Source organism: Geobacter sp. DSM 9736, from assembly GCF_900187405.1.
In the GTDB taxonomy this organism is placed as follows: Bacteria; Desulfobacterota; Desulfuromonadia; order Geobacterales; family Geobacteraceae; genus DSM-9736.
In genome coordinates, this window is record NZ_LT896716.1 from 1,980,172 (window position 1) to 2,037,842 (window position 57,671).

The window sequence follows — 57,671 nt, forward strand, 5'->3', positions numbered from 1 at the left end:
TTGTTCCCAGCCGTCAGGGCAGCGACCCGGAATCTCTCAGGATGGGATGCAACTATATCCAGAGTGCTGACTCCGATGGAGCCGGTAGAGCCGAGAATGCTGAGAGATTTCATAGGTTCCTCTATAACCGAAACAGAAACGCGGCGCAGAAGTACGCGGCAGGAGCGGCAAAGAGCATGCTGTCGAGCCGGTCGAGAATGCCTCCGTGCCCCGGGACGATCGTCCCGGAGTCTTTGACGCCGAAGCTCCTCTTGAGCATTGATTCGAAAAGGTCGCCCAACTGGCCGAGCACGCCAAGAAGTATCGCCGCCACAACGGCAGCGGCGACTGAAAGTTCCGGGAAAAAAGTGGCCTTGCAGATGAGAGCGCCTGTCAGGCTGCCGGCCACCCCCCCGAGAGCGCCCTCTATGCTCTTGTTGGGACTCACTGCCGGGTAGAGCTTGTGCCGGCCAAAGCTGCTCCCCACGTAATACGCAAAAGTGTCACCTGCCATAACTATGACAAGAAGGAGAAATATCCAGGATGTGCCGAGCGGAAGAAGCCGCAGGAGGATGAAATGGCAAAGAAGCAGCGGGACATAGAGAAAGCCGGTGGCAAGGAAACTAATCTCCCCCGCAACTGCTTTCATCTCCCGGAACCGGAAGAGAAAGAGAAGCCCGGACATGAGCACCAGTACTGTCAAGCCGCTGATGAACAGCCTGTAGGGGTCGCTCGTCAGCAGTGCAAGTGGAAGGAGCCCTCCAGTCACGGCGGCAGCCATACCTTCACCCCAACGGGCAGGAATGGCCATGGCGTAGAACTCCCGCAGCCCGAGGAAGGAAAAGAGCGAGATCAGGCAGGCAAAGGGGAAAGGCCCGGCTTTGAGGATGAAGAGAATGAGAAGCGGCAGCGCCACCGCCGCTGTAAGAAGTCTCTTTATGTTAGCCCCCTCCGAAAAGGTCCGAATAGACCCTCATAACATTATGAAACCGTCAACTCCCAGCCTGGAGCTGATCGCTGGTCCTCCCGAAGCGCCGCTCCCGCGCCTGGTAGTCCGCCAGTGCCTGGTGCAGTTCGCGAACGCCGAACTCAGGCCAGTTGATATCGACGAAATAGAGCTCGGTATACGCCAGCTGCCATAGGAGAAAATTGCTGATGCGCATCTCCCCGCTGGTCCTGATGAGAAGATCCGGGTCGGGCATCTCCGCGGTAAACAAATATCCGGAGAAGAGACGTTCATCTATTTCGTCTTCCGAAATCCGCCCTGCTGCAACATCGCCAGCCAGACGCCTGGCCGCAGCGGCGATCTCCTGCCGCGAGCCGTACGATAGGGCAAGCGTCAGAACCATCCCCGTATTCCCCGAGGTAATGCGGATTGCTTCGTCCACCGCCTTATTTATGTGGGGGGGGAGGTCACTCCGATTCCCGATGACGTTGAACCGGATGTTGTTATTCATCATTCGCGGAACTTCGAGCTCGATGTATTTCTTCAACAGGCTCATCAGTGCCGTCACTTCGGCCTTGGGCCGCAGCCAGTTTTCTGCCGAAAACGCAAAAAGGGTGAGGTAGGAGACCCCTATGGTCGAACACTCTTCGACGATGGTCCGTACCGTCTCCACCCCCTGCCTGTGCCCGACTATCCGCCGCAGCATCCTGGACCGGGCCCAGCGGCCATTTCCGTCCATGATGATGGCCAGATGCCGAGGAAGCTTCTCGGAGTTCAATAGTTTCATGACTTCCCGTGCAGAGAGGCTCGAAAGCCCCCAGAAACAAAAAATCCCCTTGGATCAGGGGTCGGGGGATTTAAACACAAAAGGCCTCGTTTCGCAAGGAAAAAAGCCGCCGGTTCTCACCGGCGGCCCGTGACGGCTAAATCTCCATAACTTCCTTTTCCTTGTGTGAACAAACCTCATCTATTTTCGCTACATGGCTGTTCGTCACATCCTGAACCTCTTTTTCCGCACGCTTAAGATCGTCCTCTGAAATGCTCTTTTCCTTCTCCAGCTTCTTAAGGCTGTCGATGGCATCGCGGCGGATGTTGCGCACTGCAACCTTCGCGTCCTCCGCCATCTTCTTGAGCTGCTTCACAATGTCCTTGCGGCGCTCCTCGGTGAGAGGAGGAAGGGTCAGGCGGATCACCTTTCCGTCATTGGCAGGGGTAAGCCCGAGGTTCGAGTTCATGATCGCCTTCTCGATGGCCTGGATCATTTTGCCTTCCCACGGCTGAAGGGTTATGGTACGAGGCTCCGGCACCGCAAGCGTCGCCACCTGACTGAGGGGCGAGGGAGTCCCGTAGTAGTCGACCCTGACATCATCGAGAAGGGCAGTACTGGCCCTGCCGGTCCGGATCTTCTGATATTCCTTGCGCAGTGAATCGATCGTCTTGTCCATATGCACAGACATATCGGTGATGACATTCTTGGTCACTTCATTCTCCTTTCACGATGGTGCCGATGTTTTCGCCGAACACCACCCTCTTCACGTTACCGGAGACGGTAATATCGAAAACTATGATAGGGAGATTATTATCCATGCACAGGGAAGTGGCGGTGGCATCCATAACCTGAAGCCCCTTCTTGAGAACCTCCAGATATGTAAGATTTTCGTAGCGCTGAGCGGCCGGATCTTTCTTCGGGTCAGCGGAATAAACCCCGTCCACCTTGGTTCCCTTGAGAATCACTTCGGCACCGATCTCCATCGCACGGAGGCTTGCGGCCGTGTCGGTGGTGAAGTAGGGGTTCCCGGTTCCGGCTCCGAAAATAACCACCCGCCCCTTCTCAAGATGCCGGATCGCACGGCGGCGAATGTACGGCTCGGCCACTTCCTGCATGGCGATGGCGGACTGGACACGGGTATAGACTCCTGCCTTCTCGAGAGCATCCTGCATCGCCAGCGAGTTGATCATGGTGGCGAGCATTCCCATGTAGTCGGCGCTCGCTCGATCCATACCCCTGGAGGAGGCAGCGAGTCCACGGAAGATGTTCCCCCCGCCGATAACCAGAGCCAGTTGCGTGCCGCAGTCTACGACTTCCTTGATTTCGTTGGCGATTGTAGTGATGGTCAGGGGATCGATCCCGTAACCTTGCTCTCCGCCCAGGGCCTCACCGGAAAGCTTGAGCAGCACCCGTTTGTAGTATGGCTGTTCCATTCGTACCTTTCCGGCACCTTCATCGCAATGCAGATGGGGATGCCAAACAGAAGCGGTCACAAAAAAGCCGGCCACTTTCATGGCCGGCTCAATCTCCTATACGCCGGCCGCGGCGGCAACCTCAGCGGCGAAGTCGGACTCCTTCTTCTCCAGCCCTTCGCCGAGAACGTACCGGCAGAACCGGCGGATACTGATGTTCTCACCGATTGTCGCGATGGTCTCGTTCAGATACGCCTGGACGGTCTTGTCGGGATCCTTCACGTACGCCTGTTCCAGCAAGCAGATGTCGCCGTAGAACTTGGAAACCTGCCCTTCGATGATCTTTTCTATTATGTTTTCGGGCTTCCCTGTCTCCCGCGCCTTTGCGCGGTAGATTTCCTTCTCCCGCTCGATGGCGTCCGCAGGCACTTCCTCCCTGCGTACATACTGGGGAGAAGCAGCAGCGATGTGCATCGCGATGTCCTTGACGAATGTCTGGAAGCCTTCATTTTTTGCAACGAAGTCGGTCTCGCAGTTTACTTCCAGGAGCACACCGATCTTACCCCCAGCATGTATATAGGAACCGACCATTCCTTCGCTGGCTACGCGCCCGGCTTTTTTGGCCGCGGCGGCAAGGCCCTTCTTGCGGAGGTAATCGACGGCTTTTTCATGATCGCCACCCGTCTCGGTAAGGGCCTTCTTGCAGTCCATAAGGCCGGCGCCGGTGGCTTTTCGAAGTTCGTTCACCTGTGCAGCTGTAATACTCACGGTATCCTCCATCGGCAGCGCCAGTTCAAAGGCAGCTGCCTTAAAAAGTTGATAAGGCTCCCCGGGCACAAAGGGCCGGGGACTACAAGCGCTACTCCGCGGCCGCAGCCTCTTCCGGCGCGGCTCCCTCGGCAAATTCCTCTACATCGGTCTGCAGTGCGGTATCCCGCGCCTGGGAGCCCTCGATCACGGCATCAGCCATTTTGCTCGTAAGGAGTCGTATAGCCCTGATGGCATCGTCGTTCCCGGGAATGACGTAATTGATGTTGTCGGGATCACAGTTTGTATCGACGATTGCCACCACCGGGATATTGAGCTTGTTGGCTTCGCTGATTGCGATCTCCTCATTCTTCGGGTCTATGACGAACATCATTCCCGGAAGCCGATTCATCCCCTTGATTCCACCCAGGGTCTTTTCGAGCTTCTGCCGTTCCTTTTCTAGCTGCAGAGCCTCTTTTTTGGTATAAGCATCGATGGAACCGTCGGCAAACATTGCGTCAAGGCGCTTGAGACGGTCTATGCTCTGCTTTACGGTGGTGAAGTTGGTAAGCATGCCTCCCAGCCAGCGCTGATTTACGTAAAACATTCCGCAACGCTGCGCTTCCTCTGAGATGGCGTCCTGTGCCTGCTTTTTGGTCCCTACGAAAAGAACGGTCTCGCCGCTCTTGGCAGCCTCGACCACATAATTGTATGCGCTCTTGAAAAGACGGACGGTCTTCTGAAGGTCAATGATGTAGATACCGTTGCGCGCACCGAAGATGTAAGGCTTCATCTTCGGGTTCCATCTCTTGGTCTGGTGGCCAAAGTGAACACCGGCCTCCAGCAGCTCTTTCATGGTGATGCTCGACATGATTTCTCTCCTTTTGGTTGTGCCTCCGCCCCCGAAAGCCCCCCGGAACCCACCCCCATGGCGGGCACCACCGGAAGAACCGAAGAGCGTGCGAATTTGAAACAGCAAAGTTCTATACCACACGACCAGGCGCTTCGCAAGGAAATAGTAGGAATATGGTATCGATGCGCACTGATCCTTTTCGTTGGAGCCCTACATCCCGACCCCCCTTCTATTTACTTCCCCCACCGTCTCATGTATGATGCCCCGCCATGAAAAGGACGCTGCACCTATATCTGTTCAGGGAAACGCTAGTGCCGTTCCTGCTCGGTATCGCCACCTTCACTTCGGTTCTCCTCATGGGGAGGCTGTTGAAGCTGGCAGATATGGTGGTTGCGAAAGGGGTCCCCCTTTCCGATGTCCTGCGCCTCGTACTCTATCTCCTTCCGTTCTTCTGCCTCGTCACCATTCCGATGGCGTTCCTCCTTGCGATTCTTCTCGCTTTCGGACGCCTTTCTGCCGACAGCGAGATCACTGCAATGAAATCGGGAGGCATCAGCATTTACGGGATGCTGCCACCGGTACTCGCGTTTGCCCTGCTTGCCTATGCCGCCACCAGCTTCATAACCATGGACGCTCTCCCCCGTGGCAACGTCGCATTCAAAAAAGCGGTTATTGAACTGGCGCGAAGCCGGGCCGACCTGGCACTCAAGGAGCAGGTCTTCATCGACGAATTTCCCGGCATCGTAATGTACATCAACCGCTACGACCAGGAAAGACGACTTATGTCGGGCATCCTCCTGCAGGACGAGCGCAATCCCGCCGCCCCCCTCACCATCTTCGCAGGCCACGGCAGCATATCCTCCAGCGAAGATAACATCCTGCACCTGCGGCTTCACGAGGGGAGCATCCACAGCTCCCTGGGTCCCGAAGGCTACCGCCTGATCCGGTTCCGGGACTACGACCTCTCGGTAAACCTTGCGCGCAAGGAGGACCGGGTGGAAACAGATGAAGAGGACATGACGTTCGCGCAACTGCGGAGCGAGATCGCCCGCGGAACTGGGGGCGAGCGGCGCACAAAGGCCATGCTCATCGAGTACCACCGGCGGATTTCGCTCCCGTTTGCCTGTTTCGTCTTCGCACTTGTGGGAGTCCCATTGGGAATACAGAATCAGCGTTCCGGAAAAGCCGCCGGATTTTCCCTGAGCCTCGGCGTCATCCTTGGCTACTACATATTGTTCTCTGCTGGAAAAACCCTGACAGAACGCGGTCTGCTTCATCCGGCCGCGGCAACCTGGGCCCCGAACATCCTGTTCCTCCTGCTAGGGGCATATCTCCTGCGTACAACCGCGGCGGAACGAAGGATAACGCTGTTCGTTCACCTCACGCACCTTACTAACCACCTGCGAAAAAGGTTCGGGCGCGGGAGGCATACGCGATGACAATCCTCAACCGCCTGATAACCGCCACCTTCCTGCGCATCTTCACTCTCTGCACCGGCTCATTCGTAGCAATCTACCTCGTCATCGATTTTCTCGACAGAGGAGGACGCTTTTTGCGTGCCGGAGGGGCAATCCATCACATATCGCTCTATTTCCTCTGGAAAATTCCCGAAATTGTCAGCCAGATACTCCCCCTGGCGGTCCTGATGGCAACCTTGCTGACCTTGGGGGGGCTCGCCCGCAACAGCGAGTTGACCGCCATGCGAAGCAGCGGAATCAGCATCGTTCGGGTCACGGCACCGGTACTGCTCATTGCAGCAATCCTGAGTATAGTCAATCTCGTTGCCGGAGAAACCCTGGTCCCATGGTCTTTCGACCGCACCCGTTACATCGAGGAAGTACTGATAAGGAAAAAGAGTCCCACCACCTTCTTCCGCCAGCAGAACATCTGGCACAGGGAGGAGAACGTCATCCTTCAGGCGCGGCTCTTCGAACCCGAAACTTCGTCTCTCAAAGGTGTCACCCTGTGGCGGCTAGACGCCGGGATGATGCCCCTGGAACGTATCGATGCCAAACAGGCGATCCGCACGCAGGGAAGGTGGGTTCTGACAGAAGCCGTCGGCAGGAAGTTTTCCGTGGAAGCTGTCGGAACAGTGAAAACGGACCTTTTGCCGGTTTCGCTTAACCTCAAGCCGGAAGACCTGAAAGTCCTTGAGCGGCGGGCACGGGACATGGGTTTTCTTGAACTGCGCCGGTACGTGGATAAACTGCAGAAGGGGGGCTACGACGCGACAAGGTACATCGCACAGATGCACTCCCGGCTCTCGCTTCCTTTCGCGTGCCTCGTAATGGGATTCCTTGGGATTCCTTTCGCGCTGCGGGGTGGACGCACCAGCGGAATCGCCCTGGGCGTCGGGGTAAGCCTCGGCATCGGCTTCAGCTACCTGATGGTAAACGCGGTGCTACTTTCCTTCGGCCAGTCGGGAGCGCTACCACCGTTGATCGCCGCCTGGTCAGCCAATCTGCTCTTTACCGCTGCCGGCATATGGCTCACGATGACGGTGAACAGGTGATGCAGGGGTTCTTCTCTAATGCCCGGCCTGCGAAAGCCGATACAACTTGGAGGGTTTTCATTGACATGCCCGCCAGCCGTGTTTAAATGCTTACAATCCGGCCTACCGCGTGCGGCTGCAACGTGAAAGGAGACACAACATGCAGTGGCGATGGTTATTGATCATTCCGGCACTCCTTGCCGCAACCTCCGCGGCGGTTACGGGGCAGACCCCCTCTCAGCGATCCGCCGGCACAAAGGAACGTCCCGCAGCGATAAACATCCTGAGCATCATCCCCGCCCAGGGAGTTCCCGGCATCACCGTGACCCTGTACGGTTCGGGATTCACCGACACCACCGTAGCGTTCCTCGGAAACCAGGAGGTCCCCACGACGGTGGTGGGCCCGAAACAGCTCACCTTTGAAATCCCCCGCCTCGCCCCCGGGCTTTACGCTCTGTTCCTGAAACGTGGGGACGGCAGCACCAGCAAGATATATAACTTTACGCTGCTGCCCCAGAAGCCGGTGGCGGCGGAGCTTTCTCCCGACAGGATCGACCTGTGCGCCACGGGACGTGATCGAGAAGTCACCGTCAGCGGACAGAACTTTCAGGAGCGCTCACAAGTTCTTTTCGACGGTGCAGCTATACGAGGCCGCTTCATCAGCGACACCTCACTCGCCTTCACGGTCCCGAACGTCCCCCCCGGACTCCACCAGGTCCAGGTGAAGAATGTGGAAGAAACCACCTCTGGAGCGTTGGCCCTCATGATCCTCGGCACCCCCGAGATCGACAGCATCTTTCCCGGAGAAGAGCGAGTGAACTCGTACGACCTGATAATCCAGGGACGGAATTTTCAACAAGGGTCGGTCGTGGTGGTCATGGAGGAAAACAGCCTGGATCCCGGTGCCCCCGCAGGTGCCCTGACGAAACGGCTCGGCAGCGCTGGAGTGTCCGGAACCGGGGAGAGGGAACGGATTATCTATGTGAACTGCAACCGCATCATCTACCAGCGATACCCCTACAGCACTGCACTCAAGAATTTCCGGGTCCAGGTAGTAAATCCCAGTGGCGAGGAGAGCGCTCCCATGTCGGTAAGCGCGCCGTAGCCCCGGGGACTTTTAGGCTCCTAAGCAAAAAAAGCGGCATGACCACCCTGGGTCATGCCGCTTTTGATTTTGATGGTGAGGAGCACCATCAAATCAGAGACTATTTCTTCTTTTTTGCCATCAGGCGTTTTATCTCCTCCGCCTTCCGGTAACCAGGCAGAACGCTCCCGTCCGGCAGTACGAGGGTCGGAGTCGCATTGATTCCGAGAGTGCCGGCAATCCGGATCGTTTCATCCACCCCTTTTGCTCCTTGCGGTGCCGGAGCGGGAAGGCTACCCCCCCTGAATGCTTCGTCCAGGAGCTTTCCCGGATCACTTCCCTGCATGATTGCCCGTGATTTGTCGTACGCCTTGGGGTGCATCTTCAGGGGGAAAAGCTTGATGTAGACTGCAACATCCGGCTCCAGCTTGACCAGCTTCTTCAACTCCGTGTGAAGCTTTGAGCAAAACGGGCAGTCGGGGTCGGTAAATACGAACAGCCTCTTTTTCCCCTTCGGGTTTCCCATTGTTATGGAGTCGGCCAACGGAATAGCCGAAACATTCACCTTTTTTGCAGCTGGTTTCGGAGGTGCCTCACCCGTTATTGGAGACCTGGTGGCGATGCTGTAGACCGGGCCGGGAATGACATACTTCTTGCCATAGTCGATGTAGGCTACCGCCTTTTTACCTTCCTTCTCGAAATGAAGCTCCCACAGGCCACGCACCGGCGGCGTCTTCACCTGCTTCACCTCCCCCATCCCCGTGAGAAGAGCGTTAGCCTCTTTCACGGTGAGGGTGTGGCATCCTGCACAATCACCGCCGCACCCCTGCTGCAACATTGCGAAAGCGCTGGTTGCCGTTGAAGCGAAAAACAGAAGTGCCGGAACTGCTGATTTCATATCTCCTCCATGAGCCTGCCACCCGCGCCGGTGCAACGACCTGAAGCCGCCTGGATCCGGCGGCTTCAGGTAAGCCACTATACGTCGCTGAACCCCGAAAGTCCACATGGACGTTCCGATGTGGATAGGTTTCAGTACCGGTAATGGGAGGCTTTGTACGGCCCGTCAACGGAGACACCGATGTAGGCAGCCTGCTGGGGCGACAGTTTGGTCAGCTCGGCGTTGAGCTTCTTAAGCTGCAGCCGCGCCACTTTCTCGTCAAGGTGCTTCGGCAGGGTGTAAACCCCGACCTCATACCTACCCGGGTTTGTGAATATCTCTATCTGCGCGATCGTTTGATTGGCGAAGGAGGAAGACATGACGTAGCTAGGATGTCCGGTTGCGCAACCAAGGTTCACCAATCTTCCCTTGGCTAGTAGAATTATCCTCTTTCCGTCCGGGAAGATAACGTGGTCCACCTGGGGCTTGATCTCCTCCCACTGGTACTTTTCGATGGAGGCTACATCGATTTCGTTGTCGAAATGGCCGATGTTGCAGACTATGGCCTGGTCCTTCATCTTCGCCATGTGCTCATGGGCGATGACGTGATAGTTGCCCGTAGCGGTTACGAAGATGTCGGCCTTGTCGCAGGCGTAATCCATCGTCACTACCCGGTATCCCTCCATCGCTGCCTGAAGGGCGCAGATCGGATCGATCTCCGTTACCCATACCTGAGCCGATAGTGCCCTGAGCGCCTGGGCAGACCCTTTCCCGACATCGCCATAGCCGCACACGACAGCGATCTTTCCCGCCACCATAACATCAGTGGCCCGCTTGATACCATCCACCAGAGACTCACGGCAGCCGTACAGGTTATCGAACTTGCTCTTTGTTACGGAATCATTGACGTTTATCGCCGGGAACCGCAATTCTCCCCGCTCGTGCATCTGGTAAAGCCGATGCACTCCGGTAGTCGTCTCCTCGGTCACCCCTTTGATCTTGTCGATGCGGCTGGAGTACCAGGTGGGATCCTGAGCAAGCTTCTTCTTGATGGCTGCAAAGAGGATCGTTTCCTCCTCCGAACCCGGAGTTGAAAGCACCGACTGATCCTTCTCAGCCTTCGTTCCCAGATGGAGAAGAAGGGTTGCGTCTCCACCGTCATCAAGGATCATGTTCGAGAATCCGCCGTCTGGCCACTCGAAGATCCTGTGAGTGTAGTCCCAGTATTCCTCCAGCGTCTCCCCCTTGACAGCGTACACGGCGGTACCCCCCGCGGCAATGGCGGCGGCGGCATGGTCCTGGGTGGAGAAAATGTTGCACGAAGCCCAGCGCACCTCCGCGCCGAGCGCCTTCAGGGTCTCAATGAGGACCGCCGTCTGTATGGTCATATGAAGAGATCCGGTGATACGGGCTCCCTTCAGGGGCTGGCTGGAGGCATACTCTTCCCGTATTGCCATAAGGCCCGGCATTTCCGTCTCAGCAATCTTGATTTCTTTCTTCCCCCACTCGGCGAGTGAAAGATCGGCAACTTTAAAATCCTGCGTCATGTGAAGCCTCCTTTTTTTCCTGTTTATGGATGATAGCGTCGAACGTGCCTTCCGGTCGAATATCACGTGCGATGCGCATGAACTATCACTACGGATTCCTGCCCTTTGCCCCCCTCCACCCGGCCACAGCGGATATCCTCGAAACCGGCCTGCCTAAGCCAGGCTGCAAGCTCCTCCTCGTCGAAGCCGAGCCACTGGTCGGCCAGCTGCTCCCTTGCCCACTCCCGCTCGTGCCGGATCAGGTCCGCAAGCACCAGTGTCCCGCCCGGCCTGAGCACCCGTCTCACCTCGGCCAGGACCGCCGGAGGGTCAGCTGCGTGGTGGAGCACCATATTGAGGAGCGCGCAGTCGGTTTCTCCATCCGGCAGCGGCAGAAAGGTCATCTCTCCAAGGCGAAGGTCGATTCCGCAAACTCCCTCCGCTGCAAGCCTGGTTCGTGCTTCTTCGAGCATCGCGGGAGAGTGATCGACACCAATTACCCTGGCAGCTTTGCCCGCCAGTGCCGGCAGGAGCCCGCCGGTGCCTAGGCCTATCTCCACCAGCGTCTTGCCGCAAGGGATGAGCGAAAGAAGTTGATCACGGTAATCAGGGGTCGGCAGCAGCGTGCGGGCAAGGTTGTCCCACTGACGCGCATGGCGGTCGAAGAACTCGAAACTCTTTCTCCTTCGCTCCTCCAGCACGGCAGCGACAGAGGCCAGATCCTCCTTCAGGTTCGGAAGGGTTCCGGCACCCTCCTCGATGGCCGGGCGGATCGCCACGAAGAACGGGCTTCTCCCTCCGACGCGGTAGTAGCTCCAGGTTCCCTGTCGCTTGACTACAAGCACCCCCGCCTCCGTCAGGATCTTGAGGTGCCATGACACCTTCGACTGACCCATCTTCAGGATAAAGGTCAGCTCCTGCACGGTGAACTCGCCGCGGAGAAGAACCGCCACAAGACGGAGACGACATGGGTCTGCAAGAGCTTTAAGAACAGCTAGCATGAAGAAACCGAGGCATCGGAATAGTTAAATCAAGTTTGGTTGATATATCACATCTAAAGATACTGGTCAATGTTTAGGTGTCAACCAGGGATCACTAAGGATCTGTGCCGATAGGGGCGAAACCGAGCTACAAAATGAAAAAGGGGCGCCGGAACAAACCGCCACCCCTTCCCTGAATATCCGCCCGATTCGCTAGGCTGCCGCTTCGGCCTCGGCAGTCCCTGCTTCCTCGCCGAAAAACTCAGCAAAGATCTCTCTGACGGTAGTGATCCGGTCCGCCCTCCAGGCATTAGAGCCGCAAAACACGAGCCCCGTCTCCACGTCCCCACGCTGGGCACGGTCAAGGGCCTTAACGATGCAGAACCGTTCTCCGGCTTCCTTGTAAGAGCATTTTTTGAGACACCCGGTGGTGCAGGTGGAATTCCTCACCTGGTCGTAGAGAACAATGTCTTCCTGATTTCGGAGGATGGCTCGTCCGGGAAGCCCCGCCGGGCTCATGATGAGACCGATGTCATCCTGCATGCAGTCGATATACGCCTGTTTGAAGGATTCCGCAGCATCACATTCCACAGTAGGCACGAACCGGCTGGCTACCTGTACCCCATCCGCCCCCTGCTCCAGTGCGTACAGAAGGTCGGCTCGGTCCCATATACCACCTGCTGCAATAACGGGCACATCCTTGCCGTACTCGCTGCGGAAGAACTCTTTCACGTCGCGCACTGTCGCATACTGGTCGTAGTCACCCGTGCCGATGTTTTCCATTTTTTCGCCGAGATGCCCGCCGGCAGTGTCCGGATCTTCCACCACCACCGCATCGGGGAGACGGCTGTACCCCTTTTCCCATTTCCGCGCAATCAATTGTGCTGCCCGCACGGAGGAAACGATCGGAACAAGGGCCACATCCGGTGCGTGAGACGTGAGCCCCGGAAGGGTGAGCGGAAGTCCCGCACCACATACGATAACTTTCGCGCCCCCCTCGATGGCGGCTTCCACCAGCGCCTCGAAGTCGGAAAGGGCGACCATCACGTTGACGCCAATCACCCCGTCCGGCGCTATTTCGTATGCCTTCTTCAGTTCCGCTTTGAACCCTTCCGCATCAGCCTCCATATAGTTGTCACCGTTGAAGAACCCGCTGTTCAAAGCTATACCCGCAGCCGCCACAAGCCCTACACCGCCGCACCGAGCAACATGTCCCGCAAGCGACCCGCCCGAGATTCGGACCCCCATCCCCCCCTGGATGAGCGGGTATTTGACGTGATGAATTCCGATCTGCAAAGGTTTGTACATTGTCTCCTCCGGACGTTGGTCTTCTCTGTGTAAACAGTAGCAGAAAGTGTTCATAAGACTATGTAATAAAACTGTAAAAGCGCCCGCGGCACAAGGTGCACGCTATTAAAAAAGCCTTGCGTGTCGCGGGGTTCGGTGCTACACAGAGGTCATGAAATGGTTACGCAACCTGCTTCATCCGCTCGTAGCTCTGATCGCTATTCAGCTCCTGTGGGTTCTCCTGGTCGTCTTCTGGATCAACTGGTTTGTCGGGCGACATAAGGAGTTCCGGGAACTGGCGGCCAGGTATGGGCTCCCACTGGTCAAACCCGGGCTGGATTGGATCGTCCTCGCAGAAGGGCTCGTCCTTCTGGCAGCAATACTGGCCGGTGTCTACATTATCTTTCTCTACTGGAAGCGGCAGCAGCGCCTCTACCGCGAGCAGCGTAATTTCATCTCCCAGGTGACCCACGAACTCAAATCCCCCCTTGCATCGATCCAGCTCCACTTGGAGACCATCCGTCTACGGAACCCTCCGCAGGAGAAGGTGGAACGGTTTCTAGATACGATGCTGGCCGACACGGAGCGCCTCAACAACCTCATAAGCAATCTCCTGATGGCAGCAAAGCTGGAACAGCGGCGTAGAGAAGCTCACGTATCCACAGTCGACCTCTCCTCCCTCGTCACCACACTTATGGAAAGGAAGCGAGCAAAGCTTCCCGAAGGTGGAAACCTAGCGCTTGCCGTGGAAAACGGAATCCGTGCGAGCGTCGACGCGGAGGAGATAGAAATGGTGCTGAGGAATCTTTTCGAAAATGCCATTCTTTATTCTCCCGCGGCGCCGGACATCTCCGTGGAACTGAAGACGGAAGGGAAAAACATTCTCCTGTCATTCAGTGACAAAGGCCTTGGAATTCCGAAACAGGACCTGAAAAAGATCTTCCGGATGTTCTATCGTGTGCGCCAGCCTGGTGAAAATATCCGCGGCAGCGGCCTTGGCCTCTACATAGTGAAGTCTGTTGTAACCGAGCATGGCGGCACCGTCCGCGTCACAAGCGAAGGGCCGGGAAGGGGGAGCACCTTCATCATAACTCTTCCGCGGGCGAGGTAGCCCCGAAAACCTCAGGGACGCGGACATGATTTTGAGGAGAATAAATTGACGGAAAACAAGCCGGCCATCCTTCTGGTGGAAGATGAGATGCACCTGGCCAGGGGGATATGTTTCAATCTGGAGATGGAAGGATACCGGGTTAGCCACGTGGAGACGGGAGAGGAAGCGTTGGAAAGGCTTCTCCATGACCGTTTCTCCCTGATAATTCTCGATGTGATGCTGCCGGGAATGGATGGCTTCGAAGTTTGCCGCGAGATCAGGGAAACCGATTCCCGCGTGCCGATCCTCATGCTTACTGCGCGTGCCGATGAGGGAGATCGGATTACCGGCCTTGAAAGCGGCGCAGACGACTATCTCGTCAAACCCTTCAGCCTCAATGAATTCCTGCTCCGAGTAAGCGGGATGCTGCGCCGATCATCCTGGTATCAGCCGGAACCCGTTGAGGAAGCCTACCATTTCGGCGACAACGAGGTATTTCTCCTCTCCTACCACGCCCGCACCGCCCAGGGCGAAATAGACCTTACCGACCTGGAGGTGAAGATGCTCTCCCTCTTCTTTCAGAAGGAGGGGGAGGCGCTGCCTCGCAGGGTGATCCTCGAAAAGGTGTGGGGCTACTCTTCCGACACGGAAACGCGAACTCTCGACAACTTTGTTGTCCGGCTGCGAAAGTACTTCGAACCTGACCCGGCCAATCCTGTTTTCTTTCAGACCGTGCGGGGAGTTGGATACAGGTTCAGACGAGTGAAGGGGGTAGAATGAGCGGGAAGAAGGATGCAAAATCAAGAAAGGCCGGATGCTGAATGCACCCGGCCTTTCCATGAGAGCTATGTCGTCTCAGGATTCTCTTGAGTCTATAATCCTGCCTTTTTCCGCAATTCATCCACCTTGTCGGTACGCTCCCAGGTGAACTCGGGGAGTTCACGTCCGAAGTGCCCATACGCGGCGGTTTTCCGGTAAATGGGACGGAGCAGATCAAGCTGCTCTATGATGGCTCGGGGACGCATGTCGAATACTTCCCTCACAATTTCAGCTATCCTGCTGGAAGGTATCTTACCGGTGCCGGAGGTGTCGACCATGATCGATACCGGCTCAGCTACGCCGATGGCATACGCCACCTGCACTTCGCACTTCTCGCAAAGCCCCGCAGCGACAAGGTTCTTCGCAACATAACGCCCCATGTAGGCAGCGGACCTGTCGACCTTGGAGGGGTCCTTTCCTGAAAATGCCCCGCCGCCGTGTGCGCCGTGCCCCCCATAGCTATCCACGATGATCTTGCGCCCAGTCAGGCCGCAATCCCCCATAGGGCCGCCAATGACGAACCTCCCGGTGGGATTGATGAAGAAGCGGGTTGCACCGTCCATCAGGTTCGCCGGAATCACCTTCCGGATAACCTCCTCGATAACCCCCTCCTTGATCGTCTGGTGAGAGACTTCCGGTGTGTGCTGCGACGAAATGACCACAGTATCCACATGCACCGGACGATCGTTTTCATACCGGATGGATACCTGAGATTTCGAGTCGGGACGAAGGAAGTTGAGGGTTCCGTTCTTGCGGACCTCCGCAAGCCTTTGGGTAAGCTTGTGGGCGTACATGATGGACATCGGCATCAGCTCCGGCGTTTCCGTGCAGGCATAGCCGAACATGAGCCCCTGGTCTCCCGCCCCCTGGTCCTTGAACATCCCCTCACCTTCGGTCACCCCTTGTGAAATGTCGGGTGACTGCTTATCGATGGAGGTCATGACTGCACAGGTTTCCCAGTCGAATCCCATGGCCGAATCATTGTAGCCTATATCCCTGATTGTTTCACGGACGACCTTCGGATAGTCGACAATGGCGTTGGTAGTGATCTCGCCGGCGATTATCGCCATGCCGGTAGTCACCATTGTCTCGCACGCCACACGCGAACGGGGATCCTGTGCGAGAATAGCATCCAGAATGGCATCTGAAATTTGATCCGCAACCTTGTCGGGATGTCCTTCCGAAACCGACTCGGACGTAAAGATATAGTCCTTCATTTCCATCAGGCCGCAACCTCCTTCTCTGCACTTTTATGATTAAAGACTGTCACTTATACTGCTACCACCCTCGGATTGTCAAGAAAGAAAGCCTCTGGCTTCGTTGGAGAAAGCCCGAGTAAAAGCGGGAAATATGCGAAACCTGTGAGAGCGGAAGGAGTATCGGGAGGCAGATTTATGTGAGACTACAGCAGATCGTGGATGGTGTACCCAAAGATCTCGTCGTCGATTATCTTCTTGCCGAAGGTGATGCACTGAAAGACGGCTTCCCCCTTGGTGGTGAAAGAGTTGGGTGCGCTGAAAGCCTTCACCTTCTCCCGGCGCCGAATGGTCAGGCTCACCGACCATGTGTCCGAATCGAAGAGAAGCCGCGGCATAGGGTATATGGTGAAGCCTTTATACTCGTAGAACTGCATTCTGTCTCCCGATCCGTGGAGATTGCAATTGAAAGACCTTTTTCATGTTCCGAATCAGAAGTATAGCAGGCAACGCCCGCGTTTTCTCTACGAAGGGCCAGAAAATAACGAAACTACTGGATATAAGCATATCGAGGAAAAGTTAACAGTAACGATGAGGGAAATAAAGTTCTTAAAACTTCTCCGCCTTATTCGATCTTCTACCCAAGAATACCGCAAGATGGCGAGTGATGATTGGAAAATAGCCGAGGAGGCAGAATAAACAAAAGAAGGTGAATGTTTTTATAGGGTTGATCCGGAACGTTTTGCATCACAGTGCCGGCCTCACCCAAGATTCCCAGCGGCTTCACAAATGAGAGCCGCTTATGAAGCGGTGCAGATATAAATCGGAAAGTATTTCGCCTTCGCCGCAAATCCCGCAGCCAGAGCTTCGCGACACCCTCTTCGTCATGCCGTCGCGCGATACCGCGTTTCAATCCTCGCCCGCCCTTGCGGACGGGCGCTTCGGCGGCCGCCGGCGGCAAGCATGAGGCCGGGCTGGTTTCAATCCTCGCCCGCCCTTGCGGACGGGCGCTTCCTCGGGTCGTGCACCGAGCACAACGCCGAGGGACTGTTTCAATCCTCGCCCGCCCTTGCGGACGGGCGCTTCAGAAGGAGCTTTAGGCAGCCGGTAACCGAATACGGCAGTTTCAATCCTCGCCCGCCCTTGCGGACGGGCGCTTCTCGTTGCCTGCCAGCGGGTCCGGATATAGGACCCTTGTTTCAATCCTCGCCCGCCCTTGCGGACGGGCGCTTCGCTCGCCACGCCGCCGGTTAAGAATGCACCGTATGTTTCAATCCTCGCCCGCCCTTGCGGACGGGCGCTTCGGGCAACCGCCTCGCAGCTCTGGCCGTTGTACGTGTTTCAATCCTCGCCCGCCCTTGCGGACGGGCGCTTCTCAGGGGCGACGTGAATAAATCCTTGATCGACGTGTTTCAATCCTCGCCCGCCCTTGCGGACGGGCGCTTCATTCCCGCGCTGATGGTTACGCCCTGCTGTGTGATGTTTCAATCCTCGCCCGCCCTTGCGGACGGGCGCTTCCGGCAAGGCTCTGGCCGGTGCCGTAAGGAGTGACGTTTCAATCCTCGCCCGCCCTTGCGGACGGGCGCTTCACGGTGATGCAGAGCAATAGTGCGACGACGAGATGTTTCAATCCTCGCCCGCCCTTGCGGACGGGCGCTTCGCCGCCACCCGTCCCGCACTCCCCCCAGCTCCGGTTTCAATCCTCGCCCGCCCTTGCGGACGGGCGCTTCGAAATTCATCTGCATTAAGTACGACTATGAGCGGGTTTCAATCCTCGCCCGCCCTTGCGGACGGGCGCTTCTCCAGCTCGGTCCCTTCGGCGATGGCCGAAACCTCGTTTCAATCCTCGCCCGCCCTTGCGGACGGGCGCTTCGATCCTGGCGGGGCTGATGGTGGATGCGTTTATCGTTTCAATCCTCGCCCGCCCTTGCGGACGGGCGCTTCGTACTGCGACTGTGAAGAAGGGAACCGCCTGCGAGTTTCAATCCTCGCCCGCCCTTGCGGACGGGCGCTTCAGAACTGGGTGCGCGGATATTACGGTTCTGTTGTGTTTCAATCCTCGCCCGCCCTTGCGGACGGGCGCTTCGGGTCGTGGACTGCGCCTGCTCTTCGGTGATCTTCGTTTCAATCCTCGCCCGCCCTTGCGGACGGGCGCTTCCCTGAGTATGGGCGAGAGGATTCCGGGCGTCATAGAGTTTCAATCCTCGCCCGCCCTTGCGGACGGGCGCTTCGCGGAGATAATCGGCGACGACGTCGTAAAACATGTTTCAATCCTCGCCCGCCCTTGCGGACGGGCGCTTCAGCTCTCGCTCCCTGATTTCCTCCCCTCTGACGGCTGGTTTCAATCCTCGCCCGCCCTTGCGGACGGGCGCTTCCTGGTCTGGCTTACGCCAGATTGAGGACATGATGCAGTTTCAATCCTCGCCCGCCCTTGCGGACGGGCGCTTCCAAGGCCGCCAGGCCGTTAGCGCCACTAATCATAGTTTCAATCCTCGCCCGCCCTTGCGGACGGGCGCTTCCGGGCACGACGGCAGTAAGCGGCCGTTCCGGATGTTTCAATCCTCGCCCGCCCTTGCGGACGGGCGCTTCCAGCGCGGGGGAGCCGGCTGATGATGCGCTGGATGTTTCAATCCTCGCCCGCCCTTGCGGACGGGCGCTTCTTTTGAGCGACCCGCAAGGGGCCACCCCGATGCTTGTTTCAATCCTCGCCCGCCCTTGCGGACGGGCGCTTCGGTAATCACCCTTAAACCGTCTATTATTGACCTCGTTGTTTCAATCCTCGCCCGCCCTTGCGGACGGGCGCTTCGCAGTGGTCCCTGACACCTTCTCCTTGGTTGTGGTGTTTCAATCCTCGCCCGCCCTTGCGGACGGGCGCTTCACACCGAACCCGGTAACGGTCGAATCGTAGTATTCGTTTCAATCCTCGCCCGCCCTTGCGGACGGGCGCTTCTCTAGCAATCCAGGCATTGCCTTCCTGTATCAGGAAAACTTGTTTCAATCCTCGCCCGCCCTTGCGGACGGGCGCTTCCCTGCTCCTGCAGCTCCTGCTCGGCTATTGCCGAGTTTCAATCCTCGCCCGCCCTTGCGGACGGGCGCTTCAGTCGCTCGTCCCACCCGCGGAAATCGGCCGGGAGGTTTCAATCCTCGCCCGCCCTTGCGGACGGGCGCTTCTCTATGCAGCGGGCCATTATTTATCCCAATCCCAGTTTCAATCCTCGCCCGCCCTTGCGGACGGGCGCTTCGGGTCTTTTCGAACACGTGCCCAAGCTCATGGGTGTTTCAATCCTCGCCCGCCCTTGCGGACGGGCGCTTCGATAGTAACGGTGAGGCAGGGTAAAGGAAAGAAGGTTTCAATCCTCGCCCGCCCTTGCGGACGGGCGCTTCGCTGAAGTATGGGGGGACACCGGACCTCATCCTTGTTTCAATCCTCGCCCGCCCTTGCGGACGGGCGCTTCGCAGGATCTGCGTACCTACCGGGTCGCGGTGGTGTTTCAATCCTCGCCCGCCCTTGCGGACGGGCGCTTCGTGGCGGCGCGGACGTCGCAGGCGAGAAGCTCGACGTTTCAATCCTCGCCCGCCCTTGCGGACGGGCGCTTCGGCTCACCCTTGCCGACCGCGACGGCGAGCTCATTGTTTCAATCCTCGCCCGCCCTTGCGGACGGGCGCTTCCGGCCTTCGCCAAACACTTCACCGGCGAAACCAGGGTTTCAATCCTCGCCCGCCCTTGCGGACGGGCGCTTCGGCGACGCTGGCGCGGCTGAACGGCCCCCGGCAGGTTTCAATCCTCGCCCGCCCTTGCGGACGGGCGCTTCGCCAAAACCATAAACTGGCAAGCAAAGGGGTACTGTTTCAATCCTCGCCCGCCCTTGCGGACGGGCGCTTCCCCGCACGGTGTAGGCAAGCGAGCAGCCGGACGAGTTTCAATCCTCGCCCGCCCTTGCGGACGGGCGCTTCCTCCAGGGCGTACATGGCGGCGCCGGCCGTATTCGTGTTTCAATCCTCGCCCGCCCTTGCGGACGGGCGCTTCTGTCCCCCTTAAAAGGGGTACAGTTCCAACAATTTACCAGCGCAGTTTCGCGAAACTGGTCAAAATGCCTGAGCAGGGCCGCGCTACACGCTGATCTCTCCTACTAACATGCCGAATTCCATGAGGTTGTCTCATCCGCGAACCCACCCGTGTTTCCGCACGAGCATCAGGTTCGCGCTCAGACAATCAGCGGATCATCATCGAAAAAAATCGTCCGCGTCTGGCCGTAACTCTCCACATTCTTCTCCCTCGGCTCCGTCAGCCGGTACAGACGTAGATTATCCTCCTCCTCGCTGATCTCTCTTAGGAGCTTTCTGCGCAGGTCCTCGAACTTCATCTCATTCACCTGGCACTCGAAAACCGACTTCTGGACCCGCTGGCCGAAGTTCTTGCAGACCTGCGCCACGCGACGCAGGCGCCTGCGCCCCTGTCGCGTTTCGGTATTGACATCGTAGGCCACGACAATCCACATTCGCTCCTCCTAGGAGTAAAGGACGGGTGTGTACTGCTCCAGGTCTCCGCGCAAGTACCGGGCAAGGAGCCTGGCCTGCACGTGGGGCAGCAGCCCGAAAGGCACCTTCTCACTGAGCACGGGATGATGGAACTCCTCCTGCTTCCGCTTCTGGTAGGAAGTCAGGACCTCCTTTCGCCCCGCCTCATTCAGATAAGTGGCGCCGCCCGACCGCACCTCGAAATGCTTTGCCGTAATCTGTTTCCGGTTGATAAGGGTCAGCGCCAGCCGGTCCGCCAGCACTGAGCGGAACTCCTCCATCAAATCCAGTCCAAGCGACGGTCTTCCCGGACGAATAGCATGCAGAAATCCCATCTGTGAGTCGAGCCCCACTCCTTCCACTGCGGTGATGCAGTCATTCAGGAGAAGCGTGTAGAGAAACGACAGTAGACCGTTCATGGGGTCAAGCGGCGGACGGCGGTTCCTGCCGTTCATGGTGAACGAAGCCCGATCCTCTTCCTTCACCATCGTGGAGAAGACGTTGAAATACGCATGCGCCGCCTCTCCTTCCAGTCCCCGGATATGGTCGATGTCCAGAGTATCCTTCAGGTGAAAGAGCGAATCTGCGAGGACTTGCGCAGCTCCGTGCAGCGCGGCTTTCTCTTCATGTGCCCCGGTCTCCCGCGCCCCCCGCATGAGTATCTCCCGTGAATTCTTTATCTTGCCCGCAACGATGTTCCTCGCTACAGCCGCGGCAGATGCGGGATCGCGCATTGCCTCATACTGCGCCTGCCTGAGCAGCACGTTTCCATGGGTTTTACCCGTAACGCGGCACTTGAAACGGCCGTTCCGGCCAAGTATCACTACCGCGCGGCCGTCGTCGGCACAGCGCCCCATTATGAACGGGCTCAACATGACATTACCGAAGGTGACGATGGCCCCAAGGTGGTGCAGCGGTACCTGCATCTGCACCTTCCCGTCCACCTCCACCTTAACCGTCTCATGATCGAGGCAGACGTAAGCCCCCTGAGTCATGACGTAGAGGGTGTTCAAGAGCTGTTTCATGTGGTTTCCTTATGAGAGTTTGTGGAGTTGGGAGTTTTTTGAGTTGAATTCTTGCTCTTCGGTTGATCCAAATACCTGGAAAATCCCATAGTTATTTTTGACGTTTCGTCGGCCATTCCGTACAAATTTTCAAATTGCTCTTGGGTAATGTAATTCTGGTCGAGAGCAATATAGAGAGCAGCCTGTACTTCTGCAGGGGAGCCATGGGCGATAACCAGGAACTGGCAAAATTCACGATTCGACTTTCTGGCGAAACCTTCAGCGATATTTAGCATAATCGACACAGCAGCACGGCGAATTTGATCCCGCAGACCGTAATCTTTAGCAAACGGGCCAAAAGCGTTAAGCAATATATTTCCTTGGTCAACTCCCGCGCCTTCTGCCATGCCTGAATGTCCTCAAATCTCTCTATTTTCGCCATTCCCACTCCCTCCGAAACTCCAAGAACCCTACAAACTCCACAACTCTCTCACAGCTTTCAAACTCCTCCCCTTCTCTCCCACCACGTGGGGCAGGCACGACTCCCGCAGGGAGCATTTCTCGCAACGCTTGTCGTTCACCGGCGGCGGCACGCAGTGCCGGGCCAGGATGTCTTGGACCGAGGCGGCCACCTCCTCTACCCTGTCCCGCATGGTCCGGGTCAAGGCAATCTCCTTCCGCTCCCGCGAGCCGTGCCAGTACAGAGCTCCCTTCTCCACCGGAACTCCGAACATTTCTTCCAGGCACAGTGCCTGGGCGCAGAGCTGAACATAATCATTCTCAAAATCTTTATACCGACCGGACTTATATTCGACTGGGTACGGCTCTCCATTGTGAAACTCCACCAAATCAGCCTTACCTACCAGACTCAAGCGCCGGCACCAGATCGGTAATGCCCTCTCATAGTGAATTGCGCCTACTTCCTGACAGGATTCGATATCAACATTCTCATGCACATCGTTACCGCGCATAGTGTAAAGATTTTCACTCCAAACCTGCTCCACATGCACCAATCCACATCTACGCGGGCAGAAAAGGTAGTGATTCAGGGCGGAAATCATGATCGGTTCAAGATCGTCCATAGTTTCCTTTCAGATACAACAGTTGTCGGCAAAATCAGTTACCGTCAGCACACCGGTCATATAACCGAGAAAATCATCATAGGCCAAAGTCCAGGCGTAAAGAGCTTTTTGCCCACGCAAGGGGGCAACGGCATACCCGATAGCCTTTGCCATATAGATCGCCACAGACTTCTGTTGTATCTCTCTGAAGTCAATCCTGTCATGGTTTTCGATTCGACGACGCAGGTCCTCATCAACGATAACCGTCATAGTATTTGAAGGAACCACGCAAAACAGCTCGTTGACTTCCGGAAAATTGGATTTCTTTTCAGCTTTGACAATAGGATCATCGGCGCACATCCCCTGGTTGCGGTTCCTAATCTCGCGTCTCATAGCTTCCTTGCAGAATTCCGGGGCGATCATCTTTTCCCGATACATATCGGAAAGAACCCGTGCAGAGATCCTGAACGACGGATGCTCTTTGAGGAGTTCGCCTGACTTGATCCTGAAGCCCCATAATTCGGACGTGACGTATTCCCCTGATCTGTTTACCCTGCCCGCAGTCTGGAGCGCGCTTACCAGGCTGCACAATTCGCGTGCCGCCGACCGGAAGGAAAAATCCACCCCCGCCTCAACGCAAGAAGTGGCAACTAATGTCCAGGCGCGGTCATTCTCATCCTTGAGGCGCTTTCTCACACGACTGATGGTTTCCTTACGATGAACGGGTGCCAGGGCCGTTGAGAGATGCTCGACATTGCTTCTGCCATGACGTCTGCAAAATGCTCTGGCGACAACAGCGGCGGATTGCACCGTATTGAGGATAACGAGACGGGGACATGGCAACGTCTCAATCCAGTCGCATAATTCATCCAGCGACATCGCTTCGTCTTTTAGCTTGTAGTGAATACGCTGATTTTCGGCTTTCCGAGCTAATACGGCAGCTTCCGGAGAAACAAGCTCAGGAAGCGGCTCCTGTTTTTCGGAGAATTCCGGAAGTTCCCAGAACCTCGTCAATGAACCGGACGCCATGACGATATAGCATCCCCAATCGCGCACGAGTTCCTGAAGCCATTTCCACGCTTGGGGCCAGAGATGGGCCGGCAGCGCCGCATGGGCCTCATCGATGAAGATGGCGGAACCGGCTAGTTGATGCAGCTTGCGAAGCGTTGCCGGGTGGTTGCTTGCCAGTGTTTCAAAGAACTGCACCGCCGTAGTCACTGTGACCGGCGCATTCCAGAGAAAGGAAAACGCCCGATTTGTCTCCTCCTCGAATTCCGCCTTGTGATGGTGAGCGGCAACGACTCTTTCCCTCTCTACCCCCTCTCCTTCCAGTACAAGCGCCTTGCGATAGACGTCGACCGACTGGTCGATGATGTTGGTAAAGGGAAGCACAACAAAAATGCGCCGTAACCCCTTCTGCGCGGCAACATTGAGCAGATGCGCCATGATAGCCGTCGTTTTGCCGGTACCAACCGGACTGTCGCAGGCGATCAAGCCGTTTTCAGCCCGTTGTGCGTTGCGGCAGGCATCATACACCTGCCGCCTGAGCGCATTCCGTTCCTCCTTCCCTTTTTCAGGAGGTATGTTGGCGACGTAGTTATCAAGGACGGTAAGGCGCCTTTTCGGTTCAAGGGGAACCTCGCCCTCTGGCACGCTATTTCCGCAATGCCTGGCACTGTCTGTATGATCTGCATCCACGAGACAGGACAGAACCATGCGCATAAACAGGGGGAAGGTTGATCCCCTGGTGGGGGTTGACGATATGGTGCTATTCTTGAACAGGGCAACATGAGCGTCCAGATAGCGATGCAACTCTCTATTTGTACGCTCCAAGGCTGAAAGCTCGCGCAGTACCTTCCCTTGCCCTTTAACCTCCTCCTCAGCGAAGGAAGGCAAGCCGGAATGATGGGAATAAACTGACAGCGCGGCCAGGCTATTAGCCTTGAATTTAGCCCCGGCCAGCAAATGGGCGGCGCCTGCGTCCCAGTGAGCGACCGGCAACCTGTCCGCGCCTCCTGTTCTCAGTACCGTCTGATTCATTTCGTCAAGCTTTCCAAGGTCATGGTATGCAGCGGCATATTCAACCGCTTCGCGCAAGAGCACGCCACTGGCTGAATAGACCGCCGCATCTTTCGCAAAGCCAGCCGCCAGACGCAGAACTTCAGAGACATGCTGAAAATACGTCTGTGCTGGAATCCCCCTATCCGGTTTCGGACTGCGAGCAAGATACTCAGGCATTCAGAACTCCATCAAATCATTGCAGCATGCAACCTTGGCTTGAATTTCCTGAGAAAGCGCTGTCGGAATGTCGTATTCTTTTCTGCTCGTGGAGGCGGTTTGTTCGTATTGCTCCTTCCTTGTGGGCGTCAATGCATCAATCAACTTGAAATCTGAACACGAACCAAGTGCTGATTTGTGTTCGATGTGCCAGGCGTGGAGAATCTCAACGTTTGGCCGCACATACGACCGGGAATGGGCATAGGCGTGGGGGATCAAATCCAGCAGCAGTTGAATATCCTTTGCCGTACAGCCTGATTTGTGCGCTGCACTGGGATTCACAAAGAACGGCATGCAGTAAATCCCGTGCTGCACAATCCGGTAAGCCATCGGCGCCATGCCACGGTCTTTATCGCCTTCAACGCCAGCTTTATTGGTGTTGGTGTGGCGCTCGATGATGACCGGAGCAACAGAAAGTCCCATACCGAACTGCACAACGCCAGTCTTGATGCTGGTTGAGGCGTTCTCTTCAAGAAAAGTATTTCCGAACACCCGGGCATCCCAATACTTTTTCTTGAATACCTTTGCTTCGTCCTTCAGCTCTTCCTTGATCTTGCCCCTATCCCGCCCGCGAGATTCAAGTATGTGAAACTCGTCCTCATTGAGGGCACGTCGAGATTTGAGTTCCGTCCATACCGGCCCCTGCTTGTCTTCTACAAGGTCACGCAGCTTGCGTTTGAACGACACAGGAGAAATCTCTCCCAATCCATCGGGACGTTGACGCGGATCGCTCTCACGATCGGGATCGCCGTTAGGGTTGGAGTTGATAGCTTCGATTACGAGGAGGCCGGTTGCACGCATGATCTGGTTCTTGTCGTTGGACATGGTAATGTTCTCCTTTAGTGGGTGGATTCAAGTTATTTGTCATCTGATTCGAGACGGGCAAGGTATCCGAGTAGCATCTGCGCTTTATCGACATCTGTGCAACGTTTCGGCAAGTCAGCGTCCTTCAGTTGAGCAGATACTTCGCCGAGGTTCTTCAGGAAATATCGAACAAGCCCGACATGATCCCCTTCCTTGAGGGTCTGCGCCCATGCGTGGTAGGGTTTGATCCTGCCCCAGAGAACGGACAGTGCCTTGGTTGGCTCTTCCTGAGCCGTCGCCATCAGGGCATTGCCGACAAGTTGAGGGGGGATTGAGTTGTTGCGTACATGCTTGCAGTATTCAAAATGCAAGCTGTCGGCAATATTGAATAGCCTGCCAACGAGAAATGCCGGTGATGTCATGATCTCTCCTTTCGTATAACCGAGTTTGTGTAACAGCAAGCCAATTATCGACGGCAACAGGAGCGGTTGCAGAGTATATTTTCTATCAACTGCGTGAACCTTTCCCTGCACATGAGATTGACCGATTACCAGCAAGAGTGAAGTACTATTGCGGATGAGAGTTCCCAATCCTCGTGTTGTGACCTGCTGTAGTTGAGCGCCAGAACCCAATAATAGACAAAGGGCATCGTTAATGGTGAACCCATACGCGCCTTCAGCATGTGTACCCTGACGCATCCACACGGTATTCAGGCACCAGACCACTTCGGCAGGAAACGGAATCAATGGTTTGTTCCATACCGGTTTGTCACCCTTACTCCTACCAAATCCACGAACTTCAATAGTTGGTAACTCACGGCAACCATTCTGCCAGCCTTGAGCAGAACGGATTACATGATCAGCAGAATACCGACCGTTTGCCATAACCTTGGTACGAGCCTTGTCCATCTTGGCTAAAACAAACACGCGAATCTCACATGCTGCGGTTTCTTTTATCCCACCCCGTAAGGCTAACGTCACCTTTTCAGCTAGTGCTAAAAATCTCTCACTATTATCCTCAGCAGAATCTTCATCGGCATCTCCCATCATCGCGGCCAAAGCCGGCATGTCCTCCGGCATTTCGGAAGGATATGCAAACAACAGCATCGGCCGTTCTAATCGGCGAGAAATGTCACTCCAAGTCTTGCCTTTGCGTTCTTCGCTCCCCAACCATTCCAAGGCTCCTTTCATCCCCTTGCGGACCTCATCACCGGCAGGGAAGGAATGAAAATCAATCATCGCGTATCGAGTCTGGCAAGGAGATTCCTGATTCATGGCGCGGAGAATCACGTTGCCGAGAGCGTTCTTGAAACCGACCGGTGGGAATTTGCTGTCACGGCCCGTTGCATTACAGCCAAAGGCGTCTAGATCCGAGCGACTGGCTTTACCTTTTGCCCCCAGAAATTGCCGGTTCATCCAGCGCTGCACTTCCTGATGGTTGGCCGGAAAGTCAAATTGATCCCAGTCCGCAAGTTCAAGGATGAGCTGAAAATTCTTTGGGATTTTCTTTCCTTCTGGTTCTTTTTCACCACAGAAGAACAGAACATCGATTAGGTTAGCGTTAGGTTCTTCGTGAAGCTTGTTCAGGAGCGCTGATGCGAGCTGTTCCTTGAACGTAGTTGCCGTTAAAATTTTTGTCCTTGAGATCAGCTGAGTTATTGCCTTGCAGTTATCAGGGGCAGCATCGAGAAAATCCGTAATGTCAGCTACGGGTTTCGTGAAGCAGTCTGTCAGCTTTTCTATGGTCGGCTGCTTGCGCCCTCCCTTTTTACCTTTGACCACCTCGGCCCACAAATCTTCACAGGCATCAACAACAGACTTAATTTCGTCAGCAGATAAGGAATGGCCTTTTTCTATGCTCTTTTTCAGGAGCTTCACTTGTTGTTGAGATGGCTCAGATGCAGCCCTAAAGATCGGCGGCATATTAAATGCCGGGAATGATATCCCATTTGCCTTCTCCCATTTCCGAACCTTCTGCACCTGCTCTGACGGGACCGGAGCGATGGCAGAAACATTTCCTGACTTGTTAAGGTAGACCCAATAGGTCACATACTTAGGACACCCCTTGAAACTGGGGTGAATATCTTCAACCTCAATCCCTGCTTTTTCTAGACTAAGGGAGAGTTCGCGCAGTTCATTCAGCATAAATAAGCCTCCCGTTTTTCACCTGGGCATCAGGCGTGTAAATCGGCTGCCTCTCCCCTGCAGGGGTAAATACCGAAAACAGAAAACTGGGGAAGCAGAGATTTATATCCTCCTGTATCCGAGTCTCATCACGAAATGGACCCATATAATCAGGCACGAACTCGCGCCAGCCAAGGCATGGCGTATTGTGCCACTGTCCTTTCTCCAAGCGGCGGTTGAACATACCCTGACAGGCATGCAAGGCGTTGAGCCCCTTGCTGGCCTGTATTCGTGCCTTTTCCGAGAGAGACCTGTTGAAGCGCGCCGGTCTGATTTCGGCATACAGACGATAACAGACATTGATAAGTACCGTTGCCAGCAGTTGATAGCTGCCATTTGGCATAATGGCAGACTTTCGCAAGGGTCCTCCATAGTTGGTGGCATAGTTGTGAAAGACCACAGGCGCACAGATTTCTACCTTAGTCGGCACGATTTCCACGGTCTCGATCCTGACCACCGACTCGAACAACCCTTTTGTCGCCGAATACGTCGGTAAAGGATAGCTCACTGGAGAATCGCCGGTATCCGGCCTTGTCCACATGGCCGTCGGTCCTGCAACCTCCAACTGAATGACATACTCTTTCATCGGCCCCCCTTTCTGTGTCATGTCAGGTAACTGTAAAGTTCACGCTGCGTTTTAAACAAAAAATGGCCGCACCGGCAAGTGTCCGAGCCGCAAACCGAGCCAAAAATTCCGCCGTCCCCCGCAGAGGCTCCTCCAGCCCATGCACCCGCCCATCCTCCGCCACATGCGCAATGGGATCATTCACAGTCAATTCCTCCGGCAACGGATAATTGGCCACCATCACTACCACAAACCCGCGACAAAATAAGTCGCAAATAATTCAACAACTCCAATACTTCTTGAGCACCCACGCGGAACCGCCGTCGGAAACAAAAAACCGCCGCATCGGCCCGTGGCCGACTACGACGGTATCAGGGAGCAAATTCCCATGTGCCCCTCCTGTGCATCAATAAAAACAGGAGCCGACGTTAACACAAAATCATAAGAGCTGCCAATTAATTCGTGTACTTAGTCAGTAAGTACGGAAAACCAGCACGAATGTAGGGAAGTTGCGACATTACATTGGGAAGGAAACGGCGAGAAACTCAGTCGATACTTGCGGAGTAGTGAGCGGCAATCTCACTCTTGAGGAAGACTTCGACTTCCTGGGCCGTGGCGAACGTCAGAGCCTTCTCGGCAAGCTGCTCGACTTCCTTCTTGGAGCAGCGGCGCAGGATACGCTTCACCCGGGGGATCGATACCGAATTCATTGAAAGCTCATTGAATCCGAGCCCGAGGAGGATCGGTAGATATCCTTCCTCCCCTGCCATCTCTCCGCACATGCAGGCGTCAATGCCCGCGGCGTGGGCGGCGTCAACCACCATCTTTAGGGATCGCAGGACCGCTGGATGGAGCGGCTCGTACAGGTAGGAAAGGTGCTCGTTGGTCCGGTCTATGGCGAGTGAGTATTGGATGAGATCATTGGTGCCGACGCTGAAGAAGTCGACTTCTTTGGCGAGCAGGTCGGCGATGATGACGGCAGAAGGAATCTCGATCATGATCCCAATCTCGATCCGTTCGTCGAAGGGTTTTCCCGAAGCGCGCAGCTCCGCCTTCGCCTCCTCCAGAAGCGCCTTCACCGCCCGGATCTCCGCTACACCCGAGATCATCGGGAAAAATATGCGGACCTTGCCCAGTGCGCCGGCACGTAAGATTGCACGAAGTTGGACCTTGAACGTTTCCGGCTCCCTGAGTGACAGGCGAACGGCCCGCACTCCGAGAGCCGGATTGAGTTCGTCGGTCAGGTTCAAATGCGCAGCGAACTTGTCACCCCCTACATCGAGGGTGCGGATTGTGACCGGATGTGGAGCTACGGCATTCACAAGGGCGGAATAAGCGGCAAACTGCTCCTCTTCATCGGGGATGGTGGAGCGGTTGAAGAAGAGCATCTCCGTCCGGTAGAGCCCGATGCCTTCGCCGCCGTGCCCGGTGACTGAAGGCACCTCTTCGATGAACTCCACATTACCCTTGAGCGAAATGCGATGACCATCCAGAGTTTCGGCAGGAAGGTCGCGCAGCTTCATCAGCTCATGCGCCATGTAGTCGTAGTGCTGCTTTCGCCTCAGGTAATCACGGAAGGTATCCTCGTCGGGATTGATTACCACGACCCCGGTGGCACCGTCGATTATCAGGGAGTCGCCGTCTGAAACTTCTGCCGTGATCTTTTCCAGGCCTATGACAGCGGGAATTTCAAGAGCGCGTGCAAGGATTGCGGAGTGAGAGGTCCTTCCCCCCAGGTCGGTAACAAATCCTATGACCTTTTCCTTGTCGATCTGGAGGATGTCGGAAGGGGAGAGGTCGTGGGCGACGACAATCCTTTTCCCCTCGACGTTGCAGATAGGCGCCTGCTGATGGCCGACGAGCTTGCGGAGTATCCGCTCTATCACGGTTTCGACGTCACCGCTTCGCTCCCGGAAATACTCATCCTCGATCCCGGCGAAAAAATCGCGAAACTTCCTCAGGGTCCGCTTCAGTGCTCCTTCGGCATTGCAGAGCTCCACCTCGATGAAGTTAACGGTATCCCTGCTGAGCATTCCATCGTCCATGATCAACAGGTGAGTGTCTATGACGTAAAGATGCTCGGGGCCGCGCTGCTCCGAAATCTGCTGTTTGAGGGACTGCAGCTCTTCCTTAGCCTCCCGCAGCGCGAGCTGGAATCTCGATATTTCCGCACCAACTTCGTCCGGAGAAATCGTCTCCTCTGAAACGGCTACACGGCGTCTGTCGGCAATGGCCACCTGACCGATGGAAATTCCCGGCGAAGCGCCGATACCCTGAACAATCCGATTGTCAGTCTTCGCCGAACCCATTGGCGACAAGTTCCCCAAGAGCTTCCATGGCTTCCGCCTCGTCCGCCCCAGCAGTCTTAATGTTGATGGTACATCCCTTGCCTGCGGCCAGCATCATTATACCCATGATACTTTTTCCGTTAACCTCGATCCCCTCACGCTCCATTTTTATCTCGGAGGAGAAACGGTTGGCCGTCTTGACGAAAAGTGCCGATGCACGGGCATGCAGCCCGAGCTTGTTGACGATGGTGTATTCCCGTTCGATCATGTGGTCCTTGTAGGTTCTAAGAGGTTTTTGAAAAACAGTCATCTCGCCGCCGTCCTCGAAACCGCCGTGTGCGGTGTGGCGCTGTCACGCCTACGTGGGGCATTCTGCGGGTGCAACGATCTGCCATTTTTGAACAACTCGGTTTTTTCAACAACCCTCTAAAAGAATTCCTGCGGGGCCTGCGGTGCAGACTCGATCTATTTCTTCAGATAATCGCCGGCGACGGATATACTCTCTCGGGCGGATTCCTTGAGAATGGGAGCAAGATCCGTCACGGCATGCCTGAGCCGGTCCGAAGCGAACTTGATGATCATCGGCAGGTTCACGCCAGTCAGCACCTCAACCCGTTTTTCCTGGAGAAAGGAAAGACTCATGTTGGAAGGTGTTCCTCCGAACATATCCGTCATAAGTATCACCCCGTCCTGCCCCACCCGCTCGATAGCGCCGGCTATGCCCTCGCGGATAGCCTCTACCTTGTCTTCCGGGAGGATACCCACTGCCTCCGCCCGCTCCAGCGGCCCTACGATCATCTCCGCCGCCTTCAGAAGCTCCCGCCCCAGGCCGGCATGGGTTACCACTACCAATCCGATCATCTGTTATATTCCCTTTTCCATGTCACGATGGGTGACTTTGAGGTTTACCTTCTTGCCCCCGAATACCCTGCGGAGTTCCTCAGTTATCACTACCGAACGATGTCGTCCTCCGGTGCAGCCGATGGAGATTGTCAGGTACGACTTCCCCTCCCGCTGGTAGTGGGGCAGTAGAAACTCAAGCATCTCGAACAGCTTGCCAAGAAACCCGGCAGTCTCCTGTTTTTCCAGAACGTAGTTACGCACCTGGGGGTCAAGTCCCGAGAACTCCTTTAACTCAGGAACGAAGTGGGGGTTAGGAAGGAAGCGCACGTCGAAGAGGAGGTCCGACTCAAGCGGAATGCCGTAGCGATACCCGAAGGACTGGAGATGTACGGTCATCGGACGGGCTTCCTGCCCTCCTCTTATGCGGCTGATCACCTTCTCCCTCAACTGGTGAACGTTCAGCTCGGAAGTGTCTACTACCATGGTGGACAGCCGGCGCAGCCAGGCAAGTTGCTCCCGCTCAAAACGTATTCCTTCGGGAACGGATCCGCTATCGAGAGCGGGATGCCACCACCTTGTTTCCGAAAAACGCCGAATGAGGACTTCGTCCGTAGCCTCAAAAAAAATGATCTCTACATCATGCCCCGCTTCACCAATCTCCTGGAACACCTTCCCGCCAGCCTTGAAGAAATCGCGTCCCCGGATATCGGTAACCAGTGCGACGTCGCGTACCTCCCCCGACTTTTCCACCAGATCGATAAAGGTAGGAAAGAGCGCTACTGGTAGATTGTCGAGGCAGAAGAACCCCTCATCTTCCAGAGCCTTTACGGCGGTGGACTTCCCGGAGCCCGAGAGGCCGGTGATGATGACGATTCGCATACTATTCGACCTCGTCTCCGAGAGGCCGTACGTCGAGGCGTGACAGAAGCCGCTCGTGGAACTCCATGGCCGAGTGGTAGCCCATGCCTTTCAGCAGGAAATTACGGGCGGCAACTTCTATGATGGAGGTCAGGTTACGTCCTGGTCGAACAGGAATTTTGAGGTGTGGAAGCTCGACATCAAGGATTGTGTAAGTCTGATCATCGATACCGAGACGATCATATTCCTGCTCCGGATCCCACTCTACAAGTTCCAGAACAAGATCGATGATCTTTTTCTCCCTGATGGAGGAAACTCCGTACAGGTCCTTTACATTGATGATGCCCAGACCACGGATCTCCATGTGGTGCTGAATCGTTTCCGCAGCTCGCCCTACAAGAGCAGCAGGCACCTTCTTTTTTATATGGACGATATCGTCGGCGACTAGGCGATGCCCCCGGATCACAAGGTCCAGAGCACATTCGCTTTTGCCGATGCCGCTCTTACCAAGCAGAAGAACACCCACACCCAGCACATCCACAAGCACTCCGTGAATGTGGGTAGTCGGAAGCAGCCGCTCTTCGAGAAATTTGGTAATAAGCGAAATGAAGGTGGACGACTGGAGAGGAGTCACAAGCAGGGGAATACCTGCCTTCTCCGTCTCCTCCACGAGAAAATCGGGTGGGATCAGCCCTTTGGTAATGATGAAGCAGGAGATTGGGAACTGGCAGAGTTTTTCGATATGCTTCTCGACCAGCTTCCGTGGAACCTGGTTGAGATATGAAATCTCGGTATTGCCGAGAACCTGCAGCCTGGAGGGGTGGAGATGCTCGACGTACCCGGTCAGAGCGAGCCCGGGTTTCTGGATCCGTGAGCTGTAGAGCCGGTGGTCGAGGCCCTTCGCCCCCGCAAGCAGCTTCAGGTCGAGACCATATTCCTCATCCCTGAGCAGATCTTCGATTGAAAGGCTTATGGTATTCAAAAGCGGCTGTCCTGGTCGCGAATGATGCTGAAGAGGGAGGCTTCGTCCTTAGCTTCGAGCAGCCTCCCACGCACAGTGGAATCCTTCAGCAGACGTGATATCCTTGCCAGCATCTTCAAGTGTATTCCCACAGCTTCTTCTGGGGCAACCAGCAGGAAGAAGAGATGCACTTTTCTGCCATCCAGGGCGTTGAAGTCGATCCCCGAACGGCTGCGACCGAACACGCTGAGAACTTCTCTGGCATGTCGCAGCTTTCCGTGGGGAACAGCTATGCCATCGCCGATCCCCGTACTCCCGAGACGCTCCCTGTCCTGCAAGACCCTGAGAAGCTCTGTCTTATCCACCCCCGGATGGCGCTCCACAGCCCGTAAGGCAAGTTCTTCGAGAACCTCGTACTTGGTTCCAGCCGCCAACTCGGCGATAACATCCTCCTGCTGAAGAACCAGGCTGTTTTTCATCTCTCCTCCAGCCGAGACACCCTAACCTATGCCTTGGAAGGTTCGATCAGGCCGTAATTGCCATCCTTGCGGCGGTAGATAACGTTGATGTTTTCCGTTCCTGCATCCGTAAAGACCAGAAAATCCTTGTGGAGCAAGTCCATCTGCATGACCGCCTCCTCCACCGACATAGGCTTTATGGAAAAGGTTTTGCTGCGAATCACCACCGGCTCTTTGCGCTGCTCGATGCTTTCCGCTTCCACGACACTCTTGACGACCTTCCGCTCGCGGACCACTTCCGAGGGTTTATGCTCCTTGAGCCGCTCCTTGTACCGGCGCAGCTGCCGCTCGATCTTGTCGACCACTGCATCGAGAGCCGAGTACATGTCATTGGTCTCTTCCGCCGCCTTGATGGTTACCCCTTTGGCGGTTATGGTCACTTCGGCGATGTGGCGGATCTTTTCCACAGTGAGAAAAACCTGACTCAGTATGGGTTCATCTATATATTTCTTGATACGCTCCAGCTTTTCTTCTGCATATCCCTTGAGGGCATCGCTGGGCTCCATGTGTCTGAACGTAGTAGTAATCTGCATTGAATCCTCCTTGGAATGGTTATGGAGCTCTTAAAGCTTCGTCGAGTCTTCGCACGACGGGAGTTGCAAAAGTATCAGAAGAATCTTTTTCGCTCCGATGATGATCCGATACGGAGCATTTCGCGGTACTTGGTCACGGTCCGGCGAGCGATATTGATGTTGTGGGCCAGCAACAGCTCGGCGAGACACTGGTCGCTATAGGGCTTGCGCGGGTCCTCCGACTCAACTATCTCCCTGATCTTGTTCTTGACGCTTTCCGAAGCTATGAAGTCGCCGCCGTTGGTCGATATACCGCTGTTGAAGAAATACTTCAGCTCGAAGAGCCCCTGGGGGGTCTGCATGTACTTGTTGGTAGTGACACGACTGATGGTCGATTCATGCATGCCGATGTCTTCAGCCACATCGCGCAGGACAAGGGGTTTGAGGTATTCGATCCCTTTGTCGAAAAATTCGCGTTGGAACTTGACTATGCTCTTCGCTGTTTTGAATATAGTTCTTTGCCGCTGGTGAATACTCTTGATGAGCCACATGGCCGAGCGCATCTTGTCACTCACATACTCCTCAACTTTACTGTCCTGGACCGTTGTTTTCCAGTCGCCCGAGTAAAGGGGATTGATGCGAAGATTTGGAAGCCCCTCGTCGTTCAGCACCACAACGTATTCTTCACCGATCTTGTGGACGAAAATATCGGGGGAAATGTAATGCACATCATCCTGGCCATAGAGTCGTCCGGGTTGAGGATCAAGGGAGGATATTATCTTGGCAGCAAGAAGGATATCCTCAACGACGCAGCCGAGGCTCTTGGCAATCTGCTTGTACTTGCGGTTCTCAAGGTCCTTGAGGTGCAAGCTTACGACCGTCTCGACCAGTGTGTCCTGCATATCGAGCTGGTGAACCTGAATCAGCAGGCACTCGCGCAGGTCCCTGGCCCCTACTCCCGGAGGGTCGAACTCCTGGATACGCGCGAGAACCCCTTCGACGAAAGGTTCCTCCACATTGCACGCAGCAGCCACGTCGGATAGGGAGGCACGGAAGTAACCGTCTTCATCTATGTTGCCGACAATCTCTGCGCCGACTTGTGTTTCCTCTTCCGTCAGGCGGGTCAAGCTGAGCTGCCACATAAGATGGTCGAAGAGAGTCCCTTTTTTTGTAAGTATATTTTCGTAGGAGGGACGGTCTTCATCGTCTTCGTAATATTGCTCCCCCGCGCTGTAATTGTACCCTTCGAGGTAGGTATCCCAATCCATTTCGCGAAGGGTTTCTTCGCCGGCCTGCACCTCTTTGAAGTCAGGCGTCTCCCCCTCCCCCTCAGGCGACACTTCCTTTTCGGCCAGCTCGAATTGCTCAGCCTCCGGACTCTCTTCCTGATCGAGCGCCTCGTCGAGAATCAGATTTTCCTCCAACTCCTGGCGCACAACGTCCTGCAGCTCCAAGCGGGACAACTGGAGGAGCTTGATGGCCTGCTGCAACTGCGGAGTCATAACCAGTTGCTGGACCATTTTCATTTGCTGGCGCATCTCTATGGCCATAAATTCTGCACCTTATCCTGTTACTGTTTGGTCAATCCGCGAAACACCCGGTCATAGCCGGAACTTCTCACCCAGGTAAATCTCCCGGGCCTTCTTGCTCTCCGCAATGTGCTGCGGATCTCCATACTCGAGGACCTGTCCGGCGTTGAGAATGTAAGCCTTGTCGCAGACACCCAGGGTCTCTCGGACATTGTGGTCGGAGATAAGAACCCCGATGCCGCGCCCTTTAAGCTCAGTTATAATATTTTGAATATCCGTTACAGCCAAAGGATCTATCCCCGCAAAGGGCTCGTCCAGGAGAATGAATGCCGGATCGGTTACGAGGGCTCGGGCTATTTCGACCCGCCTCCGTTCCCCCCCCGACAGTGCATACCCCTTGCTTCCTGCAATATGGGTGATGCGGAAGTCCCCGAGTAGGTCCTGCACCTTCCGAAGGCGCGCCTCCCGCGAAAGATCCATGGTTTCAAGTATCGCCAGGAGATTCTGCTCCACTGTCAGCTTGCGGAACACCGAAGGTTCCTGGGGCAGATAACTTATGCCCCTGCGAGCCCGCAAATGCATCGGAAGATCGGTAATCGCTTCGCCATCGAGGAGGATATCGCCGCTGTCAGGATGAGCGAGTCCCACCACCATGTAAAATGTCGTGGTCTTGCCTGCACCGTTAGGTCCCAGGAGACCTATAACCTCTCCGGAAGCTACTTCCAGGTCGACGCCATCTACTACCGCCCGACCGTTGAAGCTCTTCTTCAACCCGACGCAACGAAGCAATTTTGGAGCATGTACCGGGTGTCTCATTAAGGCGCCTCCGGTCACTGCCCCCCCCGGCGCTGACCTGGAACAGCATCACCCTTCGTGCCGATGCTTTTCGAACCCTGACCGGGATGAATCACCGCACGCACACGCTCGTTTGATCCACCAGTCACAGTACTTTTCTGTTCGTCCAAATAGTAAGTGATTACACGTCCCGACACAATGTCATTGCCCTGATAGACCCGCGGATTCCCCTCCAGAGTTATAACACCGCGGCCGTTATCATAGACTGCACTGGCTGCCTCTCCGCGCCTGCTCCCCTGCACTATCCGAACATTTCCGGACGCTTCGACTCTCTCTACGGCTTGCGCCTGCTCAGCATAACGTACAACGAGCCGGTCCGCATAAATTGTAACGTCCCCCTGCTTCGCTACCACCTGGCCCAAGAAGGTGGCCGTTCTGCTGTTACTATCGGAATGTAACTCATTAGCCTTTAACTCGATAGGAGAGGCACTTCGATCCTCTGCCGCCCCCCACGCCGGACAGGCGGCGATCAGGGTACACAGAACCACCGCATGAAACCATGAACGGGCCTTCATCGATTGAGCCTCATCGGGTCTATGGTAGCGGTAACGCCGTTGAAAATACGCAACTCTCTGCCTGCGGTGTGCAACTCCATGCCGACTCCCTTGACCCTCATTCTGCTATCGGCGAAATTCACTTTTCCCGGTGCTCGTATAATTTCACTGCTAGAATCGAAGAACGCTTCGCTGGTCGTAAACTCCATACCGGATGCCGATCGTGCGCTGACATTGCCGTATAGGCGTACATGCTTATTAACGGTATGATAGTCGGCGCGATCGGCAGTGATGGTTATTTCTCCGCTTCTTCGGTCACCGGCAACTTTGAAATTTACTCGGAAAAGCCGCGCCAGATCCTGTTGCTTATCGTATTCAGCCCGGTCCGCAATCAGGTCCCATTTCTCGCTTCCATTTTTTGTTTCGGTAAATCGTATACCTTGAAGAGACATATCGACATTCCCGGGAAGCTGGGGCTGGGGATTGGCCGGAGGCGGAACAGGAGAAACATTAATATACAGTGTAACTCCAATAAAAAAAGCGCCCACAACGACGACTAAAGCCAGCAGCTGCCTGATATTATTACGCTTTATCATATTTTGCCTGAGAGTATAACACCATAGAAAATGGCTGTAAAGTGTATTGTAAGACCGGCGCAAAAATTGGCATAGAGATTGAAAAAGAATTTGAATTCCCGCTATAAAAAGGCCACAGCCGCTAATCCGGAAGCTTCCAAAGATAATTGTAACTCATAGATTGATTCAAAAGCGCCGGCGGCTTCTGTTTTTACTCCTCGCTTGATCCTTTCCTGCCATGTCATAAGAAAATCCTTGATGGAACGGTAGTTGCTTAAAGCTCCTTTAATTAGTAGTTGCCACCTTACATCACCACAAAATAATTGAGTTTTCCTGCGTTGCCCGCAAAGGGTTCTCTACCGTGCCCCCATAAGAGACGCCCCTGTAACCCTTTGTAATACAAATGGTTACAGAACCCTTTCACAGAATTCAGATATCGCTATACAACGGAAGAGAAGCGTGTTTTGACGAAATTATATTAAATTCTGATAATTAAGCTTTCGGACAAGGAGCTGTAAATATGAATCGACGGCGCTGTGCGGATCTTATTATCCACCCTGTGATCATCCGGCTGCTTCTCCTCCTGCTCGTCGCCCTTGGACCGGATGTGACAGAAGCAGCTCTTGACTGTTATGACTGCCATGGCGATCATTATGCGCCCGACATACGCCCTATCGACTCCGCTACTCGCGACCCCGCCTCCGGGGGATTCCCGGGAAATCACCGCACACACCTCCCGACAACCGCTCTGCAGTCCGACTGCGCCATCTGCCATCCCGGCAGTGACCGGTATGACGCCGGACACCGCAACGGCCTTATCAAATTGTCCTCGAAGATAAACAACTCAGCGGCAATCACCACCTACCGCAACCGCACTTCCGCCACCCCCCAGACATCGGTCGTAACTTCCGGCTCCTGCTCCTCCGTAAACTGCCATTTCGAAACCTCCACCCCGGCATGGGGAACGGATCGGCTCCAGCGAACCAGTTGCAACACCTGTCACAGTGCACCTCCTACCGACGGAAGCCATGGCAAGAAGCATGGTGACTATTTTGGAACCGGCACCGACAGCTGCAGCAACTGCCATATTGATCACAGTGCCGAACCGGATCCGCTTGCACATGCCCTCGAAGCCGGCAAGCGCTCGCTGGCGGTTCAATTCAGCAAAGCACCGAATGGAGGAGGCAGCTATACCGGCACGACAGCATATCCCTACTACCTTCCCAGCCAGAATCCGGACCGGAACGGCGCCTGTACAAACCTCTATTGCCACAGCGACGGCATTCGCCGCTCCGGCACTATCACGCCACGATGGTCCGACACCGCTACGACCAAGTGCTACTCCTGTCACCGAGGCCGTACTGTCGACAATACGTCGGCCGCCTGCGCAGAGTTGGGAGGCGCGTGGAATTCCTCCAGCGGCCTCTGCACTCCCTTCGTGAACATGACGTCCAATGGCCACGGCAGGCTCGTGGGGGCTCAGTGGATCAGGAAATACGCCTGCTACTTCTGCCATAACGGGACAGTCGACGAGTCCGGCAATATAAAAGACGTCACAAAACACGTCAACGGAGCTAAAGAGGTGGAAATGGCGCCGTTGTGGTCCATAGTCGGGCGTCCAGCGCCCAGTTACGACCCGGTGACAAAAATATGTGACAACGTTTACTGCCATAGCGACGGCACCGCGGCCCCCGGAGCGATACGCCCCTTCTCCTGGGAGGAGAGGGAAACCGAATGTAATACCTGCCATGGCCATCCCCGCGGGTCCTGCGCCAACACCAACTGCCATGACGGCCGAACCGACGGCACAGGTCGCGTCTGGACCATAAAAACCGGATGGAAACCGGGCGAAGACTGGAAAGCTTCTATCCCCATGTTTCCTAACGAGGGGCCGGGAACATCGCGAGCCAACTCGCATCCGCGTCACACAGAAACGGATTTTACCTGTGACCAGTGCCACGCATCCACCGTTCTTAACGGCACTTGCACCGACTGCCACACTACCGGGATACCTCCGGGAAGCATGAGCGAAATCGCCCATATTGACGCCAGGTTCCACGTCAACAAGACGCGGGATGTCGTATTCAAGGATGGAGGGACCTACGACCCTGTAGAAAGAACCTGCAAGAATACCGCTTGCCATACAGGTGGAAATGATCCCGTCTGGGGTGGGTCTGTCAGCAGCGGTGTCATATGCCTCTCCTGTCACGGCACTACCGGAGTTGACGTGGACAGCTTCGGGTTCTTCCAGAGCGGCCTGGTTACGAAGATAAATCTGACCGAATGGGCGACTACAGGTCACGGAAGAAAAACTGCCGACGGCCTATATCCCGGGAGCTCGAATCCGCCGGCTAATTTCCCCGGGAACCCCTGCTGGTACTGCCATGACAACACGGTGCTGCACAAGGACGATACAAATCCGTTCAGGTTGAGGCAGCACCCGCAGTTCTCGAACCGGTTCGAGACTGAATGCGTGTACTGCCACATGACCGGAACCGATGCGGAGTGCCTCAACTGCCACAGCAATCTTCAATCGCTGGCCCCCCAGATGGGAAACAGCGAGGTCATGGCAAAGCACGGCGGGACGACCTACTCATCGGGGTGCATGGCCGCAAACTGCCATGACACCGACGCCACCACCCACAACTCAGGCGCCGGTTTCTGGAACGAGCAGCAGAAAGCGGACGTAAAAAACCAATACCTCATGATGGGTGTCTGCCTCAAGTGCCACGACGACGACTCAAACGGCAAATGCACGGGATGCCATGCCGCGCCACCCGATAATCCATTGAAGTACACCCTCGGGTTCGACCCGGGCACCGGATTCATTAAGCCCAGGAAGGCCATAGCCTCTTCGGTGCACTTCGGCTACAAGCACAACAGGGCATATATAAAGGATGGCACATGGAAAGGGGGCAAGTTCTGCTGGGATTGCCACGACCCTCACGGAGACAAGAACATCTATATGGTCCAAGGGCAGGTTGCCACCTCCACCGACGGCACCTTCGGCATCCCTCAGACGAGAGCAGCAGTCTCCTTCACGCGCAAGCAGAGCGGCATCGACTACGCCCGGACGGTGGCTCCCTACAATGGGATCTGCAACGTGTGCCACACCGCCGACAGCAAGCATTACCGCAGTGATGGCGGCGACGGCCATAGTTCCGGCAGGGTATGCACCTCCTGCCATGAACACCGCTTTGCAGACAGTCATGCCGGCAACCAGCAATGCAACTCGTGCCATCAGAACAAGCCTGTTCCACGCCACTCAGGTTTCGGCCTGCCGCGGGACTGTACCAAATGCCATCTGGGAACCATCAACAAGCGGATGGACATAATGGGGCAGTTCGACGGCACCTCTCACCACATACAGGGTACCGCGATCACCAACAGACACTGCTATGCCTGCCACTGGGAATCGACTCCCGAAGGCCTGATAGACAATACCTACCACGAAGGCTACAACTACAAGACCTATACCTCGGTCAAGAATGCAAAGGTGGACCTTGTCCTTTACGGTCCCGGCATCCGGCCAGCGACCTACAAGCTTTACACCACTGCGGTCCAGTTCATGGCGAGCAACATCGGCACGGCAAACGAACGAGCAGAATCCGCAACCATATCCACCCATTGTCTTTCCTGCCACAACGACCAGAACAACAACAGCCGTCCATTCGAAGACGACTGCCGCACGCCTCGGCAGTATGCATGGGACAGACAGAGTATCGCATCACGTTACTCCGACAAGGGAACGACAAAATGGGGGAAATATAACTCATCGACCTTCAACGTCTCCAAGAAGGACTCCATCGGCAAGGCTTTCTCTGCCCATGCTAACGCAGAAGCCAACCTTGGAGGATGGAGTCCTGCCACAGGTCTGGATGATGCGATCCCGATTACGCGGGGCGGGCAGGGGGCACAGGGGGTCCAGTGCTTCGACTGCCACAGCTCCCATGGGTCGAAACTCATCGGGGTGACATCCAGCTACGTGACCTTCAACGGCACGAAGAACGGCGGAAATCTCAAAGAAACCCAAGCCGGCAAAGGGGGCTACAGCATGACTTACAAAGCCTCCTCCTTCACCTCACCCGGAGCCCCCAACCCCTACAACGCCGGCGCAGGACAATGCTTCGACTGTCATATGACCCCGAATGCCGGGACTACCCCCTGGGGGTATCAGTCCACATTTGGCGCGACAGCCCCCATAAAAGGCTATTTCGACTCCGACAGGTTCGGTATGGGAGCAAACGGCGCGACTCAGCGGTTCCCTTACAAAGAGAAACCGAAGAAAGCCGGACACCTGCTCGGCTCTTCGCCGCTCAATTCCGCAGCAGAAGGAACCATCGACGGCCTCTGCACCCCCTGCCACGATCCTCACGGCGTCAGCCAATCTCTCGGCGACAAAAAACAATACGCCGTGCCGCTGCTCAAGGGGACATGGCTGACATCTCCCTACAAGGAAGACACTGCCGCTCTCGGGAAAAGGGCGTATACCCCATATGTATATACGGACCAGAAAACATTCGGCAGCGGGAGAATTACCGAGGACGACACTAAATTTGCCGGCCTCTGCCTACGCTGCCATGCGAAAAGCACGCTGACGGACGGTATAAACAAGAACCAGCCGTGGAGGAGCATCGATCGGGTGCATGAATCGGTCAAAGGGTGGGGGACCAACTCACAGCACTCCTTCTCTTGCTCCAAGTGCCACGCTCCACACGTCACGAGCCTGCCCCGGCTCATGCACACTAACTGCCTTGATTACAAGCATCAGGGGCAAAGGGTCGTCGGGTTGAATGACATCGAAGGAAGCGGAAGCGGTGACGGCGGTTCCGGCCAGGGCAGTTTTCCCACCGGGGCGTACCGGGTCAACTGTCATCCCACTCCCGAAGGGTGGCCCAACAATTCCTGGAACGTGAAGACCCCATGGTAGGCAATGAAATGATACCGGGATCCATGAAGATGCTGACGACAATCGGAGGAATGTCCATGCGACAAGATGTGCATAGTGGGGCAGCGGCTACTACACGGAAAGGGGCCCGCACTGCCGCGGCATACCTCACCAAGCTACTGCTGGCCGGAACGCTTCTGCTCATATCCGCCTTTCCGATCCCTTCCTGGGGTGCCGGCGGAGACGTCGTCTGGCAAGCCGGGGACATTCTCACGGGCAAACAGGAACCAAAGGCTTCGGCAACAGACACCCACGGGAACGTCATAATCGCCGGATACCAGAACATCTCGGGAGGTATCAACGACGACTTTTATACCGTCAAGTTCAAGGCGGACGGCAGCGGCATTGCGTGGAGATCGAATTACGACAGGGCCGGAGGGTCCGACCAGGCAACGGCCGTCATCGTCGACAAGGACAACAATGTAGTGGTTACCGGGTTTGCATGGAACGGCCAGAACAACGATGTCCATACCGTAAAGTACGACGGGGCGACAGGCGCGGTCCTCTGGCAGCATGCTTTCAACGGCGTTGCCAAAGGTAACGACATTGGGACATCGCTTGCCGTGGACAGCCTCAACAACGTCTATGTAGGTGGATATTCTCAGGACGGGAACGGCAACAACACATTCCTTATCCTTAAATATACGCCTGCCGGCACTAATCCGGACGGCACTCCTGCATGGCAGATAATAGCCGACGGAGCTACAACAGGAATAAACCGCGTCAACTCCATCACCACCGGCGCCGGAGGTGTCGCAGTAACGGGTCAAACCTGGGGCGGAGGCGCATTCGAATCCCTAACGATAAAGTACGATTACAGCGGAGTTATGCTGTGGGAGCGGCGACATTTTCCCGCACCGGCCAATTCCTGCATAGGGAAGCTGGTAAAGATGGATGCGGCTGGCAACGTAGTTATGACCGGATCAGCCTATAACGGCATCGACCAGGACATATACACCGTGAACTATGACGGTGCAACCGGTGAGGTGCTATGGGAGCGGACCTACAACGGCGCTTTCGACGATGAAGCTAACGGCCTTGCCATCGGACCCAACGGCAATGTCTACATTACCGGCTATACCTGGACTCTTACAGCTCAGAACGATTTCTATACCGCCAAATACAACGGCTCCACCGGGGCACTCGTCTGGGAGAGGAACTTCAACTCGACCAACGGCAACGATGATATGACTGCGGCCACCGGGATCGTGATCGACCCCAATGGTGACGTTTTCGTCACCGGCTACACCGTGGCCGACAAGAATTTCGACTGGCAGACGGTAAAGTATAAAAAGGATAACGGAAATCAGCTATGGCATAGAAGCTTCAACGGAGCCTCCAACAAAAACGACCGACCGATTGGAATAGGCCTCTCCCCTGCGGGTGAAGTACTTGTAGCAGGATGGACCGATACCCCCGCCAACGAACTTGACACCTACATCATCAAATATGATCCGGGGTTACTGGATCCCCCGACAAGTGCTGTCGCCCAGGCAACGACCGATACGAGCGTTGGCCTCACCTGGGTGGACAACTCAAGCAATGAAGACGGATTCAGCATAGAACGGTGCCAGAATCACGGCTGCACCTCTTTCGCCGAAATAGCCACGACAGCTGCGGGTGCATCCACCTACTCAGACAGCGGTCTTGCACCCAACACCTATTACTCCTATCGCGTTCGTGCGTTCAGCGCGGCAGGCGGCTATTCCCATTACAGCAATACCGGTACGGCACTCACGGTGGTGGTCACTTTCACCCCCCCAGCCGACAGCCGTCTCTACAACGGTTTGGCGAACCTGGATGATTTCGCAAACGCCATTGCCGTTGGACCCGACAATAATCCTGTTGTCGCAGGTCAAACGAACGACTATCCCGTCGGCTATACCCAGGGAGTCCACTCTTTTGACTACCTTGCTCTGAAGCTGAACCACGCGGACATGAGCCAGATCTGGTCGAAGCGTTATGACGGCACAGGAGCCGACGATATCGCCACTTGCATAGCCGTTGATAAAGACAACAGCGTAGTCGTTTCCGGCTACGCTACCCTCTACAATGGGGAGACAAGGGACGTAAACTCGCTCTACACTATCCGATACCCGCTCGCAGGCGAACCGGTGGGAGATCAGTATAACGGCCCGGTCCCCGGCGGAGCTACGGACGACAGGGCAGCTGCCGTTGCAATCGCCTCCGCCGCGGACACATCCAACAATGTAGTTGTTGTCGGATATGGAAAAAACGCTGCCGATAACGACGACATCTATGTCCTCAAATACAACCAGAACGGGACTCGCGCATGGGCCGCCTTCCCCTTCGACGGAGCCGGCGGCGATGACCTGCCGACGTCAGTGCTTCTTGCAGCAGATGGAGACATCTTCGTCACCGGATACAGTGAAAAATCTCCCGGCAGCAATGTTTACAACTTCTTTACGGCCAAATACAGCGGAGCGACAGGCGCAAAGATATGGTCGGATGTCTACAGCGTTACGCCTGCCGGAGACAACCGGCTGAACGCAATCGGGATGGATGCAGCAGGGGATGTTTACGTGACAGGCAGCGCGGTCACCGCTGACGGCACATCTGACTTCTACACGATCAAGTACAGCGGTACCAGTTCTACTGCTCAGAGGATCTGGACCCGTTCTATGGACGGGGGCACCCACGGCGCGGACGAAGCAGTCGCCGTAAAAATTGACCCGGTGGACGGCTCAATCCTGATTGCAGGAACAACCCTGAGCGGGCCCGGCGATCACGATTTTACCCTCGTCAGGTACTCCACCACCGGCAGCACCGTCTTCGAAAAAACGTATTTGAGACCTGGCAATGACGATATTGCAAAGGCTCTGGCAGTTGACAGCAACGGGAACGCGTATCTGGCCGGCAACACCAGTAACGCACTAACTACAGACAGCCTTACCGTCAAGTTCGACTATGTCGGCAACCTGCGGTCCGCTACCCTTTACAACGGCGCCGCAAACAGTTTCGACGAAACCACCGGTGCAGTCGCCAACTCAGCCGATGAGATATTCATCGCTGGCTATTCGGAAAATGCCTCCGCCAATGCGGATTTCCTCATATACAAGATCGCCCCGGATACCTCCGTTCCATCCGTGCCGTACGGTATCACGGGAGTCTCCGGCTACGCATCCGTAGCCCTCAGCTGGTCGGACAGGTCTACCGTCAAGGACGGCTTCCGCCTGGAACGGAAGATCGGTACCTGCTCTACCCTCGGCCAGTGGGAAGCCGCCGGTTTGGTTACAGGCTCCAGTCTCTCCTTCGCAGAGGGAAGCCTCAATACCGGAACCACCTATTGCTATCGTATCCAGAGCTTCGTGAATGGCAGCTCTGTATCAAGATGGGCGGAAAAAGAAATCACGACCCTTTCTCCGGCATCCCCGTCCAACGTTACCGCAATTGCGAACGATTCCACCCGTGTCGCGCTCAACTGGGCAGACCCGACGTCGGGAGAGACCGGATTCAGAATTGAGCGTTGCACCGGCGCTGACTGCAGCGACTTTTTACCTGTGGCAACCGCCTCCGCCAACAGCACGACATACACCGATACCTCGGCCTGCCATTCGACCATATACCGTTACAGAGTTATCGCCTTCGGCGATGGCTGGGCATCTCGGCCCGGAATGGCTGCCGCCCCGGCGACCACCTCCACTCCACGGGCTCCAGTCCTCACCGCCACCCGCGTATCTGAAGCTGAAATCAGCCTGTCGTGGATTGACACCAACAGCGACGAAGGGGGGTTCGTCGTAGAACGTTGCAGCGGAGAAAACTGCACGGGGTTTGCGCAAATCGCACAAGCTTCCAGTGGAGCGTCCACATATCGGGACACCGGCCTCACCGCCGGGACCTCCTACAGCTACCGCATAAAAGCATACAAGAATGGCAGCTGCTCCTGGGAGCTGTACAGCAACACTGCAAGCGCCACCACTACACTTACCCCCCCCACGGATCTCTCGGCAATCGCCTCCAGCACTACGTCGGTCAATCTTTCCTGGAGCGACAACACGGCAAGCGAAACGGGCTTCTCAATTGAAAAATGCATCGGAAACAACTGTGACAATTTCAGCGAGATCGGGACAGCCGCATCTGCGACAAGCAGCTATACGGACATCTCTGCCTGCACCTCCGAAACCGCGACGTATCGAGTACGGGCCAATAGGGCAGCGGTCGGGCTTTCCAACAGCGGGGACGGATGCTGGACCAAACGGGCCCCCCTCACGATTTCCGGGTTTCAGCCCAACCTTCAGATGAAGCTGACGATTCCTTACGACCCGGACATGCTCCCGTCATTCAACGACGTGAGGTTCATGGACTCCAGCGCCGGGATCGAGCTCCCGTACTGGATCGAGACCAAAACGGATGGAGTCTCGGCCACCGTGTGGGTCAAGACAGGAATGAACAATTCCCTCCACCTATACTACGGTAACCCGCTCGCTTCCAGCTCCAGCAACGGCACCGGAGTCTTCGAGTTTTTCGATGATTTCTCCGGAACGACCCTGGATGGAACGAAATGGGGAGCAACCGGGGGACATACCGTCAATAACGGAACTCTGCGCGTCAACACCGGCTCGGTCTTCAGTAAGGCGACTGTCGCATCTACTCCCCAGAACCGCGTATATGAAATGAAGAGCCAGTACCTCACTGGAGCTGCATCGTTTTCCGGGATCAACATCGCCAACGCCTCGTCAACCCAGCCGGGAAACGCAGGAGCAAACGCTCTTGCCTACTTCGTAAGCGATAGCGGGGCCTCGGCCAACCTTCTCCCTTTTGCGGCCACAGGCACAGTAGCGGCCTACAACATCGTCACCGGATCAGTCTCTTCCACCGTTTCAACCGGAGGAGCCCTTTACAACCCTTTTACCTCCAATTACCAGTCTACCCGCAAGCCTGCCGCCGGCTTTTGGTTTCCGCCTGCCGGCGGGAACATCACCCGCATTCATGTCAAGGCCGCCACTGAATCGTGCTGCGACGTCTATCGGGTTTACAACGCATCGGGCGTCCTGATCGGCGAGTACCGAGGCAGCGTCGACATGTGGGTGGACGTTGCACCGACTACCGGTATCTATTCCGTGTTCCAGACAGACGTCAGCTACAGCGGCGGATTCGGGGGAGACGTACCGGAAGTGGCAGTTGTAGGCGCCAACGCAACAGGACAGCTCAACACATATCGGATAGCCGGATACGAGTTTCAGGACACCAGCAGGATCAGCTTCTTTGTAAGAAGTCCTGACTACTCCGATTCTTTCAGGAATACCTTCACCGGCACATGGAACCACCCGAACTACCTCTGGCTCGGCTATTACACCGGCGCAGCCGCCGGCACCACGGACATAGACGACATCGAAGTAGACTGGGTCAGGGTCAGGAAGTATTCCGCCACGGAACCTGCCGTGGCCATCGGAGCGGCAGACGCCTCCGACTGTTTCACCTTCGGAACATCGTGGGAAGCAAGCTACACGAATACCGCCACCGCAACGACCCCGGCCCCCGGAACGCCGTCTCTCACCGCCCGAAGAGTGTCCGAGGTTCAGGTGGATCTCTCCTGGGCCGATCCTACCTCCGATGAAAGCGGCTACAAGGTCGAACGATGCAGTGGAGAAGTTTGCACCGACTTCTCCCCCATAGCCATCCGCCCGGCAGGAACCACGACCTACAGCGATACGGGGCTCACCCCCGGCGCGGCCTACACCTATCGTGTCAAAGGATACAAGAGCGCACCATGCCCATGGGAGACCATCAGCAACGCGGTTATTCAGACTGCAAGCATAACCGGCCCCTCAACAGTCGCGTCGGCAGCCGTTGATACGACTAAAATTACCCTGACCTGGGCAAACACCAGCGCCACCGAAACGGGCTTCGTAGTCGAGCGATGTGAAGGTCCAGGTTGCACAGACTTCGCCCCTGTCGGCACACCGGCGGCACGCAGCACCACCTTCAGCGACACCACCGTGTGCAGCGGGCATGCCTACAGCTTCAGGATCAAGGCCGTAAAGGTGGTCAGCAACGTCACCGTCTGGGAAAGCCCCTACAGTGATCCCGTAGTTGCCGTAACCCCCGCATTCACAAACCTTGTCGCTGATGCTTCATTTGAAAAGACGCCGAGCGGATGGACAGGTGCAGTGGGAACCCTGAACGGCACGAGCATTGACTCCTCCACGGCACATGAAGGCGTGAAGAGCCTGAAGCTTGTCGCAAGCGGCGTCACTCTCGGGAGATCCCAGACGGTTACTGTCAATCCGGGAAGAAGCTATGTGCTCTCCGGATGGATCAACACACTTCTCACCGGAGGAAAAGCCCAATGCAACATCAGTGGAACCGGTATCAGTTCTTCCGGTATTGCAAGTACAGGAAACAGTTCCGGATGGATTAATCGCAGCGAAACCATCGCCATTCCAGCAGGTACAACTGCGGTGGCAATCCGTTGTTTTGCCGACACTACCCCCTACGGCACCGCCTGGTTCGACGACATAACCTTTACGCCTGTGGATTTCCCCTTGGCCGCAACTGCCGTGAATGAACTTTCCGTAACACTTTCCTGGCCAGACAGCGTGACGGACGAAACCGGCTACAAGATCGAACGATGCGCCGGAGAAGGATGCAGCGACTTCGCGCAGATAAATTCAACCAACGCCAACGTCGGCACTTATACTGACGGAGGTCGGACCCCCAATGTAATGTATCGCTATAGGGTCAAGGGCTACAAGAATTCGGCATGCTTCTGGGAGAGCGCATACAGCAACGTCTCGGAAGCTGTAACAATGCCGCCGGCACCCCTGAATCTCAATGCGGTTGCAACCAGCACAACCCAGGTCAATTTGACATGGGCCGATAAAACAGCGTCGGAAACCGGCTTCGAAGTGGAGCGATGCGTCGGCGTGGATTGTACAGAGTTCACAAAAATAAATACCACCGGCGCCAATGCGACCTCCTACCCAGACTCCTCGGTTTCCAGTGGTACAACGTACCGCTACAGGGTACGTGCCGTCAGCAGCACCGCAGGGTGGACTTCATCATTCAGCAATGAAAAGACCATCACAACCTCTACACCAGGAGCGCCGACCTTACATGCAAGTGTAACCTCTGAAACCCAGGTCAGCCTCACCTGGAACGACCCCACGACCGACGAAAGCGGGTACAGAGTGTATCGCTGTTCAGGTACAGGTTGCAGCGACTTTACACTTGTCACCACTCTTCCCGCGAACAGCATAGGGTTCAATGACACCGGGCGTGCAGGGAACATGACCTACGTATACAGGATCGAAGGATTCAAATCCGGCACTGCGGGATGGACAACCACCAGCAACAGCATCACCGCAATAACCACACCGCAAGCCCCAACCGGGCTGGCAGTAACCGCTGTTGACACCACACAAGCCAAGCTTACATGGACGAACAGAACGACGAGTGAAACCGGCATCAGCATCGAGCGGTGCCAGGGTAGCGGCTGCTCCAACTTCAGCTCGCTAGCTACCGTCGGGACGGGAACGACCTCTTTCTACGACACCACGCTATGCAATTCACAACCCGCAAGCTACAGGATCCAGGCAATCAACACCTCCGCAACTCCCTGGACAAGCGATTACAGCGGCACCGTTTCCATCACGATTCCGGCGCCGTCGGCTCCCTCGGAACTGACTGCGACCTCCGTCAACGAGAAAACGATAGCATTCTCGTGGACCGACAATACGACTGACGAATCGGGCTTCAGGATAGAGCGGTGCGAAGGCCCCAACTGCACCAGCTTCAGCCAGGTAGCAACCGTCCTGGGGAACGTCAGGAGTTACAGTGACGCCACGCTTTCGCCCAATGCCTCTTACCGGTATCAGGTGCGAGCATACAAGGCTCCGTCGCTTGGATGCGCATGGAACAGCGACTACAGCAACATAGCCGAGAACCAGACGCTTTTAGTTGCCCCCTCGCCGGTTACGGCCGACGCAGCAAACTCGACCAAGGTAGTTCTCAATTGGGTCAACAAAACCGTGTCCGAGAACGGATACAGAATTGAACGCTGTACAGGTGCCGAATGTTCGGATTTCCAGGAAATCGTGATCGTCCCTGCAACGGCATCATCCTGGTCCGACACGACGGTCACCAGCGCCACATCGTACAGCTACAGGATCAGGGCAACCTGTAGCGCCCCCTCATGGGATTCTCCATACAGCGCCATTGTGTCGGCCACCACCCCCGCTCAGGGGCCGCCTACAAACCTGGCGGCCGTCGCGGACACGACACGCGTGACACTGACGTGGGCAGATAACACCGCGGATGAAACCGGTTTCAAAATCGAACGCTGTACAGGCGCCGACTGCACAGGGTTCATCGAGATTGCACAGACCAGCGCGAACGTGACCACCTACAATGATGACACCGCCTGCAACGCTACAACCTACCGGTACAGGATCAGAGCAACCAGCACCACCGTAGGGTACGACACTGCCTACAGCAACACCGTCACCAGCATGACGCTTTCGCCCGAAGTTCCCGTGCTCACCGCAAGTCGTATCTCTGAATCGCAGATCAACCTCACCTGGACAGACCCCACGGGTGATGAAACCGGATACAAAGTTGAACGCTGTATAGGCGCAGGCTGCTCAGACTTCTCTCAGATAGCCGGCCTCGGCTCCAGCGCTACCACCTATGCCGACCCCGGGCTCGTCCCCGGTTACACCTACACATACCGGGTGAAAAGCTACAAGACTGCGACGTGCCCATGGGAAACCTCAAGCAGCACGGCTACCGCCACCACTAACATATCCGCACCCACTGGGCTTGTCGCTTCGGCGATAGATACTACTCGTATCACCCTTTCCTGGACAGATACCAACACGAGCAAGACAGGCTTCAGGATCGACCGTTGCACTGCTTCAGATTGCAGCAACTTTAACGAGGTGTTTACAACTACCGGAACCTCTACCACATGGTCCGATACCAGCGTAGCCAGCGGAACTTCCTACAGCTATCGGGTCAGGGCGACCAGGAGCATTCCTTACGCGTGGAACTCAGACTACAGCAATATCGCCTCTGCTATGACTCCCGCGCCACAAGCTCCGACGGAGCTTATCGCAGCCGAATCCTCCAGCTCCGAGATCAGACTGACGTGGAAAGACAATGCTTCGGACGAAACCGGCTATCGCCTCGAACGTTGCACCGGAGCCAACTGCCTCAACTTCGCCGAGGTAGACACCGTGAGCAAGGATGTCAGCTCGTACAGCAGCCAAGGACTGGCACCTTCCACCACCTATTGTTACCGGGTCAGGGCTTACAAAACCGCCGCGTACCCCTGGGTCTCGAGTTACAGCAACATTTCCTGCGCGGTAACCGTCATGGTCGCCCCCGACACGCTAAGCGCCTCTGCTCTGAATTCCTTCAGCATCAAGCTAAACTGGGTCGACAGCTCTATCGGTGAAAACGGCTTCAACATAGAGCAGCAGATATGGAATGGCGAATGGGTTCTCGTTTCCAGCGTGGGAGCAAATGCGACGGATCACATCGACACTATCGGTATCGAACCTCAAAAGACCTACAAGTACCGGATCAGCGCCTTCCGCGGCAACAAGAATACCGCTTACAGCAATGTGGCTACCGTGACGACACCAGAGTGGAGTTCGGCGGACACTCCTTGTCCGGCGCCACAGACCGACACTCCGGTCATTTCCTCCGCACCGGTCACGGCAGCGACCGAAAATGTTCCTTACACATACCAGGTAGTCGCAACCGCAACTGGAGGTGGAGCCCTGTCGTTCGCCCTACCGGCGAAACCCGCAGGCATGGCAGTATCCGATTCTGGATTGATCACCTGGATTCCGACATATGATGATGCGGGGAACCAGAACGTGACGGTGCGGGTAACGGACGGATCAGGACGCAGCACCGACCAGAACTTCACGATACTGGTCGAAAGTATGAACCGTAAACCTGCTATCCAACCCATTACCTCCATGACGGCTGTAGAAAACCATCCATTGAGCTATCAGATTTCCGCTGCCGACCCGGACGGTGACGAAGTTATCTATAGCCTCACGTCGGCTCCTTCCGGCATGACAATCTCGCCGTCAGGATTCATCTCATGGACCCCCGGCTCATCTGATATCGGCCCCCACGAAATAATTGTCAAAGTCACCGACGGCAACCTCGATGACTCCGGCAGCTTCTCCGTCAACGTCAGCGAAAACCACCAGCCGGCCATAACGTCACTCCCCATCACCACCGCCAGCGAAGGAATTGTATATTCCTATCAGGTAACCGCCAGCGACTTCGACGGTGACGGACTTTCCTTCGCGCTTGCCGGTGCGCCGGCAGGCATGACCGTATCCGGGAACGGTCTGATAAGCTGGGCTCCTACGGGCTTGCAGGTAGGCGAAAATCCGGTAACACTGACCGCCAGCGACGGCAGTCTCGCCGCATCTCAGACTTTTATAGTGACCGTTTCACGGAACCACTATCCATTGATTTCTTCGACACCGGTAACAACGGCAGCCGAAGGCGAACCTTATACGTACGCAGTGACAGCCAGCGATTCTGATGCTGATTCGATCAGCTTCAGCCTAAAAACTGCGCCTTCGGGCATGTCGATTTCGGTTGCCGGTGTAATAAGCTGGACCCCCGACTACAATCAGGCAGGGTCGCAGCCGGTTACAGTCCGTGTCACTGACGCTCGCACACTTTACGTAGAACAGAACTACGTCATAGAGGTGGCAGACTTGAAGAGGCCTCCGGTGATCAGTTCGACACCGAAGACAACATGCCCCACGGGTATCGCCTATGCTTACCAGGTAGTTGCAAGCGACCCGGAAGGACTGCCTGTGAGCTATGCGCTGTCATCGGCACCCTCCGGGATGACCGTCTCCACCAGCGGCCTCGTGACCTGGGCCGTTCCCTCCTCCGGCAGCCATTCGGTAACGCTGGAGGTAAGCGACGCCTATCGCACGACCACCCAGACCTTCACGCTGCTGGTGGCACCAGCTCCGGGCATCCCTACCACGATCCCCCACGGGAACTTCAACAGCAGCTGTACTTCAACCGCGGTTACAGTAGCGTGGAATGCGGTCACAGGTCCGGATTCTCACCCAGTGCAATACGCGGTCGAACTGAATAATGTGGTACAGCCATGGCAGTCAGGCACTTCCCTTACCTTTACCGCCTCTGCCGGCAGCAGCCAGACATGGCGAGTCAAATCGAAGGACGCCGTAACCGGGATAGAATCTGGATGGTCTTCCGCAGAGACCATGTATGACGACGCCTGCTGCGACTGTACATGCACCAACAGTTGTGGCGGCAGCAGCTGTCCGCTCGTCTATTCATGGAATGGCGGGTACCGATACGAAACAGACCTGCAGGGGCCGGCGATATCGCAAATCAAGAAGGGGTCTAGGAACGTCTACCTCTACCAGCCGTCGTACATAGTGCTTGAAGCCGGCTTGATCCCTGACGAGAACAACCTCTACAAGGTGAAGATATGGGAGTCGCTGCAGGAGGCGTCCCTCATAGATGAGGCACGACTGCTTGCGGTGGATTACCCGGAGGGATACCAGATAGTGTCTTCGGGAGCAGAGAATACGTACTACTACGGCTACTCCGAACCATTCCGTCTGTACACCATCAAGGATCCAGTATCGCCGGTTTCGGCCATCGACAAGCATGGGGATGACGTTCTCTCTTCGCTCATTGCCGTAGATGACAACCGAGCCCCAATGAATCCGGATGATCCTGACAACTTCTACACGCTGGATTTCGGGACCATACAGCATCCGGAGTATGCGAAGCTCGTCATCGACGGTTGGCAGGACATCAACTCGAAGATATACCTCTCAACGATACAGATCCAGCCGTACGTGGAGGTACTGGACGCAAGCGGCGCATGGGTCAAAGTCAAATCATTCGGAATGCCTGCTGGTGACCTGAAGACGATGGTCGTCGACCTTTCCAACAAGTTCCTCACTTCAGATCACAGGGTGAGGGTACATCTCGGAATCAAAAAGGCACAGGTTTGGGTAATCGATCGTATCAGGCTTGATGATTCCGCTCCGGTAGCTGCAACCATCCAGCAGTTGCAGGCCTCCTCCGCCGATCTTCAGTACGGCGGACATGCCATCCAGTCAATGGTCAACCGCGACCACCGGCTGATTGCCACGGACGAGGCTCAGCCGCTGAAACCGACCTATTTCGGCTACGGCATGTTCACGAGATACGGCGAAGTAGCTTCGCTGGTGACGCAGCGGGATGACAAGTATGTCCTGATGAACTACGCAGACAGGCTTGAGCTTACCTACCCGGTCCCGCTACCCCCCAAAACGGGGATGCAGAGGGGATTTGTCCTCATGGTCGACAACTACTACAAGGAATTCAAGGATTATAAATACCTAGAACCGCTGCCGTTCCACGGGATGAGTGATTATCCGTATCCCGCAACGGAATCTTATCCGACTGATGATGATCACAACCAGTACCGGCTGCTTTACAACACCAGGGAGTTCAAACCGTAAAGGAGCTACTCCATAAGTCCCGCAAAAAGAGCCGGGGAAACCACACCCCCGGCTCTTGAAGCGTAGTTCCACGATTTACAATCAATGAAAGTCCCTTACACTTGATAAAAAGGTCTGAGGACTTTCATGGCTCCGATTACGAAACCCCTCGCGATTACCCTCTTCGCACTGCTGCTCCTGCTCGCATGGTGGCTTCTTGCTCAGCAGGACTTCCTCAGCTTTGAGTACCTGAAGAGCCATCACCTGGCCCTTCGGAACTATGTAGACGTGCATTACGTAAAAGCGGCAACAATCTTCATGCTTCTGTACCTTTCTACTTCGCTTGTCGTTCCTGGTGCACTGGCGCTCACAGTTGCCGGAGGCGCCCTTTTCGGCACCATAGCGACTGTATGCTATGTGAATGCCGGTGCCACTCTCGGAGCCGTACTGGCATTTCTGGCTACCCGCTACTTCTTCGCAGGATGGGTTCAAGAGCGGTTTCGCAACGAACTGCAAAAGTTCAACCATGAACTGGTGCTGCACGGACATAACTACCTGCTCACCCTGCGCATCATTCCGATACTTCCCGCCTTCCTGATAAACTATCTGGCCGGCCTCACTAAAATCCCCACGTCTACATTCGTATGGACAACGTCGCTGGGTGTGCTGCCGGGGTCCGCTGTCTACGCCTACGCAGGAAGCAGGCTCGGCAGCATTCAGAAGCCCGGGGATCTGATTTCGTGGGAAATTGTCATCGCTTTCGCTCTTCTCGGTATATTTTCACTCCTGCCCGTGATAGTAAGGCATGGGAAGAAGCTGTGGCGATGAGTGTAAACAATCGTCTACGGAGAAGGACCAAACCGTATACTGGTATAGTGCAAAAGCACATGGATAAACCGTTGGGGGAAACCATAACATGAGAAACAAGCCACTAGGCACCGGCGGATACCGGTACGACCCGAAACGGAAAATACTGACTGTGATTTCCGGTCTTAGGTATGCGATTCTTTACGATTTCAGCGTGGCATACAAAATCGTCCTTTCGGTGATCGTACTGGGGGCGGCTCTTGTTATGCATAGATATGTGGATGTTCTCCTTATTCTTCTCGCCACCGGTCTTGTGCTAATAACCGAGATCGTGAATAGCGCAATTGAAGCCCTTTGCGATTTTGTGGAAGAACGTCACAACGAGCAGATCAAAGTCATAAAAGACGTAGCCGCTGCCGCTGTCGGAATCAGTATAGTGATATGGGTGGCTGTCTTCGCTGTCGAACTGAGCGAGATGTGGGCGCTTATGGAAAGGTAGCCGGATTTCCGGCGATGAGGGGGGCACAGATACAGGGGGTAAGAGCTGACGAAGCGAGCAGTCCCTCCTGCGCCAGCAAATGTTATGACTTCGTTGTTCCTGCAGCATAGATAACATCGTAAGTAGCAGGAATGACACCATCCTGTGCGTACTGACGCCGATAAATATCCATCATTTCAAGCATCACGCGTCGCTCCGAAAGCCCCTTCGAAAGGACGGAAGCGGGATTGCCTGCACCGATCCGGCGGATGGATCTCAGAAGCGCCGGGACGTCTTCATGAAGATCGGTTTCAACTTCGGAAAATACACTGCCGGGGCAGAATCCCGCCCGTCTCAACGCCTCTTTCACCTGCTTCATTGTAAAGAAGTGCTGAGGGCGCTCCTCTCCCCCCTTCCCGGCGCGGCGGCATGCAAGGCGGTATGAATCCCGCAGTTCGTGTAGCGTGTGCTCACCAAAAAGGGCGAAAACAAATGAACTGCCAGGCTTCAGCACGCGGTACGCCTCAGCGAACGCCGCATCAAGGTCATCAAGCCACTGAAAGGTGGAAGTCGAAACTACGAGATCGAAAGTTGCGTCACTGAAAGGTAGTTTTTCCGCATCGGCAGTTACCAGTGATGCCTGGGAGAGCCTGCTTCGCGCCGCAGCTGCCATATCAAAGGCGAGATCGATGCCTACCAATCCGGCGTCCGGATAGAGGAGAGCTGCCTCGCCGAGGAGCATGCCTGTACCAGCACCGATGTCAAGCACGCTGCATGGTGTCAGCATAGATTCTGAGAGGAGCTCAGTTAGGCGGCGAACCACACGCTTCTGAACATTCGCGTAAACATCATACTCCGCAGCATGCTGCTGAAAAGCACTTCGCACCCGCTGGCGATCAATCGGCACCTTGAACCTCCCGAACGAAGGCGGCAATAGCCTCGTTGAAAGTTTCGGGCCGTGACAGAAATGGCGCATGTCCTACTCCGGGAAAGATGCGCAGACGAGAGTCGGGAAGCTCTTTTGCAAGGAAATAGGCGGCCGGAACGGGGCAGACGGAATCCTC

At 55.8% G+C, this 57,671-nt stretch carries 44 protein-coding genes and 1 CRISPR repeat array (2 of these 45 only partly in view); of the genes, 10 read left to right on the forward strand and 34 right to left on the reverse strand.

Annotated elements, in window-relative coordinates; translation table 11 throughout:
- The 7 genes from CFB04_RS08960 to rpsB form a co-directional block, all read right to left on the reverse strand.
- Positions 1 to 113 carry the start of a 1-deoxy-D-xylulose-5-phosphate reductoisomerase gene (locus CFB04_RS08960; RefSeq protein ID WP_088534956.1) on the reverse strand. The gene continues 1,045 nt to the left of window position 1, outside the view, so 113 of the gene's 1,158 nt are visible here — the first part of the coding sequence; its start codon is at positions 111 to 113; its stop codon lies off the left edge, out of view.
- An 8-nt stretch (positions 114 to 121) separates the two neighbouring features.
- The gene (locus CFB04_RS08965) at positions 122 to 919 is read right to left on the reverse strand and encodes a phosphatidate cytidylyltransferase (RefSeq protein ID WP_088534957.1); all 798 of its coding nucleotides are present in this window, start codon (positions 917 to 919) and stop codon (positions 122 to 124) included.
- Positions 920 to 971: 52 nt separating this feature from the next.
- Positions 972 to 1,712, reverse strand: coding sequence for an isoprenyl transferase (locus CFB04_RS08970; protein ID WP_088534958.1), 741 nt, complete (start codon positions 1,710 to 1,712; stop codon positions 972 to 974).
- A 136-nt stretch (positions 1,713 to 1,848) separates the two neighbouring features.
- Positions 1,849 to 2,406, reverse strand: a complete 558-nt coding sequence (frr, locus tag CFB04_RS08975) for a ribosome recycling factor (RefSeq protein WP_088534959.1) — start codon at positions 2,404 to 2,406, stop codon at positions 1,849 to 1,851.
- A gap of 1 nt (position 2,407) precedes the next feature.
- The gene (gene pyrH / locus CFB04_RS08980; protein WP_088536760.1) at positions 2,408 to 3,127 is read right to left on the reverse strand and encodes a UMP kinase; all 720 of its coding nucleotides are present in this window, start codon (positions 3,125 to 3,127) and stop codon (positions 2,408 to 2,410) included.
- Between the two features lie 96 nt (positions 3,128 to 3,223).
- Complete coding sequence (tsf, locus tag CFB04_RS08985) at positions 3,224 to 3,874, reverse strand: translation elongation factor Ts (protein WP_088536761.1); 651 nt, start codon at positions 3,872 to 3,874, stop codon at positions 3,224 to 3,226.
- A gap of 91 nt (positions 3,875 to 3,965) precedes the next feature.
- A complete protein-coding gene (gene rpsB, locus CFB04_RS08990; protein WP_088534960.1) occupies positions 3,966 to 4,724 on the reverse strand; it encodes a 30S ribosomal protein S2 in 759 nt (252 codons plus the stop codon).
- 251 nt (positions 4,725 to 4,975) lie between these two features.
- On the opposite strand from rpsB, the gene lptF reads away from it, so the two are divergent.
- From lptF to CFB04_RS09005, 3 genes are all read left to right on the forward strand, one after another.
- Positions 4,976 to 6,145 (forward strand): LPS export ABC transporter permease LptF, encoded by a 1,170-nt coding sequence (gene lptF, locus CFB04_RS08995; RefSeq protein ID WP_088534961.1) that lies wholly within the window; start codon positions 4,976 to 4,978, stop codon positions 6,143 to 6,145.
- Complete coding sequence (gene lptG, locus CFB04_RS09000; RefSeq protein WP_088534962.1) at positions 6,142 to 7,218, forward strand: LPS export ABC transporter permease LptG; 1,077 nt, start codon at positions 6,142 to 6,144, stop codon at positions 7,216 to 7,218. Before lptF ends, lptG begins: the two co-directional genes overlap by 4 nt.
- Positions 7,219 to 7,357: 139 nt before the next feature.
- A complete protein-coding gene (locus tag CFB04_RS09005) occupies positions 7,358 to 8,302 on the forward strand; it encodes an IPT/TIG domain-containing protein (protein WP_088534963.1) in 945 nt (314 codons plus the stop codon).
- A 100-nt stretch (positions 8,303 to 8,402) separates the two neighbouring features.
- Here CFB04_RS09005 and CFB04_RS09010 read toward each other — a convergent pair whose 3' ends face one another.
- The 4 genes from CFB04_RS09010 to CFB04_RS09025 form a co-directional block, all read right to left on the reverse strand.
- On the reverse strand, positions 8,403 to 9,179 hold the full coding sequence (locus CFB04_RS09010; protein ID WP_088534964.1) for a DsbC family protein: 777 nt from the start codon (positions 9,177 to 9,179) through the stop codon (positions 8,403 to 8,405).
- A 131-nt stretch (positions 9,180 to 9,310) separates the two neighbouring features.
- Complete coding sequence (gene ahcY, locus CFB04_RS09015; RefSeq protein ID WP_088534965.1) at positions 9,311 to 10,705, reverse strand: adenosylhomocysteinase; 1,395 nt, start codon at positions 10,703 to 10,705, stop codon at positions 9,311 to 9,313.
- Positions 10,706 to 10,767: 62 nt separating this feature from the next.
- Positions 10,768 to 11,685: a metalloregulator ArsR/SmtB family transcription factor gene (locus CFB04_RS09020; protein ID WP_088534966.1), complete on the reverse strand. Its 918-nt coding sequence runs from the start codon at positions 11,683 to 11,685 to the stop codon at positions 10,768 to 10,770.
- 192 nt (positions 11,686 to 11,877) lie between these two features.
- Positions 11,878 to 12,972 (reverse strand): nitronate monooxygenase family protein, encoded by a 1,095-nt coding sequence (locus tag CFB04_RS09025; protein WP_088534967.1) that lies wholly within the window; start codon positions 12,970 to 12,972, stop codon positions 11,878 to 11,880.
- 151 nt (positions 12,973 to 13,123) lie between these two features.
- On the opposite strand from CFB04_RS09025, the gene CFB04_RS09030 reads away from it, so the two are divergent.
- Positions 13,124 to 14,062 (forward strand): sensor histidine kinase KdpD, encoded by a 939-nt coding sequence (locus CFB04_RS09030; protein ID WP_088534968.1) that lies wholly within the window; start codon positions 13,124 to 13,126, stop codon positions 14,060 to 14,062.
- A 45-nt stretch (positions 14,063 to 14,107) separates the two neighbouring features.
- Positions 14,108 to 14,821, forward strand: coding sequence for a response regulator transcription factor (locus tag CFB04_RS09035; protein ID WP_088534969.1), 714 nt, complete (start codon positions 14,108 to 14,110; stop codon positions 14,819 to 14,821).
- A 92-nt stretch (positions 14,822 to 14,913) separates the two neighbouring features.
- On the opposite strand, the gene metK is transcribed toward CFB04_RS09035, so the two are convergent.
- On the reverse strand, positions 14,914 to 16,083 hold the full coding sequence (gene metK / locus CFB04_RS09040; RefSeq protein WP_088534970.1) for a methionine adenosyltransferase: 1,170 nt from the start codon (positions 16,081 to 16,083) through the stop codon (positions 14,914 to 14,916).
- A gap of 179 nt (positions 16,084 to 16,262) precedes the next feature.
- Entirely contained in the window at positions 16,263 to 16,493 is a 231-nt protein-coding gene (locus tag CFB04_RS09045) for a CV_2116 domain-containing protein (protein ID WP_088534971.1), read from the reverse strand.
- Positions 16,494 to 16,521: 28 nt separating this feature from the next.
- On the opposite strand from CFB04_RS09045, the gene CFB04_RS09050 reads away from it, so the two are divergent.
- The gene (locus CFB04_RS09050) at positions 16,522 to 16,755 is read left to right on the forward strand and encodes a hypothetical protein (protein WP_088534972.1); all 234 of its coding nucleotides are present in this window, start codon (positions 16,522 to 16,524) and stop codon (positions 16,753 to 16,755) included.
- A gap of 207 nt (positions 16,756 to 16,962) precedes the next feature.
- A CRISPR array of direct repeats spans positions 16,963 to 20,083; the repeat unit is 37 nt; unit sequence GTTTCAATCCTCGCCCGCCCTTGCGGACGGGCGCTTC.
- 178 nt (positions 20,084 to 20,261) lie between these two features.
- Here CFB04_RS09050 and cas2 read toward each other — a convergent pair.
- The 19 genes from cas2 to lptC form a co-directional block, all read right to left on the reverse strand.
- A complete protein-coding gene (gene cas2, locus CFB04_RS09055; protein WP_088534973.1) occupies positions 20,262 to 20,555 on the reverse strand; it encodes a CRISPR-associated endonuclease Cas2 in 294 nt (97 codons plus the stop codon).
- 9 nt (positions 20,556 to 20,564) lie between these two features.
- Entirely contained in the window at positions 20,565 to 21,599 is a 1,035-nt protein-coding gene (gene cas1c, locus CFB04_RS09060; RefSeq protein ID WP_088534974.1) for a type I-C CRISPR-associated endonuclease Cas1c, read from the reverse strand.
- Complete coding sequence (locus CFB04_RS09065) at positions 21,596 to 21,985, reverse strand: four helix bundle protein (protein WP_197692503.1); 390 nt, start codon at positions 21,983 to 21,985, stop codon at positions 21,596 to 21,598. Before CFB04_RS09065 ends, cas1c begins: the two co-directional genes overlap by 4 nt.
- A gap of 63 nt (positions 21,986 to 22,048) precedes the next feature.
- Positions 22,049 to 22,660 (reverse strand): CRISPR-associated protein Cas4, encoded by a 612-nt coding sequence (gene cas4, locus CFB04_RS09070; RefSeq protein ID WP_088534975.1) that lies wholly within the window; start codon positions 22,658 to 22,660, stop codon positions 22,049 to 22,051.
- Between the two features lie 9 nt (positions 22,661 to 22,669).
- Positions 22,670 to 24,877 (reverse strand): CRISPR-associated endonuclease Cas3'', encoded by a 2,208-nt coding sequence (locus CFB04_RS09075; RefSeq protein ID WP_088534976.1) that lies wholly within the window; start codon positions 24,875 to 24,877, stop codon positions 22,670 to 22,672.
- Complete coding sequence (locus CFB04_RS09080) at positions 24,878 to 25,741, reverse strand: type I CRISPR-associated protein Cas7 (protein WP_088534977.1); 864 nt, start codon at positions 25,739 to 25,741, stop codon at positions 24,878 to 24,880.
- Positions 25,742 to 25,773: 32 nt separating this feature from the next.
- Positions 25,774 to 27,864 (reverse strand): hypothetical protein, encoded by a 2,091-nt coding sequence (locus CFB04_RS09085; protein ID WP_088534978.1) that lies wholly within the window; start codon positions 27,862 to 27,864, stop codon positions 25,774 to 25,776.
- Entirely contained in the window at positions 27,854 to 28,489 is a 636-nt protein-coding gene (cas5, locus tag CFB04_RS09090) for a CRISPR-associated protein Cas5 (RefSeq protein ID WP_088534979.1), read from the reverse strand. Before cas5 ends, CFB04_RS09085 begins: the two co-directional genes overlap by 11 nt.
- 524 nt (positions 28,490 to 29,013) lie before the next feature.
- Complete coding sequence (gene ptsP, locus CFB04_RS09095; protein WP_088534980.1) at positions 29,014 to 30,777, reverse strand: phosphoenolpyruvate--protein phosphotransferase; 1,764 nt, start codon at positions 30,775 to 30,777, stop codon at positions 29,014 to 29,016.
- Positions 30,758 to 31,024, reverse strand: coding sequence for an HPr family phosphocarrier protein (locus tag CFB04_RS09100; RefSeq protein WP_088536762.1), 267 nt, complete (start codon positions 31,022 to 31,024; stop codon positions 30,758 to 30,760). Before CFB04_RS09100 ends, ptsP begins: the two co-directional genes overlap by 20 nt.
- 197 nt (positions 31,025 to 31,221) lie before the next feature.
- Positions 31,222 to 31,617, reverse strand: a complete 396-nt coding sequence (locus tag CFB04_RS09105) for a PTS sugar transporter subunit IIA (protein ID WP_088534981.1) — start codon at positions 31,615 to 31,617, stop codon at positions 31,222 to 31,224.
- Between the two features lie 3 nt (positions 31,618 to 31,620).
- Entirely contained in the window at positions 31,621 to 32,478 is an 858-nt protein-coding gene (gene rapZ, locus CFB04_RS09110; RefSeq protein WP_088534982.1) for an RNase adapter RapZ, read from the reverse strand.
- Position 32,479: 1 nt separating this feature from the next.
- The gene (gene hprK, locus CFB04_RS09115; RefSeq protein WP_088534983.1) at positions 32,480 to 33,439 is read right to left on the reverse strand and encodes an HPr(Ser) kinase/phosphatase; all 960 of its coding nucleotides are present in this window, start codon (positions 33,437 to 33,439) and stop codon (positions 32,480 to 32,482) included.
- Positions 33,436 to 33,897, reverse strand: coding sequence for a PTS sugar transporter subunit IIA (locus CFB04_RS09120; protein ID WP_088534984.1), 462 nt, complete (start codon positions 33,895 to 33,897; stop codon positions 33,436 to 33,438). Before CFB04_RS09120 ends, hprK begins: the two co-directional genes overlap by 4 nt.
- A 26-nt stretch (positions 33,898 to 33,923) precedes the next feature.
- The gene (hpf, locus tag CFB04_RS09125; protein ID WP_088534985.1) at positions 33,924 to 34,469 is read right to left on the reverse strand and encodes a ribosome hibernation-promoting factor, HPF/YfiA family; all 546 of its coding nucleotides are present in this window, start codon (positions 34,467 to 34,469) and stop codon (positions 33,924 to 33,926) included.
- A 74-nt stretch (positions 34,470 to 34,543) separates the two neighbouring features.
- Positions 34,544 to 35,998, reverse strand: a complete 1,455-nt coding sequence (gene rpoN / locus CFB04_RS09130; protein WP_088534986.1) for an RNA polymerase factor sigma-54 — start codon at positions 35,996 to 35,998, stop codon at positions 34,544 to 34,546.
- Positions 35,999 to 36,049: 51 nt separating this feature from the next.
- Entirely contained in the window at positions 36,050 to 36,793 is a 744-nt protein-coding gene (gene lptB / locus CFB04_RS09135) for an LPS export ABC transporter ATP-binding protein (protein ID WP_088534987.1), read from the reverse strand.
- Between the two features lie 14 nt (positions 36,794 to 36,807).
- Complete coding sequence (gene lptA, locus CFB04_RS09140; RefSeq protein ID WP_088534988.1) at positions 36,808 to 37,347, reverse strand: lipopolysaccharide transport periplasmic protein LptA; 540 nt, start codon at positions 37,345 to 37,347, stop codon at positions 36,808 to 36,810.
- Positions 37,344 to 37,922 (reverse strand): LPS export ABC transporter periplasmic protein LptC, encoded by a 579-nt coding sequence (lptC, locus tag CFB04_RS09145; protein WP_088534989.1) that lies wholly within the window; start codon positions 37,920 to 37,922, stop codon positions 37,344 to 37,346. Before lptC ends, lptA begins: the two co-directional genes overlap by 4 nt.
- 499 nt (positions 37,923 to 38,421) lie before the next feature.
- On the opposite strand from lptC, the gene CFB04_RS09150 reads away from it, so the two are divergent.
- The 4 genes from CFB04_RS09150 to CFB04_RS09165 all read left to right on the forward strand — a co-directional run bounded on the left by CFB04_RS09150 (position 38,422) and on the right by CFB04_RS09165 (position 56,628).
- The gene (locus CFB04_RS09150; RefSeq protein ID WP_088534990.1) at positions 38,422 to 42,831 is read left to right on the forward strand and encodes a CxxxxCH/CxxCH domain-containing protein; all 4,410 of its coding nucleotides are present in this window, start codon (positions 38,422 to 38,424) and stop codon (positions 42,829 to 42,831) included.
- A 56-nt stretch (positions 42,832 to 42,887) separates the two neighbouring features.
- The gene (locus tag CFB04_RS09155) at positions 42,888 to 55,343 is read left to right on the forward strand and encodes a DUF2341 domain-containing protein (protein WP_172825471.1); all 12,456 of its coding nucleotides are present in this window, start codon (positions 42,888 to 42,890) and stop codon (positions 55,341 to 55,343) included.
- 126 nt (positions 55,344 to 55,469) lie between these two features.
- Positions 55,470 to 56,150 (forward strand): TVP38/TMEM64 family protein, encoded by a 681-nt coding sequence (locus tag CFB04_RS09160; RefSeq protein ID WP_088534992.1) that lies wholly within the window; start codon positions 55,470 to 55,472, stop codon positions 56,148 to 56,150.
- An 88-nt stretch (positions 56,151 to 56,238) separates the two neighbouring features.
- Positions 56,239 to 56,628 (forward strand): diacylglycerol kinase, encoded by a 390-nt coding sequence (locus CFB04_RS09165; RefSeq protein ID WP_088534993.1) that lies wholly within the window; start codon positions 56,239 to 56,241, stop codon positions 56,626 to 56,628.
- Positions 56,629 to 56,710: 82 nt separating this feature from the next.
- On the opposite strand, the gene bioC is transcribed toward CFB04_RS09165, so the two are convergent.
- Together bioC and CFB04_RS09175 are read right to left on the reverse strand one after the other, a co-directional pair.
- A complete protein-coding gene (gene bioC, locus CFB04_RS09170) occupies positions 56,711 to 57,514 on the reverse strand; it encodes a malonyl-ACP O-methyltransferase BioC (protein ID WP_231934143.1) in 804 nt (267 codons plus the stop codon).
- A protein-coding gene (locus CFB04_RS09175; protein ID WP_088536763.1) for an alpha/beta fold hydrolase crosses the window boundary here: on the reverse strand, positions 57,504 to 57,671 show its final stretch. The gene runs 651 nt beyond the window's last position; 168 of the gene's 819 nt are visible here — the last part of the coding sequence; its start codon lies beyond the right edge, outside the window; the stop codon is at positions 57,504 to 57,506. Before CFB04_RS09175 ends, bioC begins: the two co-directional genes overlap by 11 nt.

Excerpts from the sequence above, each read along its gene's own strand:
- cas4 (WP_088534975.1), bottom strand. The coding sequence starts at position 22,660 with ATGGACGATCTTGAACCGATCATGATTTCCGCCCTGAATCACTACCTT.
- lptA (WP_088534988.1), bottom strand. The coding sequence starts at position 37,347 with ATGAAGGCCCGTTCATGGTTTCATGCGGTGGTTCTGTGTACCCTGATC.
- CFB04_RS09010 (WP_088534964.1), bottom strand. The coding sequence starts at position 9,179 with ATGAAATCAGCAGTTCCGGCACTTCTGTTTTTCGCTTCAACGGCAACC.
- CFB04_RS09020 (WP_088534966.1), bottom strand. The coding sequence starts at position 11,685 with ATGCTAGCTGTTCTTAAAGCTCTTGCAGACCCATGTCGTCTCCGTCTT.
- pyrH (WP_088536760.1), bottom strand. The coding sequence starts at position 3,127 with ATGGAACAGCCATACTACAAACGGGTGCTGCTCAAGCTTTCCGGTGAG.
- ptsP (WP_088534980.1), bottom strand. The coding sequence starts at position 30,777 with ATGGGTTCGGCGAAGACTGACAATCGGATTGTTCAGGGTATCGGCGCT.
- lptB (WP_088534987.1), bottom strand. The coding sequence starts at position 36,793 with ATGAGACACCCGGTACATGCTCCAAAATTGCTTCGTTGCGTCGGGTTG.
- cas1c (WP_088534974.1), bottom strand. The coding sequence starts at position 21,599 with ATGAAACAGCTCTTGAACACCCTCTACGTCATGACTCAGGGGGCTTAC.
- CFB04_RS09005 (WP_088534963.1), top strand. The coding sequence starts at position 7,358 with ATGCAGTGGCGATGGTTATTGATCATTCCGGCACTCCTTGCCGCAACC.
- CFB04_RS09085 (WP_088534978.1), bottom strand. The coding sequence starts at position 27,864 with ATGCTGAATGAACTGCGCGAACTCTCCCTTAGTCTAGAAAAAGCAGGG.
- CFB04_RS09075 (WP_088534976.1), bottom strand. The coding sequence starts at position 24,877 with ATGCCTGAGTATCTTGCTCGCAGTCCGAAACCGGATAGGGGGATTCCA.
- lptC (WP_088534989.1), bottom strand. The coding sequence starts at position 37,922 with ATGATAAAGCGTAATAATATCAGGCAGCTGCTGGCTTTAGTCGTCGTT.
- CFB04_RS09120 (WP_088534984.1), bottom strand. The coding sequence starts at position 33,897 with ATGAAAAACAGCCTGGTTCTTCAGCAGGAGGATGTTATCGCCGAGTTG.
- metK (WP_088534970.1), bottom strand. The coding sequence starts at position 16,083 with ATGGAAATGAAGGACTATATCTTTACGTCCGAGTCGGTTTCGGAAGGA.
- CFB04_RS09030 (WP_088534968.1), top strand. The coding sequence starts at position 13,124 with ATGAAATGGTTACGCAACCTGCTTCATCCGCTCGTAGCTCTGATCGCT.
- ahcY (WP_088534965.1), bottom strand. The coding sequence starts at position 10,705 with ATGACGCAGGATTTTAAAGTTGCCGATCTTTCACTCGCCGAGTGGGGG.
- CFB04_RS08970 (WP_088534958.1), bottom strand. The coding sequence starts at position 1,712 with ATGAAACTATTGAACTCCGAGAAGCTTCCTCGGCATCTGGCCATCATC.
- CFB04_RS09155 (WP_172825471.1), top strand. The coding sequence starts at position 42,888 with ATGCGACAAGATGTGCATAGTGGGGCAGCGGCTACTACACGGAAAGGG.
- CFB04_RS09080 (WP_088534977.1), bottom strand. The coding sequence starts at position 25,741 with ATGTCCAACGACAAGAACCAGATCATGCGTGCAACCGGCCTCCTCGTA.
- CFB04_RS09105 (WP_088534981.1), bottom strand. The coding sequence starts at position 31,617 with ATGATCGGATTGGTAGTGGTAACCCATGCCGGCCTGGGGCGGGAGCTT.
- hpf (WP_088534985.1), bottom strand. The coding sequence starts at position 34,469 with ATGCAGATTACTACTACGTTCAGACACATGGAGCCCAGCGATGCCCTC.
- CFB04_RS09025 (WP_088534967.1), bottom strand. The coding sequence starts at position 12,972 with ATGTACAAACCTTTGCAGATCGGAATTCATCACGTCAAATACCCGCTC.
- cas2 (WP_088534973.1), bottom strand. The coding sequence starts at position 20,555 with ATGTGGATTGTCGTGGCCTACGATGTCAATACCGAAACGCGACAGGGG.
- lptG (WP_088534962.1), top strand. The coding sequence starts at position 6,142 with ATGACAATCCTCAACCGCCTGATAACCGCCACCTTCCTGCGCATCTTC.
- cas5 (WP_088534979.1), bottom strand. The coding sequence starts at position 28,489 with ATGAAAGAGTATGTCATTCAGTTGGAGGTTGCAGGACCGACGGCCATG.
- CFB04_RS09165 (WP_088534993.1), top strand. The coding sequence starts at position 56,239 with ATGAGAAACAAGCCACTAGGCACCGGCGGATACCGGTACGACCCGAAA.
- rpsB (WP_088534960.1), bottom strand. The coding sequence starts at position 4,724 with ATGTCGAGCATCACCATGAAAGAGCTGCTGGAGGCCGGTGTTCACTTT.
- CFB04_RS09150 (WP_088534990.1), top strand. The coding sequence starts at position 38,422 with ATGAATCGACGGCGCTGTGCGGATCTTATTATCCACCCTGTGATCATC.
- lptF (WP_088534961.1), top strand. The coding sequence starts at position 4,976 with ATGAAAAGGACGCTGCACCTATATCTGTTCAGGGAAACGCTAGTGCCG.
- CFB04_RS09160 (WP_088534992.1), top strand. The coding sequence starts at position 55,470 with ATGGCTCCGATTACGAAACCCCTCGCGATTACCCTCTTCGCACTGCTG.
- rapZ (WP_088534982.1), bottom strand. The coding sequence starts at position 32,478 with ATGCGAATCGTCATCATCACCGGCCTCTCGGGCTCCGGGAAGTCCACC.
- CFB04_RS09045 (WP_088534971.1), bottom strand. The coding sequence starts at position 16,493 with ATGCAGTTCTACGAGTATAAAGGCTTCACCATATACCCTATGCCGCGG.
- rpoN (WP_088534986.1), bottom strand. The coding sequence starts at position 35,998 with ATGGCCATAGAGATGCGCCAGCAAATGAAAATGGTCCAGCAACTGGTT.
- CFB04_RS09100 (WP_088536762.1), bottom strand. The coding sequence starts at position 31,024 with ATGATCGAACGGGAATACACCATCGTCAACAAGCTCGGGCTGCATGCC.
- CFB04_RS09065 (WP_197692503.1), bottom strand. The coding sequence starts at position 21,985 with ATGGCAGAAGGCGCGGGAGTTGACCAAGGAAATATATTGCTTAACGCT.